This window comes from Corynebacterium sp. HMSC074A01, from assembly GCF_001831515.1.
Classification (GTDB): Bacteria; Actinomycetota; Actinomycetes; order Mycobacteriales; family Mycobacteriaceae; genus Corynebacterium.
In genome coordinates this window covers 1-56,623 of record NZ_KV825600.1, presented here as the reverse complement: position 1 = coordinate 56,623, position 56,623 = coordinate 1, and the positions used below count along the sequence as shown (strand labels likewise).

Here is a 56,623-nt window from a genome sequence, read left to right as displayed (position 1 = left end):
GTCCGCGAGCCGATCACCGATGCCGACCGCGCAAACTTTGACGGCAAGATCGGCGAGCAGGAAGCTTCCGTCACCCTGCACGAGGAGCGCGTGAACGTAACCAAGGAGTCCGTCCCGGTGGAGAAGGTTTCCCTGGAGAAGGACACCGTCAAGGACACCGAGCGCGTCTCCGAGGAGCTGCGCAAGGAGCGCTTCGACACCGATGGTGTTGAGGGCGTTGTCGACGGCGACAAGAAGTAAATACTTACCGCTTTCAGTACCCGCCTGGCTTTACTCGTCGTAAAGCTCCGGCGGGTACTTTGGCGTGTGCGAGGTCGGGGCGAGCACCGCCACCGCCGACTCGCGCGACATGCCGCTGGCCTCCAGCAGGTCCACGATGAGCGAGCGGATCTGCGCCAGGATCGCGTAGGCCGAGAGCACGGCGTCCTCCGGCAGCGCGTCCATGGAGGCGCGCTGGCCCGCCACGCGCAGCTCGTTGACAATGCGCGGGATCGCGATCGCCTGCGCACGGCGGGACTCGACCTCGTAGACCTCGGAAAACTCCAAGCAGATCTGCGAGAGCGTATCCAGCAGCTCGATCTGCTCCTCGGTCACCTCGTCTTTGTCCTCGCACAGCACGAGCGCGCGGCGCGCCAGCACGCGGGTGGTACGCACGGCGTTATCCACCGGCGGGATCACGCGCGACAGCGAGTTAATGTAGCGGCGCACGCCCCACAAAAACGGCGAGATCCGCGTGGACTCCTTGCCAGACTTCACCGCAGACGCCATCTGGTCGATGTCGGTCTGCGAGCCGCGAATGGACTCGAGGGCCTCGTCGATGATTTCGGGATCGCCGTTGGACAGGCCCGACGCGACGTCGTCAAGCACTGAGCTCAAAATGCCCATCACCTTCGAGATCTCGGCGCGAGCCCCCTGCATCGGGGCCTGGGGCAGCACCGCAAGTGTGGCCATGGAGACCGCCACGCCGATGATGGCGTCGATGGTGCGGTCTAAGCCGGTGACCTCCGCGCCCGGGGGCATGATCGTGGCAATGAGCACCGAGCCGATCGCCACCTGGTTATTCACCAGCTGCGACTTGGAGAAGAACGACGCGATGACCAGCGCGCCTGAAACAATCAGCGCGATCTGCCAGCCGCCCTCCCCCAGCCGGTAGAACAACAAATCGCCGACCAGCACGCCGAGGATACAACCAATAGCCAGATCCCACGCCTTGGTCAGCCTGTCGCCGCCGGTCATGCCGATCATGATGATGACTGAGATCGGGGCGAAGAACGGACGCTGGTGGTCAAAAACTTCCTTCGCAATCCAGTACGCAATGCCGGACGCGAGACCGATCTGCAGAATCGGCAGCATCCGCTTGCGCACCCGCAGCACCCGCGATTGCAGGGACTTATCCACCTGCTTCAGGCGCTCGCGCGTACTCATCCTCTCTTTGGCCATGACCAATACCCTAGCCCCTCACCGGCTGCCCAGACACGCGAAAGCGCCGCCCCTGGGCTTTAAGGGGCGGCGCTTCGCTGGCGCTCAGCGGGCCACGAGGACTACTTCGACACAGAGCGGCCGACAGCGTGCAGATCCTGGCACGCCTCAATGACACGCTCGGTCATGGAGGCCTCCGCCTTCTTCAGGTAGGAACGCGGGTCATAGGCCTTCTTGTTGCCCACCTCGCCGTCGATCTTCAGCACACCGTCATAGTTCTCAAACATGTGCGAAGCCACCGGGCGGGTGAACGCGTACTGGGTATCGGTGTCCACGTTCATCTTCACCACGCCGTAACGCAGCGACTCCTCGATCTTCTCCTTCTCGGAGCCCGAGCCACCGTGGAAGACGAAGTCGAAGGGGCGAGCGCCGTCTTCCAGGCCGAGCTTCTTCGCGGCGACCTTCTGGCCCTCGTCCAGCACCTCCGGGCGCAGCTTCACGTTGCCCGGCTTGTACACGCCGTGGACGTTGCCGAAGGTAGCTGCCAGCAGGTAGCGGCCCTTCTCGCCGGTGCCAAGGGCATCGATGGTCTTCTCGAAGTCCTCCGGGGTGGTGTAGAGGTTCGCGCCGGCCTTTGCCTCAACGCCGTCCTCTTCGCCGCCGACGACGCCGATCTCTGCCTCGAGGATGATGTTGGCCTTGCGTGCCTTCTCCAGCAGCTCCTGCGCGATCTCCAGGTTCTCATCGATCGGCACCGCGGAGCCATCCCACATGTGGGACTGGAACAGCGGCAGCTCGCCACGGTCCACGCGCTCCTGGGAGATAGCGATCAGCGGACGCACGTACTCGTCCAGGACCTCCTTCTGGCAGTGGTCCGTGTGCAGCGCAATGTTCACGTCGTAGTGCTGGGCGATCTCGTGTGCGAATGCGGCCAGGGCCAGGGCACCCGCCACCTTGTTCTTCACGCCCAGACCGGAACCGAACTCAGCGCCACCAAGGGAGAACTGAATGATGCCGTCAGACTCAGCCTCGGCGAAGCCCCGAATCGCCGCGTTGATGGTCTCGGAGGACGTGCAGTTGATGGCGGGGAAAGCGTAGCCGCCCTTCTTTGCACTATCCAGCATCTGGTTGTAGACCTCAGGAGTAGCAATTGGCATGGGGAAAAACCTCCAAAGTTGCGGGTAGGTAGTACGTGTTCCAGTATGCCCTTTTTATAGCCCCGGTGCATTGGAGATTCTTGCCGCTGCCTCAAGCAGCATCCAACCGGACAGCTGGACCGACAAATCGCGCTCATCAATGCGCAGAAGCCCTACCGCTTCGCTGATGCTGGCGGGGCCGAGCCCGTAGTTATGCGGCAGCTTCGCGTCCTCTGTCCACTCGGCGGCAAAGACGGGCAGGCCGTCGACTTCGAGGCGATGCTGCCACAGGGACTCCGCGGATGCGCGCACCAGGCGGGCGGCCACCCTTCGTGTCGCAATGTTCTCGCGGCTGTCCACCGGCATCCGCACCGCGACCTCAGCCAGGTAGCGGGCCAGGATGCCCTTGAACAGGCCGCCGTCGCCGTCGCCGGACTCGTACTTCGGGCTGATGATCACACCCTGCGGGGTAGCCAGGTGCAGCGCGATCGCCTGCACAATCGCGCGGATGTGCGTGATGTAGAAGACGGACGCGTCGGCGCGCTCGGAGTTGGCAAAGGAGTCGATCGGTTCGTCGTGGGCCAACCCCACCTCGTCGCGAAGCGCCAGCGCGATCTCCAAGCTCGCGCCGAGGACTGTGCCCTGGTTGTAGGTGTAGATCTTCTCCACCACCTCCGGGCCGTGCATGCGCATGCGGATTCCGTCCTCGAGCAGGCCGTTCTCGCGCACCAGGTTGTCAAAGATCCAGTCCAGCACCTGCCGCGACTTGTCCAACCGGCCCGTGCGCGCGAACAGGATGGCCGCCGGGCCGTTCGAGGGGATGTTGTAGAAGGTCTCGCCGCGACGCCAGGGCAGCACGCCCGTGACTGGGTCAATGCCCGCGAGCAGGTCGAACTCGAGTTGGTTGAGCGCCTTCGTCCGGCGCACCCCATCGAGGGCCAGCGCGCGGTTCCACGCCAGCGCCAACCACGCCTTATCGTCGTAGTACTTGTTGGCCGTGAGCTTGCCGCCCGTGCGGTAGCTCATCGCGCGCAGCGTGTGCTGCACCCGGTTCCGACGAGCCTTCGTCGGCTCACGCAGCGCCGCATCCACCTGACAGTCCAGGTAGTGCGCCTGCCACCAGTAATGCCAGTGCCAGAACAGGCGGTCCTTCGCCCCCGGGGGCCAGGTGACCACCGCCAAATTGGTCCGCGGCATCTTCCACAGCTTCTGCGAATGCCGCTTGTGGATGGCCTGCTCAGCTAAATCGGCACGCCGCGGCCACGGCGACGCGGGTTCTGACACATCTGCTCCCAACACCTACAACGAGCTCGTACGGTCTTTATATTGCCAGAGCAGGCCGGAATATTGCAGAGAAATATCCATCCGGGTTTACCAAGCCTGGCCAAGGTCCGCGTGCTGGCGCACCCACGCGTGCATCGCGATGCCCGCAGCCACGCCCGCGTTGATGGAGCGCGTCGAGCCGAACTGGGCGATCGAGCAGGTCATGCTCGCCGCGTGCTGCGTCTCGTCCGTGATGCCGGGGCCCTCCTGGCCGAAGACGAGCACGCAGCGCTCGGGCAGCTCGGCCGTCTCCAGCGGGACGCACCCGGGGGTGTTGTCGATCGCCACGACGGGGATGTCCTCTGTTTTCGCCCAAGCGGCGAAGTCCGCCACGCTTTCATGATGGCGGATGTGCTGGTAGCGGTCCGTGACCATCGCACCGCGGCGGTTCCATCGCTTGCGCCCGATGATGTGCACCTCTTTGGCGAGGAACGCGTTGGCGGTGCGCACCACGGTGCCGATGTTCATGTCGTTTTCAAAGTTCTCGATCGCCACGTGGAAGGGGTGGCGGCGGCTATCGAGCTCCGCGACGATCGCGTCCATAGACCAGTAGCGGTAGGCGTCGACGACGTTGCGGCGGTCGCCATTGGCCAGGAGCTCCGGGTCCAGGCGGGCGTCGTCAGGCAGCGGGCCCTCCCACGGCCCGACGCCGTGGCGGCCCTCATTCCATTCGGTCGGGCCTTTCGCGGGTTGCTCAGGCAAGGCCCAGGTCCTCGAGGCCGAGCAGGAAGCGGTACTCCAGCCCGGCGCCCTCGATCACCTTTGCGGCACCCGTGGCGCGGTCAACCACCGTGGCGACGGCGACGACCTCAGCGCCCTCGGCGCGGCACGCCTCCACCGCGGTCAGCGGAGAGTTGCCGGTCGTAGTGGTGTCCTCCACCACCAGGACCTTCTTGCCCACAATGCTCGGGCCCTCGATGCGGCGCTGCATCCCGTGCTTCTTCGCTTCCTTACGCACCACGAAGCTGTCGATGTCGCGCCCCTCGGCGTGCATCACCGCGGTGGCGACCGGGTCCGCGCCCAAGGTCAGGCCGCCGACGGCGTCGAACTCGAGGTCTTTGGTCAGCTCGCGCAGCTGCGCGCCGATCAGGCGGGACGCCTCGTGGTGCAGCGTGGCGCGGCGCAGGTCGACGTAGTAGTCCGCCTCTTTGCCCGAAGACAGGGTGACCTTGCCGTGGACGACCGCCAGCTCCTTGACCAGGTCTGCAAGCCGTGCTTTGTCTGCTGTGTTGCTCATCTACTCTTCCTCTTTCTTTGGGTCCTTCGTCGGCGCGTCGTCGAAAATCGACGACGGTGCCTGCTCGCGCCGCACCCGCGTCAAATCAGTTGGGCGCTCCTCGGGCGCGCCATCCGCGATGGGGGCGACCTCGTCGCCGCCGAGGTCGCTGTAGTCCACCTGCCCGCGCACCGCGCCGGTGACGCGGGTCGGCATCTCGAGCGGCTCGTCCGGGCGCTGCACGTGTGGCTCCTCCGGCTCCGGGCGCGTGACCGGTCGCAGCTGCGCGTGTTCCTCCGGCGTGAGCGTCTGCTCGGGCATGTCGCGGGTGGCGAAACCGAACTCGATCTGGTCGGCGGTCTCGGGCGGGAGGGTCCGCGCGGCGTCGGCAAGCAGGGCGAGCGGCGCGAGGGTCGCGTCCCACTCGGCCGCGGCCGAGGAGCGATCCATCTCTGCGAGCACCCAATCGGACTCGAACCACGCGGCGGTCACGGCCTCCGGCAGCGAGGAGAGCGCGGTGCGCACGCGCACGTCCAGGAAGCGCTCGACCGCGCCCGCGTGCGTGCCGAGCACGGTGAAGCCTTCGGCCTCGGTCACGGTGACGAGGTCGGCGGAGGAATCCGCGTGGAAACCCTCGCGGCGCATATCCACGACCACGTCGCTGATGCGACCGGTGTCCATCGCGATGACGGTCACCCCGCCTAAGTCCATCACGTGAGTGGAGTGGCCGTAGATCGATCCGGAGGCGATGTCCTTCGGCGTCGCGCCCGCAGCCGCAGCGCCGCGCTGCCACTCCCCGACCAGCTCATCGCTGTGCTTGGCGAAGGAGAACCCGTGGCCCTCCGCCCAGGCCTTGCGTTCGCGCCGGGACGCGCCCGGGAACTGCAGGCCGGACTTCCGGTGCGCCCGCGGGGCGGGTTTGGGGGTGGGGGTTGGGGCGGGTGCGGGCTCTGGTTCCGGTTCGGGCTCGACAGGCTCCGGGATCGGTTCCGGTTCCGGTTCAGGCTCGGCTTCCGACTCGACAGGCTCCGGAATCGGCTCAGGTTCTGGAGCGGGCTCCGGAATCGGCTCCGGCTCGACAGGTTCCGGCTCAGGCTCCGGTTCCGGCTCGACAGGCTCAGCCTCGCGCGCAGGCTCGGCAGGCTCAGCAGGCTCGACAAAGTCGGCGGCGACTGTAGTGTCGGTGGCGTCGGTGGAGGGGCGCTCGCGGGCGTCGCTAAGCCAAAGCGCGACTCCGGCCGCTATGACGAGCAGCGCTACAACAATGAGTAAAGGTGCCATCGCGAACTGATGTTACTGCCTTGCCGGGCGCGGCCGTTACACGTCCGTGGCAATCGGGTTGGACTTCTCCGCGCTCCACTGCGACCAGCCGCCCACGTAGTGCGTGACCACGGGCAGGCCGACGTGCTCCATCACCGCGATCAGCAGGGCGGAGTGGTTGCCGGAACCGGAGTAGACGATGACCTCGGCCGGATCGATGTTCTGGGTGAGTCCCACTTCGGCGAGGCGGCCGCGGATTTCCTCGACCGAGCGCAGCGTGCGCGTTTCCTTGTCGAACAGGTCGTAGACCGGCAGATTCAGCGCGCCCGGAATGTGGCCCGCACGCAGGTCGAGGTTTTCTCTGCGGCCGGCGAAGCGGTCGGCCCCGCGGGCGTCGATAAGCAGGCCCTCGAACTCGCGCACCTGCGACATCTCCGCAGTCGGCATGCTGCCTGGACGGGTAGGTACCTGGCGCTTGACCGCGGGCGAGCCGGGGCCCGCGAGCGTGTGGAAGCCGCGGCGATCCCAGTCGGCGAAACCGCCATCCAGAATGTGGATGTCCTCGATACCCATCCAGCGCAACACCCACCAGGCGCGCGCCGCGTACAGGCAATTGCCCTGGTCATAGGCGATCACCGGGCGGCCGGGGCCGATGCCCCACATGCGGATGGCCCGCTCGACAACCTCCGGTGCGGGCAGCGGGTTACGGCCACTGCGCGAGCCGGGCAGGCCGGCGAGGTGCGCGGCCGGGTCGCAGAACTGCGAGGTCGGGATATGTTCGGACCGGTACTTGGAGACGGCCTTACCCTCCTCCGGCTCCCACAGGGACGCGAGGATAGTGTTCTTCTCCCCGGCGCGGATGCGCAGCCGGAGGTCTTCCGCGGAGACAAATACGCTCATGGCTGCCAGTGTAACCGGCCCGCGCGCCCGCCACAGGCCAACGCTTTTACGCAGGCTAGGCCATGTAGCCGGGAGCCTGCTGGATCACACCGTCCGCCTCGAGCCCATCGAGCCACTCGCGGATGCCCTCCATCGGGCAGTCGGGGCCAATGCTCGCGGCGAGCATCCCGCCGGGGCCGATCTCGACGCGGCACCCGAACGCCAACAGCGTCTCCGCGATCTCGTGCGGCTGCTGCTCCTCCGGCAGGATGCGCATTGTCGACGCCCCGCCGCGCACCAGCACCCGGTCAACGTGCCAATTGCCGCCAACGCGGACGCACTCGACGATATCGCCGACGGCCAGCGAGACGTCTACAAAGGGGACGCTCGCCACCACGAAGTGGTTCCCGCCCAGGTTGTGCGCGGCCATCTGCTCATTTTCCACCCCGGGCATAGCCACCCGGGTGAGAATCGCGGTGGGGTACTGCATGCCTCGCAGCCTACCGCGCGCGTCAAATGGGTGGGGGTGTTTTGGGTTGGGCGACCGCCGGGGGTAGGGTCGTTGCCCCCGTCACTCTTACGGATATAGCATGGCGTGCGTCACCTTTATTCAACCCATTGGAGGAGATCACAATGACTGCCCCTACATCCATGCGCGCCGCCGTCGTCAAGGAATTTGGCCCCACGCTGCACGTAGAAGACATCGACCTGCCCTCCCCTGGCCCGTTCCAGGCACTGGTGAAGCTGCACGCCTCCGGCATCTGCCACACCGACCTGCACGCGGCAGAGGGTGACTGGCCTGTCAAGCCCGCGCCACCGTTCGTTCCCGGCCACGAGGGCGTCGGTGAAGTAGTCGAGCTCGGACCGGGCGAGCACCCAGTCGAAGTCGGCAACATGGTCGGCAATGCCTGGCTGTGGTCCTCGTGCGGCGAGTGCGAATTCTGCCGCACCGGGCGTGAAACCTACTGCGCCGAGGCGGAGTACGGCGGCTACACCGTCGACGGCTCCTTCGGCCAGTACATGCTGGTGGACACCCGCTACGCACCGCGCATCCCCGAGGGTGCAGACCCCGTGGAGGTCGCGCCGATCCTGTGCGCGGGCGTGACCGTCTACAAGGCGCTCAAGGTGACCGAGATCAAGCCCGGCCAGTTCGTAGTGATCTCCGGCATCGGCGGGCTCGGGCACGTGGCGGTGCAGTACGCCGTCGCCATGGGCATGCGCGTGGTTGCCGTCGACATTGCCGACGAAAAGCTCGAGCTGGCCAAGAAGCTGGGTGCAGAATTCACCGTCAACGCCAAGGACCAAGACCCGGCCGAAGCGGTGCAGGAGTACACCGAGGGCGGCGCGCACGGCATCGTGGTGACCGCCGTCCACCCGGCCGCCTTCGGCCAGGCCATCGGCATGTGCCGCTCCGACGGCACCATCGTCTTCAACGGTCTGCCGCCGGGGGACTTCCCGGCGCCGATCTTCGACATCGTGCTGCGCGGCATCACCATCCGCGGCTCCCTCGTGGGCACCCGCCAGGACATGGCCGAGGCGCTGGACTTCTACGCCCGCGGCAAGGTCGTGCCGCATGTGACCGCCTGCGAGCTTGACGACGTCAACGATGTCTTCGAGCGCATGCGCCAGGGCAAGATCGACGGGCGTATGGCGATCCGCTACTAACACCGGCGGGCTAAGATGACCGCGTGACGAGTTACTTAGCACCTACGAAGAAAGTCCGGGTCGCTGACCTGGTACAGAAGAAAGCAGCCGGCGAGAAGTGGGCCATGCTCACCGCCTACGACTACTCCACCGCCCGCGCGTTCGCCCAGGCCGGCATCGAGTGCATGCTGGTCGGCGACTCCGCGGCGAATGTGGTCTTCGGCTACGAGACCACCAACCAGGTCTCCATCGACGAGATGGTCTACCTCGGCGCCGCCGTGGTCCGCGGCGCGGGCAACGCCCTGGTCATCCTGGACCTGCCTTTCGGCAGCTACGAGGCGAGCGACGAGCAGTGCGTCCACACCTCCACCGACATGGTGCGCCGCACGGGCGCGCATATGGTCAAGCTCGAGGGCGGCGTGCGCATCGCTCCGCGCATCCGCGCGCTCAAAAACGCAGGTCTTGCGGTGTGCGCGCACGTCGGCTTCACCCCGCAATCAGTGGACAGCCTGAGCGGCTTCAAGGTGCAGGGCCGCGATGACTCCGCCGCGCAATTGCTTGACGACGTCAACGCCGTCACCGACGCCGGCGCAGACCTCATCGTCTTCGAAATGGTGCCCGCCGCACTCGCTGCGAAGCTCACGCGCGATTGCCCCATCCCCACCGTGGGCATTGGCGCGGGCCCGGATACCGACGCGCAGGTTCTGGTCTGGCACGACATGGCTGACCTGCCGGAAGGCGACCACCGCGCACGCTTTGTCCGCCGCTTCGGCACCATCGGCGCCGATCTCACCGCGGCCGCGGCCGCCTACAAGCGCGCCGTACACACCGGCGAGTTCCCGGCTTCAGAGCACAGCTTCTAGCCTCAGCTGATCTGGATCGGCGCGTTGTCCAAAAGGCGGGTCGAGCCAACCTTGGCAGCCACCAGCATGCGGGCCTCGCCGGTAAAACCGGCGGGAAGTTCGCCCAGGTCGGGCGTGGTGGTGACGAGGTAGTCGAGGGTGAGGGCGGGTGTGGCGTCGAGAAGCGAGCGCGCCTGCGCGAGACTCCCGGTTTGCAGCGCCTTGGGGAGTGCGAGCGCGGTGCGACGCTCGGCGGCGCTTAAGTAGCGGTTGCGCGACGACAAGGCGAGGCCGTCGGCGTCGCGCACGATCGGGCAGCCATGGATGCGCACCGGCATGTGCAGGTCCTCGACCATCTGCCGGATGAGCGCGAGCTGCTGGTAGTCCTTCTCGCCGAAGAACGCGTCCGCCGCGCCCGTGAGCGCGAACAGTTTTGCCACCACCGTGAGCACGCCCGCGAAGTGCGTCGGGCGGCTCGCGCCCTCCAGCACCTGGCCGAGTGGGCCCGGGTGGATCGTCGTGCGCGGGCCGTGCGGGTACATCGTCTCCGGGGTTGGGGCGAACACGGCCTCGACGCCCTGCGCCTTAAGCTTTTCCACGTCCTCGGCGAGCGTGCGCGGGTACGCGTCCAAGTCCTCGCCTGGCGCGAACTGCAGCGGGTTGACGAAGATACTCACCACCACCGGGTTGCCTAGGGATTTTGCGTGGTTGACCAGGGCGAGATGGCCATCGTGGAGCGCTCCCATCGTGGGAACCAGGGAAACGGGGACGGTACCGAGAACGTCTTTGAGCGCTTCGGGGGTGTGAACGAGGTGTGTCATGTAGATGATTATGGAACGTGCCAAGCACCTACGAGGATTTGCGCAGGTGCAAGGTGACGCCCGTCTCGCGCATCATCTCAAATGTGTCGGCTGTATCCACCCCCATCGCCAAACAGGCATCCGGGATAAGAATCCTTTTCCGTGAGTGTGGTTGTGAGCGCTCATGGGTTACCAACGTATGTTGATGCTCACGAGCGTAAGCAACGAGAAGATAATCAGCGTGGTTACCTACAAAAGCTTGGATGGCCTCCGCCCGGTATGACCCTGAATAGGCCCACTGAGAAAGCGGCTGGAAATGCTTCGTCGTTGGCTGATCAATCGCCCTAAAGAAACCAGGATTTGCGCGTGTCCACTCAGCGAGCTCATCATTGCCCTGTAGGAGTTCATCCCGGACGGCTTCGATGCTGCACACTAAGTCCTGCCGATACGCATCCTCGAGCCAATCCCAGAACCCAGGCGCGAGGTCGAAAGCGTAATACCGATTCTTGGCCTCGATGAGGATGTTGGCGTCGAGCAGGAACATCACGCAACCCCCAATTCCTCTGCAAGATTCTCAAACGTTGCGTGTTTCTTCGTACCGAGCAACTGGTATGCATCCCGGTACGCGGTGGAACCCTCCAAGGCGCTCGCTATGACCGCTCGAGAGAAACTGCGACTGAGACGCAGTGGCTGGGTGTAGTAATAGTTGCCACCGCCATCGCTGCGTCGCCCGTCCAAAAAAGACATGACACGCTGCTTCTCTGCTTCATACGCGTCGATGTATTCATCCCAAGTAAGAGCCTTGGCATCAAAAAGACGTTTGAGAATGACCAGCGTACTGACGCGGTAGGTCCTAGCAAGGAGCTCCAACTCATCGACGCTCACGAGGCCCTGGAACTCCTCAACCAAAGCATGCAACGGAACAAGGACCTCTGCAGCGACCTGATTGCACCAGAGCTCAGCTTTAGGGCCGTCTTTAGCTGTCATGGCGGCATCCGAGAGTGCGCTGCCGCCTAACCAAATGTGTGCCAGCTCGTGAATGAGTGTGAAGATCTGGGCTGCCTTGGTGTCCGCTCCGTTGACAAAAATCAGCGGGGCAAGAGGGTCCGCCAAAGCAAATCCTCGGAACTCGCTAGGATCTAATTTCCGATGCGGATCGGAACCAACGACACCACTCACCATGACCAAAACGCCGACAGCCTCGATCCGGTCAATCAACTGACGTAAAGCATGCTCCCAATTCGGGAAAGTGGCACGTTCATCAAGGCCAAAATCTAACGCGCCCCGAATCTCGCTCGCGACTTCTTCAACTGGCTCCTCCGCTGTGGCAGCACCAACGAAAGAGACTTCGTCGAAACCGTTCATCAAGGCATGTTCGCGATACCAGTCTTGGCGCTGCTGGCACTGGTAGATCGTGTCAAGGAGATCCGCCGAGGGTTGCTGAACCCCAACGTTGCCCAACGTCCTCATATCCGGGATTGGAACCGCTTCTACCGGCGGTTCCGGAAGAAAAAGCAGCCCCAAAGGCGTATGAGTAGCGTTTGCAAATTTTTCTAATTGCTTGAGTGTGGGACGTTCCTCTTGAGAGAGCCATACGTCAAGCTTCGGAGCACGGCGAACAGTAGTGTCCTCATCCCAGCCGCTCCGTCGAACGGCCCAACGAAGAACCTCTGGAGCAACATCCACCCGCACTACCATTCCACTCACCTCCACCGACTTTCCGGTTCGACTACGTAGGCATCATCATACGTTTCTTTGACGCCCGTACACGGGGTCCGAACTGGAACTAAATGGAGCTAGCTCCGTTTGGGGTTTTGGGCGGAACGCGACCTGCAGTTTTACATACTCACCGCACGCAAATGGAGCTAGCTCCATTTGGCCGACCAGCTGAACCGCGACCTGCGGTTTTACACTGGTACAACATGCAAACGGAGCTAGCTCCATGTAGATGAACGCCGGGCAGCCAGCCAGACGGCGGCCGGAAACGACCAACCGGCAAGCTGCCCGGACCCCGCCCCTACGCCGCGTCGACGGTGAGGTGCTCACCGCCTTCGGCGACGTCCACGTTGACGGTATCGCCGTCGCGGACGTAACCGGCGAGCAGGGCCTTCGCGAGCCGGTCGCCGATGGCCTGCTGGATCAGGCGGCGCAGCGGACGCGCACCGTAGGCCGGGTCGTAGCCGCGTTCGGCGAGCCATGCTTTCGCTGCGTCGGAGACGTGGAGCGTAAGGCGTCGAGAAGCGAGGCGATCCGCGAGCGAATCGAGCTGGATGTCCACGATGCCCACGAGCTGCTCGGCCGAGAGGGCGTCGAAGACGACCACGTCGTCGAGGCGGTTGATGAACTCGGGCTTGAAGTGGTGCTTCACCGCGTCCATGATCTGCTCGTGGCTGCCACCCGCGCCCAGGTTAGAGGTCAGGATGACCACCGTGTTGCGGAAGTCCACAGTGCGGCCCTGGCCGTCGGTCAGGCGTCCCTCATCAAGGACTTGCAGCAGGATGTCGAAAACGTCCTGGTGGGCTTTCTCGACCTCGTCGAAAAGCACGAGCGAGTACGGGCGGCGGCGGACGGCCTCGGTGAGCTGGCCGCCGGCGTCGTAACCGACATAGCCCGGAGGGGCACCGACCAGGCGGGAGACGGAGTGCTTCTCGCCGTACTCGGACATGTCGATGCGGACCATGGCCGTCTCATCGTCGAAGAGGAACTCCGAGAGTGCCTTCGCCAGCTCCGTCTTACCCACGCCCGTGGGGCCGAGGAAGAGGAAGGATCCGATCGGACGGTTCGGGTCGGCGACACCGGCGCGGGAGCGGCGAACCGCGTCCGAAACCGCGTTGACCGCGTCCTTCTGCCCGACGACGCGGCCGGCCAGGATCTCCTCCATGTGCAGGAGCTTCTCGGTCTCGCCTTGCATCATCTTGCCCGCCGGGATGCCGGTCCAGGAGGACACGACCTCGGCGATCACGTCCGGGGTAACCTCCTCAGTGAGCATGGTCTTCTGCGACTCGCTGGCGCTCGCCTCGGCGTTCGCGACCTGTGCTTCCAGCTCGGGGATCCGGCCGTAGCGCAGCTCAGAGACCTTGGCGTAGTCGCCCTCGCGCTCCGCGATCTCGGACTCGTTGCGCAGCCGCTCGAGCTCCTCCTTGGCAGACTGCACCTTGTCGATCTCGGCCTTCTCGTTGGACCAGCGCGTCTTCAGCTCGCCGAGCTTCTCCCGCTGGTCGGCCAACTCCTGGCGCAGATCCTTCAGGCGCTGCTGAGAGGCCGCGTCAGATTCCTTCTGCAGGGCGATCTCCTCGATCTCGAGACGACGGACGATGCGCTCGAGCTCGTCGATCTCCTGCGGGGAGGAGTCGATCTCCATGCGCAGGCGCGAACCGGCCTCGTCGACCAGGTCGATCGCCTTGTCCGGCAGGAAGCGGTTGGTGATGTAGCGGTTCGACAGCTCGGCCGCGGACACAAGCGCGGAATCCTGGATGCGCACGCCGTGATGCACCTCGTAGCGCTCCTTCAACCCGCGCAGGATACCGATCGTGTCCTCCACGGTCGGCTCCCCCACGTAGACCTGTTGGAAGCGGCGCTCGAGTGCGGCGTCCTTCTCAATGTGCTGGCGGTACTCGTTCAGCGTGGTGGCACCGACGAGGCGCAGCTCGCCGCGGGCCAGCATCGGCTTAATCATGTTGCCCGCGTCCATCGCGCCCTCGCCGCTGGCGCCGGCACCGACGATCGTGTGCAGCTCATCAATAAAGGTGATGATCTCGCCCTCGGCCGAGGTGATCTCATCCAGCACGGCCTTCAGCCGCTCCTCGAACTCGCCGCGGTACTTCGCGCCCGCGACCATCGAGCCCAGATCCAAAGAGAGCAGCGTCTTGCCCTTCAGCGACTCCGGGACATCGCCCGCGACGATGCGGCGGGCCAGGCCCTCCACGATCGCGGTCTTACCCACGCCGGGCTCACCAATAAGGACCGGGTTATTCTTCGTGCGGCGGCTGAGCACCTGGACCACGCGGCGGATCTCCGAGTCACGCCCGATCACCGGGTCGATCTTGCCCTCGCGGGCGCGCGCGGTTAAGTCCGTGGAGTACTTCTCCAGCGCCTGGAACTGATCCTCCGGCGCCTCGGTGGTGACCTTCTTGTTGCCGCGAACGGACTGGAAGGCGGCCTTAATCGCCTCAAAGGTGGCGCCGCGCTTGGTCAGAAGCTCTGCGGCCTCGTCCTTGCCGCGGGCGATACCGGCGAGGAGGACTTCGGTGGACACGTACTCGTCGCCAAGTTGCCCTGCCAGCTCTTGCGACGCATTGAGCGCGTTGAGCGCATCGCGGTTGAAGTTGGGGTTGGCCATATTCTGGCCCTCCGCCTTGGGGTAACCGGCGACCAGCTCGCCCGCCTCGCGCGCGACCGTGTCCGGATCAACACCGGTGGCCTTGAGCACGGGGGCGGCAATGCCGTCTTCCTGCGTAAGAATTGCCTGGAGCAGGTGCGCCGGGCGAATATCCGGGTTCCCTGCCGCGGAGGCCTTCTGCAGCGCCTGCTGGATTGCCTCCTGCGTCTTGGTGGTGGGGGTAAAGGATGCCATGGTGCATCCTCCTTTCCGTGTGCGTTCATTTATATGGTTTGTCTACCGGTTTACCCGGTCTACTCCCTATAACGCACCCGAAGTTGAGTCTGTTCCACTCAACGTGAAAAAAGTTGCGCGGGGTAGACTCAAGCCCCGCTGGATCTCGCGGCTTGCTCCTTCACTGGCACCCACTTCGAGGTAAATGCCAAGATCACCACGCCCACCGCAATGGCGAAGGAGACCCAGCCGAAGCCGGTGACAAAGCCCGCGATCACCGCAATCGGCGCGAGAATGGTCATGCCGATCTCAAAGGGCGCAAAGCCCACGTACGCCACGCCATACTCGTTGAGCGTGCCGGATTTCAGCTTCGGGTCCACCATCTTCAGCAGCGCGATACCGGTCGCCACCGCGGCAGTCGCCCAGCCCCAGCCGAAGATGCCGCGCTCCAGCCAGTGCTCGCCGAAGAACAGCGGGCCTGCCCACAGCATCCACACCACGCAGAAGATGGTGCCGAGGACGAACAGGAGCAGCAGCGCCTGCCAGTAGCCGGCGAGCGCCGCCGGGACAATCGAGGCGATGCCAAAGGCGATCATGTAGTCGGTCGCCGCGCCGGAGATCGTGGTGATCGTGTCGCGGTCCAGGTAGTTCGACTTGCCCGCCGCCTTCAGCAGCCCGCGACCGATAAGACCCACCACGAACGACATGGCGAACAGCGGGATGGACACGTTCTCCCACTGCGCCTTGATCAGGTTGTTCAGCGTGTAGGCGATGAGCACCGTGAACACGACGAACCCGCCGTGCAGCGCAAGCGGCTCAATCGAGGACGGGTTGGTAGTTGCCCGACCGATAGAGGGACGGTCATCCTCATTATCGATGTAGCCGGTGCGCAGCTCCCGCGGAAGGTCACCCTGCAGCTGGTCCGCCTTGCCCTTGCGGATGCCCCAGTTCGCCACGATCACGCCGCCCACGATGGCAACGAGCGTGCCCACCGTCGCCGAGGTAAAGCCAATCGACGAGGCGTTTTCCACCCCGATGCCCTCCAGCGAAGAACCGACCGCCGCCGCAGTGCCGAAGCCGCCGACGAAGCCGACGGGCAGCATCATGCCGAACCAGGGCTCGGTACCAAACAGCGGCGCGAACAGATACAGGCCGAGCAGGATGAACAGCCCCCACTGCCCCATGAACATCGACGTGGAATACGCCCACATGTTGCGCGCGCCCGTAGCCACAGAGCCGCCGAGCTCCATCGAGTACGCCATCGAGGCAAACACCACCGCGATCAGCAGCGTCGTGTACGTGCCAACGTGCTCCGACCAGTTGATCAGGCCAAGCACCTCTTGGCCCAGCACGAGCCCGATGAGCCCGGCGGTGATCGGTGCAGGCAGAAGCAGCGCCTGCAGCACCTTCAGCCTGTTGCGCAGCACGTTGCCCACGATGAGCAGCAACGAAATCCAGCCGATGTCGGTTAACATTGTGTAGGGCGTAAATTCCACCGCTACCCACCTTTCTCTTCACTGTTTTATCAGTCACATTACCCTGTTAATTATGAGCTCTTTCCGCACCGACGCCAACGCAGCCGCGCAGGCACTGCTTAACGACGAAACGTTGTCCCGCTCCACCCTCTGGACCCACTTCGTCGCCGAGTTCACCCAAGCGCCCGGCCTGTTCCCCGTCGGCGTGACGGAGGTGCCGCACGAAATGGTGTGCGTCCCCGCCAAGGCGCTCAGCCGCGCCGCCGGAAATGTTTCCGGGTGCGACGTCTCGCCGTGGGTCTTCGACGCTGCTCACACGTCGGCGGCAGAAGAGGCGGAAGCTCCTGAGGACGGCCCGGAGCTCGACCAGGAGGCGCTCAACGAGGCCTCGCTTACTGGCCTCCGAGCCTGGGCGCTGCAGCTGCGCCGCACTGGTTTTCCCGCCACCGAGCTGCCGCGGGCTGCGGAGATCTACATCGACGTGATCGATGAGCTGATTGGTCGCCCCCTCGGCGACGAGACAGCGGACGCAATCCGCCGCGGCGCCAACACCATGAAGGAGGCCATGGAGCAGGCGGACCTGGACGGCGTTCCCCCGGCTTCGGCGGCGCAGGTGATGGCGGTGACGGAGGCGTCGGCAAGCTCGGGGAGCCCCAGCGCCGCCGACACCCGCATCGTGCGCCTGGAAACGAGCACCCCGCTCGAGTACGCAGCCGGCCAGGTCATCCCCGTCATGCAGGCCGATCGCCAGGGCGTGTGGAACTCACTCGCGCCCGCGCTGCCGCCGAACGAGCTCGGACAGGTGGAGTTTCACGTCCGCGACGAGCTGGAGGTCGAGGTCGGCGACCACGTGACCCTCGGCACCGCCTACGGCCCGGTGCCGTTTCCCAAGGACAGCACTTCTCCGAACGAGCGCGTCCTGCTGATTGCCGACGGCACCGGCCTCGCCGCCGCCAAAGCGATGGTCTTCGAACTCATGGATCGCCCGGAGCACCCGCAGGTGGAGCTGATGATCGGCGTCGAGCACGAGGACGAGTTCTACGACCTGCAGACCTTCGCCTCACTCGCCTCCAGCGCCGCCGCCCGCGATTGGCTCACCGTAACCTGCGTGGCCGAGCAGGTCATGGACCCCGAAAGCTCGGAGGCACCCGCGGGGTGCGAGGGACTGCGCCGCGTCTGGGCTCCCCTCGAGCACCTCGCCGCGGCGACCGGCACATGGTGGGGCCGCCGCCTCATCCTCTGCGGGTCGACCGCGCGCTGCACGTTGCTGTCCGACGCGCTCCGCGAGTCTGGCGCACCGGCGCCACTGGTCATCGCGCCCGACGCCGAGCCCGACTGGTTCTGCCAGCGGCAGCTCTAGAGATCATCGAGTGCGTTGTATTCGGCAAGCGTGAGCGCGGTATCGTCGCGTTTGGGGCGCTGATAGTTCATCGAGACGTGCCTCGTCCCATCCGGGAAGACGAAGTGGTAGTCCCGCCCGTCGGCTTTGATCTCAATATACTCATCGGAAACAAGCGAATGGCACGCCGAACACAGCGGGATGAGGTTATCCAGGTCGGTGGGCCCGCCAGTAGCCCAATCATGGACGTGATGGACCTCGATGAACCTTGTGTGATTACACCCGGGTGTCGCGCATTCCCCACCCCACATGGCCATCAGCGCGTTGACCTGCCCATCCGTGGCAAGGCGCGATGCTCGCGAAGTGTTGAGAATCAGCCCGTTCTCGTCGACCGTGTTGATCCGCACCATTGCATTCGCCACGGCATGAGCCACGCTTGCCGACGCCGCGCTCCCGCCCACCGGCAGATACGCCCCACCATCAACGGTGGTGACGATGTTGACGTGCGCACCTGGCGTACGCAGGGGATTCTTCGGACGCGAGCGAACGATGTTGATCATGCCCATGAATGCAGCCAGCATCACTCTGCCGGTAGGCATGCCGAACCCCGATGAGGTCGGCATCGCGTCCAGCGCCTCATCGACAACATCACGATCGACGATGCCCTGTAAGTCGACGTCATGGTAGGCCAACTCACCGATCTTCAGCGCGGCGGCAACCTGCGCCCCCTCCATGGGACTGAGGTCGGCCCACAGACCGAAGCGGCCGTTCTTTCGCTCAGCGATGCGTACGTACGACTTCGGCTGTGCCTTCGCGGAGTCCTCATCATCGCGCTCAAGCAGCGCAAGCTCCGCCTCCAGCTGGTGGTAAGTGTAGTCGCGCGCCATATCGATAAGCAGTTGCTCATCATTCTTTGCCAGATACGGCATCAGGAGCCGGACCTTGGAGTAGTTCACCGCCCCGTCAGCAAAGGCACCGGCGAGTAGTTGATGGCGCGTGAGCTTCCGGGCAATACGCACATACTCGTGCGCGGTGGTTTGTGAAATCCCAAGGCGGCGAATGAGCCAACCTGCGGTCGTTTTCGCGCCACATTTTCGGGCAAGGCGCAAAGAGTCGAAGATTCCGATGTCGTAGAGGAGGCGGGCTTTATGGCGTGTGATGCCGCCGAAAGTTGCTTCGATTCGATCGGCAATGGCTTGCACCGCCTCCTGCTCGCTCATGTTTTCGTCCGTGATGGGCGAAGCCTCGGCCACAGAAATGGCGCTTTTGTTAGCTGTTTGAGTGTCGGTGGGAGTGGTCATGTTCGCGGTCTTCCCTTTAGGTGATGGACGTTTGAAAAGGAAGCGTAACAGGCCACCCGATCATGGCTCCCACCTGCGATAATGCGAGTTTTATAGCGAGTTATAAAAGCGCTTCTTAGACATCACAACCAGCCCTGCCACCACCATCACATGAGGGTCAAAAACTGCGCATTGCGCAGTTTTCTCAGGGCGCGTTCGAAGGTCGACCACGGAGCGAACAAACGTGCGCGAATAACTGCGCATTGCGCAGTTTTTTAAGGAAACTCCCCTACCGCATCGTCGTCGCGGCTTCGATCTCCACCACCGGCAGCGCCTTGCGCACCTTGGCGACGCGCGCGGGATCGATGTCCACGATGAGCGTTTCGGGCCCGTAGCCAGCCTCGGCAACCACAGTGCCGTCGGGCGCGGTCACCACAGAGTGGCCGATGCCGGTCGGCCCGGATTCCTCCCCTGCCTTTTCCAAGAAGTCGGGGCGCGCCTGGCCCGCTGCCGCGAGGAACACCCCGGAGTCAAGCGCGCGGGCGCGGGCAAGCAGTCGCCACTGCTCGAGCTTACCTTCGCCGTCCGCCCAGCTCGTCGGCACGACAATGACTTCGGCCCCGCGGCGTGCGAGCTCGCGGAACTGCTCGGGGAAGCGGATATCAAAGCAGACGGCCACGCCCACCTGCACCCCCTCGTGCTCGAAGAGGACGAGCTCCTCGCCGGGGCGCACGGTGTCGGACTCGCGGTAGTTAAAGGCGTCGTAGGTGTGGATCTTGTCGTAGCCTTTATGCACGCCCCCACCGGTGATCAGCGCGGTATTGAAGACACGGTGGATCGTCTTGCCGTCCACCTCGCGGGTATCCGCCGGGCGGAAGGTCCCGGCGACGATGGTGGTGCCGGTCTCCGTTGCTAGCTCGGCGAGCTGCGTTGCGAACTCCCCATCCAAGTCTTCTGCCTGCGTGTCCAGGCGGCCCTGCCCGAAGGCCTGGCTCGTCGCCTCGGGCAGCACGATCAACGTTGCACCCTCCGCGGCGGCGTCGCGGATCAGCGGGGTAACAAGCGCCACGTTGTCACGCACGGAAGGGCCGGTGGTGGTCTGGATGCACGCGAGTTTCATGCCCCAACCCTGCCATAACTTGGCCCGGCGCGCGGCCCCTTGCGCAACCATACTTCATATATTACGGTTGCGACATGACCGTTTTAGTTATTTCAGAAGAAACCGCAACCAAAGCTCGCAACTATATCCCGGAAACCAAGCACTATCCTGCAATCCCGCTCCAACCATCTCACACCGCAGCCGCATTAACAGGCGCGCACACGGAACTTACACAGGGCATCCACCACACCGTGCGCGCGCTCGCCGCCCACCTCGAATCAGTCGCGGACTTCGCCGACACCGCCTGCCGCCTCGACGCCGAACTCGCGGGGAGGCTCGAGCATGCATAGCGCGACCTACCAGCCCGCGCTCATTACGGGGCAGCTTCGGGGAGCGGTGTGGGAGCTGGGGCGGGTGCGTGGGGACGTCGAGAAGCAACTGCGCAACGCCGAAGATGCAGCACAGGCGCTGCATGCCACGGGTTTCGCTGGCTCCGCCGCCGACGCCGCGATCGCCCGGATCCACACGCAGCAGACTTCCCTGCGCAGCCACCACGCCAAACTGACCCGCATCCGCACCATCCTGAACACCGCTGCCGAGCTGCACGAACGGCTTGACCGGCTCGCCGAACTCGCCGCGAGGTACGGGCACTACCGGATCATCCTCTGGCTCAACCAGCTTTCTTTTGTGTTGGATGAGGCGGCGGGCGACGCGCTGCGCACGAATATTCCGCATCACACGATCGACGAGCTCTTCCACCACCCCGACCAGACACTCGAGGAGCTGCACGCGCACCACGCCGCCACCGTGCCAGCAGCGACGCAGCGCACGATCGCCGAGCACAGCGCGACCATCCTGGAGGCGGGCCCCGGCAGTACGACCGCCATGGTCGGCGACACCCACTCGCCGACGCGGATCATCACCATGGTCGCGGGCACGCACACCGGCAAACCGGAGGACCTGGGACGCGAGCTCGACAAGGCACAGCGCATTGCCTCCCGTACCGGAGCCGCGGTCGTCGTGTGGCAGGGCTACGGCCCGCCCGCCAACCTGCCCGACGCCGGCATCCAGACGCCGGCCCGGCGCGGCGCGGGCAACCTCTCGCGCTTTCAGGCCGCACTCGACGAACGCTTCCCCGACGCGCAGAAGACCCTCGTCGCGCACAGCTACGGCACACTCGTGCCCACCCGCGCCGCGTCCGAGGGCGGTTTGCTTGTCGACGACCTGTGGCTGGTCGGCAGCGCCGGAGTTGCAGGAACCAGCGTGGACGATCTCACGCTCGCCGGTCCGGACTCCGAGGTCTACGTGGTTGACTCGCCCGAGGACATCATCCTCGCGCTGCGCTCCGGACCGACCGCCGCGCTCGGTGCTTCGCCCTCGCACCCGGGCTACGGTGCCACCGCCGTGGAGGGCGTGACCGGCAGCCATACCGACTACTTCACAGACCCTGCGTTCCTGTCTGCCCTCGCACAAGGCGCACACGACGCGCCAGAAGATAGGTAGCATTTATGGGGCATCAGTGACCTATCACCAAAGGAAAGGTTCTATGGCTGAAAATTTTGCACAAGCGTTAGTCTCAAAACTCGAAACACTCGGTATTAAGCGCATCTACGGGCTGGTGGGCGACTCGCTCAACCCGCTGTCTGATGCCGTGCGCCAGAGCGACATCGAATGGGTCCACGTGCGCAACGAGGAGGCGGCCGCCTTCGCCGCCGGTGCGGACGCGTTGGCCCAAGATGAGCTCGCCGTCTGCGGCGCGTCCTGCGGGCCCGGCAACACCCACTTCGTCCAAGGCCTGTTCGAGGCACACCGCAACGGCTCGAAGCTTTTGGCCATCGCCTCGCACATCCCCACCGTGGAGATCGGCTCCTCCTTCTTCCAGGAGACCCATCCGGAGCTGCTCTTCCAGGAGTGCTCCTCCTACTGCGAGGTCGTCCACAACCCGGAGCAGGGCATGCGTGTGTTCCACAACGCCGTGCAGAACACCCTGGCCGGTCACGGCGTCTCTGTGATGGTCGTGCCGGGCGATGTCTTCGCCGCGGACGCCCCGGAGGGTCCCTTGAGCGCCGACTCCGTCTACGCCACGGGCAAGCACAAGCGCGTTTACCCGGACCCGCACGAGGCGGCCCGCCTGGTCGAGGCGATCAACAAGGCCGACAAGGTCACGCTGTTCTGCGGCTATGGCGCGCGCGATGCTCGCGAGGAAGTCTTCGCGCTAGCGGAGAAGATCAAGGCGCCGGTCGGCCACTCCTTCCGCGGCAAGATGTACTTCGAGTACGACAACCCCTTCGACGTGGGCATGTCCGGGCTGCTCGGCTACGGTGCCTGCCTCGACGCGATGGAAGAATCCGACCTATTCATCATGGTGGGCACGGACTTCCCCTACACCGACTGGCTGCCGGATGAGAACGTCGCGCAGATCGACATCAACGGCGCCCACATCGGCCGCCGCACCAAGGTGGACTACCCGGTCGTCGGTGACGTGCAGAGCGTGATCGAGAACATCCTCCCCCACGTCGAAGAAAAGACGGATCGCGCTTTCCTGGACAAGATGCTCAAGCGCCACTACCAGCTGCTGGAGCACGTAGTAAAGAGCTACACGGAAGAGGCCTTCGAATCGAAGAAGCCGATTCACCCCGAACTGGCGGCCTCCGTGCTGGACAAGCTTGCCGACGATGACGCCTACTTCACCGTGGACACCGGCATGTGCAACGTGTGGTCCTCGCGCTACCTCACCCCTAACGGCAAGCGCGATGAGGCAGCCTCCTTCCTCCACGGCACCATGGCCAACGCACTGCCCATGGCCATTGGCGTGCAAGCTGCGCAGCCGGATCGCCAGGTCATCTCCTGGTCGGGCGACGGCGGGCTCGGCATGCTCATGGGCGAGCTGCTCACCATCAAGCTGCACCAGCTGCCGGTGAAGGTCATCTGCTTCAACAACTCCTCGCTCGGCATGGTCAAGCTGGAGATGATGGTCGCCGGCATGCCCTACTTCGGCACCGACCACGAAGAGGTCAACTACGCCGAGATCGCCAAGGGCGCAGGCATCAAGTCCTTCCGCATCGAAGAACCCGAGGACCTCGAGCCCAAGCTCAAGGAGGCCCTGGCTTACGACGGGCCCGTGGTCGTAGACATCGTCACCGACCCCGAGGCGCTGTCCCTGCCGCCGGGCATCACCTGGGACATGATGAAGGGCTTTACCAAGTCGGGCGCCCGCACCGCCTTTTTGGAAGGCGGCGTCGGACACCTCTTCAACTTGGCAAAGTCCAACCTGCGCCACATCGGCGGCGCTGCGGCGATCGAGTTCGGCGGCTAGCGCCGGCGGCGTCGAGAAGCGGCGGGCTCCCACATCGCCACCGCGGTCGAGCGCGGCACGTGGACCAGCTCGCCGCCGCGGGGCCGCGACTCGAGGCGCCTGCGCAGCTGGGCGTTTTCCTCGTGCTTCGCGGCGAGCTCCTCCTGCAGGTCATCGATCTGTTCGGTGAGCTCGATGATCGTCTTGATGCCGGCCAGGTTCACGCCGTCCTCCTGGGACAGCTGCTGGATCCGGCGCAGCAGCGAGATGTCGCGGCGCGAGTAGCGACGCCCGCCGCCACTCGTGCGCATCGGCGTGACCAGGCCCATCCGGTCGTAGGTGCGCAGCGTCTGGGCGTGCATGCCGGTCAGCTCCGCGGCCACGGAGATCACAAAGTACTGTTCTGTCTCCTTCGCCATTTCCACCACCTCCTACTGGTTGCCGGCCCACCCGGCGCGCGGGTCGAAGCCGGAGTCCCGCTCGGCCTGGTGGTAGGCGCGCAACGCGCTGGTGGCGGCCGCATCCAGGTCCTTCGGCACCGCCACTTCGACGGTGACGAGCAGGTCGCCTGCCTGACCGGACTTGCGCGGCACGCCGCGACCCTTCACGCGCAGGGTGCGCCCGTTCGGGGTGCCCGCCGGGATCTTCACGCGCACGCGTTTCTCCAGCGTCGGCACGGTCACGGTGCCGCCCAGGGCGAGCTCGCCGAAGGAGACCGGGACGGTGACCTCGAGGTCGTCGCCGGAGCGGGTAAAGACCGCGTCCTCGCGCACGTGGACGTGCACGAACAGGTCGCCGGCCGGGGTGCCGTTCGGCCCGGCCTCGCCCTGTCCTGCCAGGCGCACCTTCTGCCCGTCGATCACGCCAGCGGGGATCCGCACCGTGATGCTGCGGGTGCGGCGCACGGTGCCGGTGCCGTGGCAGGTGGTGCAGGGATCCTCGATAATCTCGCCGGTGCCCTGGCACTCGCTGCACGGGCGCGCCATGCCGAAGGCACCGCTGTTCTCCCGCACGTAGCCCGAACCGGAGCAGGTGCCGCACCGGTGCGTCTTCCCGTCCTTGGAGCCAGAGCCGTGGCAGGTGGTACACGGGGCCTCGCCGGTGAGCTCCACCGGGAAGGTCGTGCCCTTGGCCGCCTCGCGGAAGTCGAGCGTTATTTCCGTTTCGACGTCCGCCCCCCGCGACGGCCGAGCGTTCCTGCCAGCAGCGCCGCCGCGGTTAAAGAGGCCACCGAAGAGATCACCAAGGCCGCCGTCTCCAGCTTGTCCAGCACCGGGGTGTCCGAAGACGTCGGAGAAGTCGGAGAAGTCTGTTTGCGTCGTGCGAAACCCACCCGGAAACCCGGAACCACCTCCCCCGAAGCGGCCGAAGCCGCCGGAGCCCATCATGGACTTGAACTGGTCGTACTCCTTGCGCTCCTGCTCGTTGCCAAGCACGTCGTACGCTTCAGCCACCCGCTTAAACTTCTCCTCCGCGGCCTTGTTGCCGGGGTTGGAGTCGGGATGGTTTTCGCGTGCGAGCTTGCGGTACGCCTTCTTAATGTCCGCCGCCGAGGCGCTCGAGGACACTCCGAGATCTCCGTAGTAGTCCTTGTTTGCCCATTCCTGTTGCATAGCCATCTCGCACCCTCCTTTCACACAACTGTAGTGCGATGTACGTAGCTAAATTTTGTTTCGTTTTATAAAAATGGCCGGGGAAGAGTCCGCGTGGCTTTCGCTTCCTCGTTCCCCGGCCGGGTGCCTAAAGCTGGGCCCTAGGCTTCGTCGTCCGCCGCAGCGGATTCAGCAGGATCCGCGATGATCACCATCGCGTTGCGGATCAGCTTGTCGCCGACCGCGTACCCCTTGCGGAGCACGCTGCCGATGACCTGCTCACCGCCCGAGGACAGATCCTGGACCGCCTCGTGGATCTCCGGGTTGAAGGCCTCGCCCTCAGCGCCGAAGGCTTCGACCTTCTGGCCAGCCAACACGCCGCGGAGCTTGTCCGCGAAGGCCTTCAGCGGGCCCTCCTTCAGGTCGCCGTGCTGTTCGGCCAGGTCAAGGTCGTCGAGAAGCGGCAGCAGCTCGCCTGCGAACTTTGCCTTCGCGTGCTCGGCGATCTGGCCGCGCTCGCGCTCGGTACGGCGACGGTAATTCGCGTACTCCGCGCTCACGCGCTGCAGGTCCTCGGTGCGCTCCGCGAGCTGCTTCTCGACGTCGCTCTCACCCTCGTCCTCAGCAACCGCGGCCTCGATGTCGGAAAGCTCTTCATCGATGCTGGCTGCGGCTTCCGCCTCCTGCGGGGTGACGGCTTCCTCGTCGGTGTTCTCCGGCGCGCCTGGATCCTCCGGCATCTCCGGGTTCGGGTTCGTCATAACCTTCACCACTTCCTGACTTACTTGTTATCGGAGTCCTTGGACTCCTCTGCGTCATCCTCAACAACCTCAGCGTCGACCACGTCGTCGTCGGTCGGCGCATCGGCCTGGGTTGCGCCCTCGTTGGCCTGTGCCTCGTAGAGCACCTTGCCCAGCTCCTGGGACTCGGTGTTCAGCTTCTCCACGGCGGACTTCACAGCCTCGAGGTCATCGCCCTTAAGCGCCTCGTCCACCGCGTCTGCGGCCTCGGTCACGCGGGTCTTCAGGTCCTCCGGCAGCTTGTCCTCGTTGTCCTCCATGAACTTGCGGGTCTGGTAGGCCGCAGACTCTGCACCGTTGCGGGTCTCCTGCTCCTCGCGGCGCTTCTTGTCCTCGTCAGCGTGCTGCTCCGCATCCTTGATCATGCGGTCGATCTCCTCCTGGGACAGGCCAGAGCCGTCCTGGATCTTGATCGTGTTCTCCTTGCCGGTGGCCTTGTCCTTCGCGGACACGGACACGATGCCGTTGGCGTCGATGTCGAAGGTGACCTCGATCTGCGGCACACCACGCGGTGCCGGAGCGATGCCTGCCAGCTCGAAGGAGCCGAGCAGCTTGTTCGCCGACGCCATCTCGCGCTCGCCCTGGAAGACCTGGATCTGCACGCTCGGCTGGTTGTCCTCAGCCGTGGTGAAGGTCTCGGAACGCTTCGTCGGGATGGTGGTGTTGCGCTCGATCAGCTTGGTCATCACGCCACCCTTGGTCTCGATGCCGAGGGAAAGCGGGGTGACGTCGAGAAGCAGCACGTCCTTGACGTCGCCGCGGAGCACGCCAGCCTGCAGGGCAGCGCCCAGAGCCACGACCTCGTCCGGGTTGACGGACTTGTTCGGCTCCTTGCCGGTCATCTCCTTGACCAGGTCGGTCACGGCCGGCATACGGGTGGAGCCACCGACCAGCACGACGTGGTTGATGTCGCCCAGCGAGAGGCCAGCGTCCTTGATTACCTGGTTGAACGGCGTCTTGGTGCGGTCCAGCAGATCGGAGGTGATCTTCTGGAACTCGGTGCGCGACAGGGTCTCATCCAGGAAGAGCGGGTTCTTCTCGGAGTCAACGGTGATGTACGGCAGGTTGATGGAGGCCTGCTGGGAAGACGACAGCTCAATCTTCGCCTTCTCCGCCGCCTCGCGCAGACGCTGCATCGCCATCTTGTCCTTGGACAGGTCCACGCCCTGTGCGGACTTGAACTTGTCTACCAGCCACTCGACGATGCGGTTATCCCAGTCATCGCCGCCCAGCTCGTTGTCACCAGCGGTAGCCAGTACCTCGACCACGCCGTCGCCGATCTCCAGCAGGGAGACGTCGAAGGTGCCGCCGCCCAGGTCGAAGACCAGGATGGTCTGCTCAGAGTCGTTCTTCTCCAGGCCGTAGGCCAGTGCGGCCGCGGTCGGCTCGTTCACAATACGCAGGACGTTCAGGCCTGCGATCTGGCCGGCCTCCTTGGTGGCCTGGCGCTGCGCGTCCTCGAAGTACGCCGGGACGGTAATAACCGCGTCGGTCACCTCGTCGCCCAGGTAAGCCTCCGCGTCGCGCTTCAGCTTCTGCAGCGTACGAGCGGAAATCTCCTGCGGGGTGTAGTCCTTGTCATCAATGTTGACGGTCCAGTCCTCGCCCATGTGGCGCTTGACGGAGCGGATGGTGCGGTCAACGTTGGTCACCGCCTGGTTCTTCGCGGACTGACCGACGAGCACCTCGCCGTTCTTCGCAAAAGCGACGACGGACGGGGTCGTGCGGGAGCCCTCCGCGTTTGCAATAACAACCGGCTCGCCGCCCTCAAGGACGGAGACAACCGAGTTCGTCGTACCGAGGTCAATACCTACTGCGCGTGCCATGTTCTTTTCCTCCTGTGTATCTGGGGTTTATCAGTAAGTTGATGTGCTGTGACTCAACTTCACGGCAACCACTGTAACAGATGATCCACCGGAGTTGAGCCTGTCGCACTCAATCCCTACAACGGCACATGCCCCAAAGTTGTTCCCACTCGGCTCAACTTTCTTTGTTCGAGCAGGTCACAGGCAGGAAATTAGTTGAGTTGGCGCTGGAATTGGGCCAACGCATCGTCGATAAGCGGGCGCGCAGCGTAGCCCAAACCGACGAGCGCGAAGAGCGCGACGATGGCGCCCGCAATGCCGAGCCCGGTGGCCTGGCTCGACGTCATCGAGCTGGCCGGCAGCACCGAGCTGGAGCGCGTCTTGCCCTCGGCGCAGTCGGAGAACGCCTTGAAGTAGGACACGACCGGGCCGGCGAACTCTGGCGCGTGGGTCTTGGCCGCGTCGATGATCCCGTCGCGGAACTCTACGAAGCTCGTGCCGAAGAGAACGCCGCCGGCAGTGCCGCCGACCACGGGTCCGAAGTCCACGCCGTACAGCGGGCCGAGCTCGTGCGCCTTCTCCGGGGTGATCGTGATCTTCTGCTCGGTGATCACGTCGTTCTTCGACGCGTTGAGAAAGCCAACCATGCGCCAGTACTTATCTTTCTGCTTGCCCAGCGCGAGCGCGGCCTGCGCGTCGGAGACCTTCCGATCCGCGGGCACCGGCAGGTCACTCGCGCTCTTGACGTCCTTGCGCTGGCCATACTCCCACACCGTCTTGGCCTGGGCTTTCGCCTCGTCGCCCTCGAAGCTGTCACGGACCTGCTCACCCAGCCGGGCAAACAGCACCGAGTAGGCACCGTTGACCCGCTCGGTGTCCTTATCCGTAAAGGTGATGGTGCACTGGTTGTTCTCGGCGTCGTACCTGGTCTCGTAGGCCTGGGCGACTGGAGCAGCAACCGCGGAGGCGGCAAGGCAGGTGGTAAGGGCTGCGGCGGCGACGTGCGTGTTTTTCACTTGTATAACTCTTTTCTTTTATGCGGGAAGGAAGACAGCGGGCCCCGCCGATTCGCGCGCGAGGTACGCAAAAGCGGCGGGGCACTGGAGTGGAACGGCGCTAGAACAGGCCGGTCTCGTTCTCGTCGTAGGAGACGAGCAGGTTCTTGGTCTGCTGGTAGTGGTTCAGCATCATCAGGTGGTTCTCGCGGCCAATACCGGACTGCTTGTAGCCACCAAAAGCCGCGTGGGCGGGGTACGAGTGGTACTGGTTCACCCACACGCGGCCCGCCTGGATTGCGCGGCCCGCGCGGTAGATCGTGTTCTGGTTGCGCGACCACACACCCGCGCCCAGGCCGTAAATCGTGTCGTTGGCAATGCGGATCGCGTCATCGAAGTCCTTGAACGTGGTCACCGACATCACCGGACCGAAGATCTCGTCCTGGAAGATCTTCATGTCGTTGGTGCCCTTGAACACGGTCGGCTCAATGTAGAAGCCGTTCTCCAGGCCCTCAAGCTTGTTCACGCCACCGCCAGTGAGCGTCTCCGCGCCCTCCTTCGGGCCGAGCTCCAGGTAGCTGACAATCTTATCCATCTGCTCCTTTGAGGCCTGCGCACCCATCTGGACCTCCGAGTCCAAGGGGTTGCCCACCTTGATCTGCTTGACACGTTCCACGCCGAGCTCAAGAAACTCATCGGCGATCGACTCGTGGACCAGGGCACGAGACGGGCAGGTGCAGACCTCGCCCTGATTCAGCGCGAACATCGCAAAGCCCTCGATGGCCTTCTGCTTGAAGTTATCGTCGCGAGCGAAGATGTCCTCGAAGTACAGCGACGGCGACTTGCCGCCCAGCTCGAGCGTGACCGGGATGACCTTGTCCGCGGCCGCCTTGTTGATGATCTTGCCCACCTGCGTCGAGCCGGTAAACGCGATCTTGGCGATACGGTCGGAACCACTCAGCGCCGCACCCGCCTCATCGCCGAAGCCGTTGACCACGTTGACCACGCCGTCCGGGATCAGATCCCCGATCAGGTCAAGCAGGTACAGGATGGAGGCCGGGGTCTGCTCCGCGGGTTTAAGCACCACGGCGTTGCCCGCAGCCAGTGCCGGAGCAAGCTTCCACACCGCCATGAGCAGCGGGAAGTTCCACGGAATGATCTGACCGACAACGCCGAGCGGCTCGTTGAAGTGGTAGGCCACCATATTGTCGTCGATCTGGCTCAGACGGCCTTCCTGTGCGCGGATCGCGCCCGCGAAGTAGCGGAAGTGATCAATAGCCAGCGGGATGTCGGCGGCGAGCGTCTCGCGCACGGCCTTGCCGTTCTCCCAGGTCTCAGCCACCGCGATGTCCTCGAGGTGCTCCTCCATCCGGTCCGCGATGCGGTGCAGCATCAGCGCACGCTCCGCCGGCGAAGTCTTGCCAAACGCGGGTGCCGCCTTATGCGCCGCGTCCAGCGCCAGGTTGATGTCCGCCTCCTTGCCGCGCGCCACGCGGCAGAAGGTCTCGCCGGTCACCGGGGTGATGTTGTCGAAGTACTCGCCGTCCACCGGCGCGACCCAGTCGCCACCGATGTAGTTGTCGTACTGCTCGCGGAACTTCACGGTCGAACCGGCGGTGCCGGGGTTAGGGTAGACAGTCACTTCGCTGTTTCCTTTCGTTACTTAGGGGCGCAGTGTGACCCACACTACACGCATTCTGGAACGAGAGCTAGGGCATAGCGCTTATCGACGTCACGTCGCCCCGGCAAACGCCATACGGCCACCTGACCAGCAGAAAGAAGGGCATTGTTAGATTAGGCACCCCCTTAATCTGTCAATGAATCGTCAATCGGCCGAAACGTGGATGATTCAAGCGCCCCGAATCCAGCACCCACCTCCCACCGACCTCTGCGATTTACCGCCTGTCTGGCACAATAAGCAAGGTGACTGAGAAGAAACCTAACGACTTCGTCGGCGCGCTCGATACCACCGTCGAAGAAGTCGACATGATGCCCACCCCGGCCGACGCCGCTCAGGAGCTCTCCGAAGAGCCCATTGACCGCGGCGAAGTCATTGCTGCTGATGGGCGCACCGCTGCCGCGTGGGCACTGCGCTTCATCATCATCGTCGCTGCCACCGCGATTGTGCTCTACCTGCTCAAGTTCGTGTGGATGGGCCTGCTCCCGATCTTCCTCGCGCTGATCGTGTGCACCGTCCTGTGGCCGCCGGTGCATTGGCTGCGCTCCAAGAAGTTCCCGGCGGCGCTGGCCACCTTCACTGTGATGATCGGCTTCTTCGGCATCATTATCGGCATCTTCGCCGCGATGGGGCCGACGGTAAAGAAGCAGGGCACGCAGCTCTACGAGCAGGCGGGCCAGGGCATTGACCAGATCTTCGCGTGGGTCAACGAGCAGGTTGATCCGTCCGTGCTTGACCCGAATGAGATCCGCGAGAAGTTTGCGCAGGCCACCGACGCGCTGCGCGGGCAGGCGTCGAATATCGCCTCCGGTGTGTTCTCCGGCATCGGCGCGATCGCCTCGGTCGGCACTACGCTCGTGCTCACGCTGATTCTCACCTTCTTCTTCCTCAAAGACGGCGACCGCTTCCTGCCGTGGCTACGCAAATACGTCGGCGTGAAGGCGGGCTGGCACCTCACCGAGGTGTGCATGCGCTCCTGGAACACGCTGTCCGGCTTCATCCGCACCCAGGCGATCGTGTCCGCGGTCGACGCCATCTTCATCGGTATCGGCCTGCTCGTCCTCGGCGTGCCGCTGTGGCCGGTCCTGGCGGTGACCACCTTCTTCGCTGGCTTCGTGCCGATCGTCGGTGCCTTTACCGCCGGCGCGCTCGCCGTGATCATTGCGCTGGTGTCGAACGGCTTCATGAACGCCGTGTTCGTGCTCATTCTCATCATCGCCGTGCAGCAGATCGAGGGCAACATCCTCCAGCCGATCCTGCAGTCCCAGGCGATGGGCCTGCACGCGGCGATCGTGCTGCTCGCGGTCGCTCTCGGCGGCACCCTCTTCGGCATCGTCGGTGCCTTCCTGGCGGTGCCCGTGGCCGCGGTGGTGGCCGTCTGGCTCCGCTACTGGGCCGAGATGATCTCGCTGCGCACCGGCGAAATCACCGCCGACGACATACAGATCTCCACCTCGCAGAGTGAGACGCTGGACTCCAAGGAGGCCTTCTTCGCGGTGCGCGACCACATGGTCCGCATTGCCAAGCGGGAGAAGAAACCCGTGCAGGACACCGAGCTCGGCTCGACGAAGGTGCCGCGCGACACAACCCCCGACGAAGAATAGGTGGCACGCCGGGCGGGTTCGCTCCTACCCTGGGGCCGGTAAGCGAAAACCCCACTGACAAAGGAGCATCATGGCTGACCTGAACGGCAAGACAATTGCAATTATTGCTACCGACGGTTTCGAGGATTCTGAGCTGACCTCGCCGAAGGAGGCCGTCGAGGCCGCCGGCGCTACCACCGCCGTCATCGCGCCCGAGACCGGCGAGATTGAGGGTAAGAAGGGCGCGGCGGTGAAGGTGGACACCACCACCGCCGAGGCAAACGCCGCCGATTTTGATGCGCTCATCCTGCCTGGCGGCACCTTGAACGCGGACGCGATCCGCGTCGACGCCCCGGCAGTAGCACTGGTCAAGGAGTTCAAGGCCGCAGGCAAGCCGATCGGCGTGATCTGCCACGGCGGCTGGATTCTTACCGACGCCGACGTGCTCAAGGGCGTCAAGCTCACCTCGGTAGCCAACGTGAAGACCGACCTGGTCAACGCCGGTGCCAACTGGGTCGACGAGGAAGTCGTCGTGGACTCCGGCTTCATCTCCTCGCGCACCCCGGCTGACCTGGAGGCCTTCAACGCAGCGCTCGTCGAGGAGTTTGCCAAGTAGCTAGGCTGCGTGCACCTTCGTTGTGCGGCGCTGCGGGTCCTCGGACACCGGACCCGGCGTTTTCGCCTGCGAGGTGCGCGCCCGCTGCACGCCGCGCCAGGACAGCAGCACACCCACCACAAGCACTGCGACGCGCGCGGCCCACAGCCCGTCGCCCGGCACCCCGAGCGCGTCGAGTACCTTCGGCAGGTTCAAGAACACAATCAGGGTGCCCACGACCCCGCCCAGCAGGACCGGGTTGAGGCGGGAGACCAGCCACGCGCCGATCGGGGCGGCGATCACGCCGCCAACCAGCAGCGCTGCCACGGCGGCGAGGTTGGCCACCAGGTCGTGCCACATCCCGATGGCAAAGCCCAAGGTCGCCGCAGCAGTAACCAAGAACTCCGCGGTGTTGACTGTGCCGACAATGCGGCGCGGCTCACTGCGCCCCGCGGCCAAAAGCGTCGAGGTGGTCACCGGCCCCCAGCCGCCGCCCCCGGTGGCGTCGACAAAGCCGCCGAAGAGGCCAAGTCCGCCCAAAAACTGCTTCGAGTGCGGCTTCGCCGCGAGCTTGCGCTGCGTGAGCCCCCGGGAAAACCGGATCATCAGATTCAGGCCGATCAGGGCCAGGATCAGCGACATCACCGGCTGCGCCGCCTCCGTCGACAGCCGCGCCAGCACCGTCGCGCCCACGAACGAGCCAACCGCGCCCGGCACGCCGATCGCGGCCACGACCTTCCAGTCCACGTTGCCGAAGCGCCAGTGCGCCACGCCCGAGGCCAGGGTCGTGCCCAGCTCGGCGGTGTGCACGACCGCAGACGCGGCGGCGGGCCCCAGGCCAGCGAGCATGACCAGGATGGTGGTGGAAGTGGCACCGAACCCCATGCCGAGACCACCGTCGACAAGCTGGGCGGCAAGGCCCGCGAACGCGATGAGCGTGAGAGTGCTGAGTTTATACATGAGGTGCTCCTTCAAGCGCTGCGCGGTAGCGGTTGACCACGATGTCCGCGAGCGCGGTAGTGAGGGGGCCCGAGGCCGTGGCCTCGGGAAATGGTGCCAGGGCGGCCAGCGCCTTATCGAGCAGCAGGCCGTCGGAGACAAAAAGCGGCAAAAGATGGATCGGGGTGGCCCGCGCCCGCTCGGCGAGGGCTTGGGCCCCGCCGCGCGTCGCGGCAATCACTTCTGTTGGGCGCCCGGTTCGCTTCTCGACGCCCACACGCACCTCTTCGTACCGCGCCGCCTGCCCCGCATCGGACGTCCCGACGGGGTAGACAACGAGGTGGGCGTGCGGTGGGGCGTCGGCAAGCGCCTGCGCGGCGAGCAGGTCGACGAGCTCCTCGCCAAGCCCGAGGCTTGGGGCTTGGGTGAGCGGGAGGAACTCGCCTGCTGCCCGCATGTGCGCGGGCACATCGTTTTTGGCGTGGAAGGCGTGGGTAAACAGCAGCGGGACCACGACTGCCCGGTCCGCGCCGCGCGAGGCGAGCTCGCATGCAGCGCCCTCCAGGTCGGGACGGTCGAACTCGAGGTGGGCATCAACCCACGGTGCCCCGATTCGCTGCGCGGCGACTTCGGTCAGTGCGCGCACTCCGGCGCGGGCCCGCGGGTGGCGGGATCCGTGCGAGAGCGTAATCAGGGCAACCATGGCAGCACACCTAGCGCAGACGCTTACCAACCAGGCCCGCGGCCAGCGTGTTGCCGGAAGACTGGTCGATGAGCAGGAAGTTGCCCACCGCGCCGCGGGCGGCGTAGTCCTCCACCGGCAGCTCGCCGGCGGTCTGGATGGTCACGTGCGCGATGTCGTTGAGGCCCACGGCTGCCGGGTCGAGGACGTCGTTGTCAGCGGAGTCGATGTCCAGGGTGCGCTCGATCGCCACCACGCGGGCGCGCTCGAGGCCGGTGCCGTAGCGCAGCTTCACGGCCTTGCCCGCGGTGAGCTCCTTTTCCGACAGGCCAACCACGGTTGCCTCGAACTCGCGCACCGGCTCCGGGCACGTCCCCGCGGCGAGCAGGTCGCCGCGGACAAGGTCGATATCGTCGGCAAGCCGCAGTGCGACGGACTGACCTGCGCGGGCAGACTCCACCTCGCCGTCGGAGGTGTCGATGCCCACGATGGTGGTGGTGCGGCCGTGCGGGGCGGTGACCGTGTCGCCGACGTTGATCGTGCCGGCGTTGATCCGGCCCGCGTACGCGCGGTAGTCGCTGGCGTGCTCGCGCAGGACGTACTGGATGTTGAAGCGGAAGTCCAGGTCGAGCGCGCGGCCGGAGTTCACCGGGATCTCCTCCAGCACGTCGAGGACAGTCGGGCCGGTGTACCAGTCCATGTTGGTCGAGCGCTCGACCACGTTGTCGCCCTTGAGCGCGGAGATCGGCACCACGATCGGCTGCTCGATGCCCAGTTCGTGGGCCTTCGCCTCGAAGGTGTCCTTGATCTGGGTGAAGGTGTCCTCGGAGTAGTCGACCAGGTCGATCTTGTTCACCGCGAGGATCACGGTGCGCACTCCGAGCAGCTTCGCCACGGTGAGGTGGCGGATGGTTTGCTCGACGACGCCGTTACGGGCGTCGACAAGCAGGACGACCACTTGGGAGGTGGACATGCCGGTGACCGTGTTGCGGGTGTACTGCACGTGCCCCGGGGTGTCGGCGAGGATGAACGTGCGCTTGTCGGTGGCGAAGTAGCGGTAGGCCACGTCGATAGTGATGCCCTGTTCGCGTTCGGCACGTAGCCCGTCGACAAGCAAGCTCAGGTCAAGGCCCTCGAAGCCGCGGTCGGCTGAGCTGCGCTCAACAGAGGCGAGCTGGTCGGCGAGCACCGACTTCGTGTCGTGCAGCAGGCGGCCGACGAAGGTGGACTTGCCATCATCGACGGAGCCGGCGGTGCACAGGCGCAGCGTCTGGCGCGCGGCGAGCAGGTCTGTTGCGGAAGTAGCTTGGGCGACAGTCATCAGAAGTAACCTTCCTTCTTGCGGTCCTCCATGGCGGACTCGGACAGGCGGTCGTCGGCGCGCGTGGCGCCGCGCTCGGTGAGGGTGGAATTGGCGATCTCGGCGAGCACTGCGTCAATCGACGCTGCGTCGGACTCAACAGCGCCGGTGCAGCTCATGTCGCCCACGGTGCGGTAGCGCACGCGGCGGGTCTCAAGCGTCTCGCCCTCGCGCGGGCCGCCCCACTCGCCTGCGGTGAGCCACATGCCGTCGCGGTTGAACACCTCGCGGTCGTGCGCGAAGTAGATGCTGGGCAGCTCGATCCCGCGGGCACCGATGTACTCCCACACATCTGCCTCGGTCCAGTTGGAGATGGGGAACACGCGCACGTTCTCCCCCGGCAGGGTTGCACCGTTGTACAGGTCCCACAGTTCGGGGCGCTGGCGGCGCGGATCCCAGCCGCCGAAGGAATCGCGCACGGAGAAGACGCGCTCCTTGGCGCGGGCGCGCTCCTCGTCGCGGCGCGCGCCGCCGAGCACGGCGTTGTAGCCCACCTCGGCAATGGTCTCCACCAGCGGCACCGTCTGCAGCGGGTTACGCGTGCCGTCGGGGCGCTCGGTGAGGTCGCCGCGGTCGATCCAGTCCTGCACCTTGGCCACGCGCAGACGCAGCCCGTACTTGTCCACGATGCGGTCGCGGAATTCGAGGACCTCCGGGAAGTTGTGGCCGGTGTCCACGTGCAAAAGCTCAATCGGCATGGCGGCCGGGGCGAACGCGCGCAGTGCGAGTTCGAGCACCACGCAGGAGTCCTTCCCGCCGGAGAACAGCAGGCCAATCTTGTCGAACTGGCCCGCGACCTCGCGCAGGATGTGGATGGATTCGTCTTCTAGGTCTTTCAGGTGCGGCGAGAGCGTACCGGCTGCGGTGCGCGCCTCATTCGTTGCAACAGTCATGTGGTCCTTCTACTTTCGATCTAGTCGGTGTGCAGGCCGCACTCGGCCTTTTGCGCGAACGCCCAACGCCCGGCGCGCGGGTCTTGTCCTTCCGCCACCGGCAACGTGCAGGTTGCGCAGCCGATGGAGGGGTAGCCCTGGGTGGTCAGCGGGTGGACGATCAAGTCGTGGTCGGCGATGTAGGCGTCCGTATCCTCCAACGACCAGGTCACTAGCGGCGAAATCTTGAGCCTGCCCGTGCGGTCCAGGCTCAGCGCGGGTGCCTCGGCGCGGGTGGGGCCGTCGGCGCGGCGCACGCCGGTGACCCAGCCCGCGTACGGACTCATGTGCACCGCCAGCGGCTCAACCTTGCGCATTCGGCAGCAGGCGGTCGGGTTGCGGCGGTACAGGTTCGGCCCGTAGACCTTGTCCTGCTCTGCACGGCTCAGCTGTGCGGTAGCGCGCACCAGTCGGTGCTCGGCGTAGCGCTGTTCTACCTGGTCAGCGACGTCAATGGTCTCCGGGAAGTGGTACTCGGTGTCTAAGAAAAGGAAGTCCGCGCCCGGCAGGTACTGCTCGGATAGCTCGGCGAGCACCGTGTTTTCCATCGAGAGCGTGACCACAAGTGGGCCCGGCGCGTGTTCGTGGGCCCAGCTCAAGATCTCGGCCGCGGTGGCGTCGTAGAGCGCATCGGCGTACTCGTCGACAAGCTGCGCGTTGCGCGCGGCGGTTGCCTCATCCAGCGGTGCTGTGCTGGTGGGGCCTTCCGGGCTGATGTCCGGGTCCTTGTACTGCGAGCTATCGCCCTGCAAAAGGTTGATCATTTCCTGCCTCCATTGTCTCGCACCACCGCGGTGTGACCGTGGCGGGCGAGTGAGTCTTGCAGCGCCTGCGGGGTGGACCGAGCCGGTGCGGGCGCATGTTCTGGGTCGTCCTGTCCATAGAACTTGACCTCAAAAATACGCAGGCATGCGTCACACTTCCACGCGAAATCGGTCTGCTCATCCGGCCACAGCCCCTCGCCCGAGCAGTACGGGCAAAAGGTGGGGTGGTTGCGGTTCGGATTCGGTTCGCGGCGAAAGCTCATCGCAGCTGCTCCTCGTCGGCGCGCAGCAGGTAATCGCGGAAGAGTTCGCCCTCTTCGCGGTTGTCTACGTAGTTCTGCACCACGCGGGTGACGTAGTCCGTCAGCTCGGTCGAGGCGACCTTGTGGCCGCGCAGCTTGCGGCCGAAGTTCGCGCCCTCGCCCACCGTGCCGCCGAGGTGCACCTGGAACCCCTCGACGCGCTCGCCATCGGCGTTAGTCACCGTCTGGCCCTTCAGCCCGATGTCCGAGACGTGGTGGCGAGCGCAGGCGTTCGGGCAGCCGTTGAGCGAGATAGTGATCGGGCTGTCCAGGTCGCCGAAGCGCTCCTCCAGCTCGTCGGCCAGCTCAATGGCGCGCGACTTGGTGGTCACGTGCGCGAGCTTGCAGTACTCCAGGCCGGTGCAGGAAAGCAGGCCGCGACGGAACTCGCTGGGCTTGGCGTACAGGCCGAGTGCTTCCAGGTCCGCCTGCAGGGAGTCGACGCGCTCCGGGGCGATGTCGAGTACCAGCAGCTCCTTAAACGGGGTAAAGCGCAGGGAGGTCGAACCGTAGCGTTCCACCACATCAGCAACCTCGATGAGCTGCTCGCCAGACATGTGGCCCAGGGTGGGTTTCACACCGACGTAGACGTTGCCGTCCTTCTGCTCGTGCACGCCGATGTGGTCGCGGTCGATCAGGTTGTTCGGGGCCTTCGGGCCGTCGGGAAGCGCATAGCCCAAGTACTCGGTCTCGAGCACCTCGCGGAACTTGGCCGCGCCCCACTTGGCCACCAGGAACTTCAGGCGGGCGCGGTTGCGCAGGCGGCGGTAACCGTAGTCGCGGAAGATGCGCACGACCGCGGCCCACACCTCGGGTACCTGCTCGAGCGTGATGAAGGCGCCGAGCGACTGCGCGAGCATCGGGTTGGTGGACAGGCCGCCGCCGACGTAGCACTCAAAACCGAGGCCGAGCTCCGGGTGCTCGACGCCGATGAAGGCGAGGTCGTTGATCTCGTGGACAACGTCCTGGCGCGCGTTGCCGGAGATGGCGGACTTGAACTTGCGCGGCAGGTTCTGGAATTCCTCGTCGGTGACGATCTCCTGGATCTTGCGGATCGCCGGGGTCGCGTCGATAATCTCGTCCTTCGCAATGCCCGCGACCGGCGAGCCGAGCACCACGCGCGGCACATCGCCGCAGGCATCCCAGGTATTCAGGCCGACAGCTTCGAGCTTCTCCCAGATGGTCGGCACGTCCTCGATGCGCACCCAGTGCAGCTGGATGTTCTGCCGGTCGGTGAGATCCACGGTGGAGCGCGCATAGTCGCGAGAGATCTCTCCGACCACGCGCGCCTGCTCGGTGGAGCAGATACCGCCGTCGAAGCGGATCCGCATCATGAAGTACTTGTCCTCCAGCACCGAGTTGTCCTCGCCGGTGTGCTCGCCGCCGAGGTTCTGCTTGCGCTGGGTGTACAGCCCCAGCCACTTGAAGCGCGGGTAGAGGTCCTCGCGGTCGATCGAGTCGAACCCACCCTTGGAGTAGGTGTCAATGACGCGCTGCTTGACCTCCATGACGGGCTCGCGCTGCTTAACCTCTTCGTCGTGGTTGAGCGGGTCGGTCCCGTCGATGCGCCACTGCCCCTCGGGCTTCTTGGCGCGGGCCTTCACCTCGCGGGTAGCGGTCGATACGGTCATTTTTCCTCCTAGCGGCACAGACAGGGTGGTCTATGGTGTGCGGCACGTTTTTGTTGTGCGGTCGAGTGTGCCGTACCAAGCAGTCTGTGGCAAGCGTTTGGGAAATCATGCGCTTTGACCTCGTCTTTTTGCGTGAATGTATTCCGGTTCAGACCGAGCAGTGCGCTTATCGACGTCGCGTAAACCCCCTTACGCAAAATCAGACCACCCGGTCTGTCATTTTTTCACTGGCAGATACCCCTCCTGCGCTGCACGAATGGGCGGACGGAGGGGCGTCGAGAAGCACTGGCCTTGACACGCCCCAACTTTCAGACCAAGCTGTCTATACGCTATATTGGTTGAATATTAAACGGACCCCTATCTCGAAAGGACACCCCTTACATGAGTCTGCGCGTCGCCGTCGTCGGCGCCGGCCCGGCCGGCATTTACGCATCCGACCTCCTCCTCCGCAACGCGGAGCACGACATCCACGTCGACCTCTTCGAGCAGATGCCCGCCCCCTTCGGGCTGATCCGCTACGGCGTCGCCCCGGACCACCCGCGCATCAAGGGCATTGTCAAGTCCCTGCACAAGGTGCTGGATAAGGACAATCTGCGCCTGATCGCTAACGTCACGGTCGGCCGCGACGTCACCATCGATGAGCTGCGTGACTACTACGACGCCGTGGTCCTGTCCACCGGTGCCGTGCGCGACCGCGAACTGCTCATCCCCAACGGCGATAAGTCCATCGGCGCGGGCGAGTTCGTCGGCTTCTACGACGGCAACCCCCGCTTCGAGCGCGACTGGAACCTGGAAGCGAAGGAAGTCGCCGTGGTCGGCGTGGGCAACGTCGCACTCGACATCTCCCGCATCCTGGCCAAGACCGGCGACGAGCTCGCCGTGACCGAGATCCCGGATAACGTCTACGAGTCCCTGAAGAAGAACCAGGCGGAGACGGTGCACATGTTCGGCCGCCGCGGTCCCGCCCAGGCCAAGTTCACGCCGAAGGAACTGCGCGAGATGGACCTGTCGGACACCATCCAGGTGCTCGTCGACCCGGAGGACATCGACTACGACGCCGCTAGCGAGGAAGTCCGCCGCGCGGACAAGTCCATCGACCTCAACTGCCAGGTGCTTGAGCAGTACGCCATGCGCGAGCCGGATGATGCGCCGCACAAGATCCACATCCACTTCTTCGAAGAGCCGGTGGAGATCCTCGTGGACGAGGACGGCAACACCACCGGTATCCGCACCGAGCGCCAGGAGCTCGACGGCAACGGTGGTATTAAGGGCACCGGCAAGTTCACCGACTGGCCCGCCCAGCAGGTCTACCACGCCGTCGGCTACCGCTCCGAGCCCGTCGAGGGCGTGCCCTTCGACCTTGAGCGCCACGTCATCCCGAACGACGGTGGCCGTGTGCTTGCCTCCGCCGAAGAGGGCGCTGCCCCCGAGGAGAAGCTGTACGTGACCGGCTGGATCAAGCGTGGCCCGGTCGGCCTGATCGGTAACACCAAGTCGGATGCGAAGGAAACCACCGACATGCTGATCGCCGACGCGGACGCAGGCAAGCTGGCCGCCCCGTCGCACACCGGCATCGACGACATCCTCGGCCTGCTGCGCGAGCGCGGCATCGAGTACGCCACCTGGGCGGGCTGGTACAAGCTCGACGAGGCCGAGCGCGCCCTGGGCGAGGCGGACGAGAAGTTCCCGCGCGAGCGCAAGAAGATCGTGGAGTGGGCCGACATGCTCAGCCACTCCCGCGCTGACGACTAAATCCGTCATGTACACCGAATCGACACGTCCGCGCGACGTGTCGATTTTTTGGCCCAAAATCGACATGTTGACCTGTCACACTTGTGAAGGTGCAGGTCAAGGGCTAGCGCTGAGTGAGCGCCTCGATGGCCGCAACGTTGAGAAATACCTTCGATCTGCCGGCTTTCAGCTCGTCGAGGACGCCAGCCTCGACCAGCGCGCTCAACCAGCCGGACGCGGTCTGCCGCTGCGCCAGGCCTTTGTCCACCACGTCCTTGATGCGGATGTACGGCTGGATGAAGAGCAGCTCGGCAAGCTCCGCAGCGGGCGCAATGCCGAGGTCGCGGATGGTTTCGGTGGTGCGGGACTTCAGGGACGACAGGGCGTCGATAAGCATGCTCGTGCTGCGCGCCGACTGCTCCACCGCCCGCACCATAAAGAGGATCCATTCCTCCCAACTGCCGTCCGCGGTCACCGCATTGAGCAGGCGGTAATACTCGGACTTGGCATCGACGATCGGCCCGGATAGGTAAAGCACCGGCAGGTCAAGCACCTTTTCCTGGAGGAGGAGCAGGATATTCAGGATGCGGCCCGTCCGCCCGTTGCCGTCGTAAAACGGGTGAATCGCCTCGAACTGGTAGTGCGCCACCGCCATCAGCACCAGCGGGTCGAGCCCGTGATCGGAATAGAGGAAACGCTCCCAGGCGGAGAGGTGCCGCTGGATCACCTCAAGGCCCTCGGGCGGAGTGTAGCGGCGGGTCCCCGCAACCGGGTCGCCAATGAAGGTTCCGGGCTGTGAACGCACCAACGCTGGCGATCCCTGCAGCGTGGAGCACACTTCGAGCGCGACCTTTTCAGACACCGGCCGCTCTTCCAACAGCGCGATGCCGCGACGGAGCGCATCGCGGTACCGCAGCGCCTCTTTCGTCGCGGGCGACGGAGAAAGGTCCACGCTCCACTCGGCGCGGAAAAGCTCGTCGTTGGTGGTCACGATGTTCTCGATCTCGGTCGACGCCTGCGCCTCGCGCAAGGGGATCGTAGCGGTGATGATCTCCGGGTTCGGAATCAGGCGGCAGGCAGTATTCAGCGCGGCCAGCTCCGTCCGCGCGTCAATGACAGCTTTGAGCACGCGCGTCGTCTCGAGTACCTCCGGCGGTGGCAGCGGCGGCAGCTCGTTGTACGGCACGTTCGGATCAAATGCCGCCCGTCCTGTGGTTTCCATGCTGCAAGTTTAAACAGGCAGCGAGCTGCTTGTCGACGCCCACCGGTGCTAGCATGCGCCCATGCATCTCACCCGCCTACTCGCCAGGCACGCCTCGGCGTACTGGCCCGCGATCCTCGCAGTGGTCATCCTCCAGCTGCTCACGACTCTGGCCACGCTGTACCTGCCGGATCTCAACGCCGCGATCATCGATCAGGGGATTGCCCAAGGCGATGTGCCCTATATCTGGCGCACGGGTGGCGTCATGCTCGCCGCCGCGCTCATGCAGGTGAGTACGGCGGTGGCGGCGATCTGGTTCGCCTCGCGCACCGCCATGCGCACCGGCCGCGACATCCGAGAGGCCGTGTTTGGCCACGTAAGCGATTTCTCCCCGGAGGACATGTCCCACTTCGGCACCCCCTCGCTGATCACCCGCGGCACCAACGACGTGCAGCAGATCCAAATGACGTTTCTGCTCTTCCTCAACTTCATGGTTACCGCCCCGATCATGGCCGTGGGCGGCATCGTCATGGCGCTGCGCCAGGACGCGGGGCTGTCCTGGCTGGTGGTCACGGCGGTACTGACCCTCGCCGTCGTCGTGGGCATCATCGCGGCCCTGCTCATGCCCATGTTCCGCACGATGCAGGAGCGCCTCGACGCGATCAACGGGGTGCTACGCGAGCAGATCGCGGGCATCCGCGTCGTCCGCGCGTTCGGGCGCGAGGAGTTTGAGACGCAGCGCTTCACCGACGCCAACGAGCGCATCACGCGGGTTTCGCTGAACATCGGCCGCGTCTTCGTCACGATGTTCCCGGTCATCATGCTCATCCTCAACCTCGCCACCGCGGCGGTCCTGTGGTTCGGCGGCCACCGCGTCGATGACGGCCTGGTCGAGGTCGGCGCACTCACCGCATTCATGCAGTACCTCATGCAGATCCTCATGGCGGTCATGATGGCCACGTTCATGCTCATGATGCTGCCGCGCGCCATCGTCTGCGCCCGCCGCGTCGCCGAAGTGCTCGGCCACGACCCGCAGATCATCGAGCCTGCCTCCCCCACCACCCCGGCGAAGCGCCGCGGCGAAATCGAGTTCCGCGATGTCACCTTCAGCTACCCCGGGGCCGACGCCCCCGTACTGAAGAACATCAGTTTCACCGCACGTCCTGGCACCACCACGGCGATCATCGGCGCGACCGGCTCCGGCAAGTCGACGCTGCTCAATCTCATCCCACGCCTGCACAACCCAACCGAGGGCCAAGTGCTTCTCGACGCCACGCCCATCCCCCACTTCGCCCGCACCGACCTCGTCGAGCGCGTCTCCATGGTGCCGCAGAAGCCCTGGCTGTTCAGCGGCACCGTCGTCTCCAACCTGCGGATGGGCAACCCTGACGCCACGGACGAGGAGCTGTGGAAGGCGCTGCGCGTGGCGCAGGCCGACTTCGTCGACGACCTGGACATGGAGATCTCCCAGGGCGGCACCAACGTCTCCGGTGGGCAGCGCCAGCGCCTTTCCATCGCACGGATGCTGGTCGCGCAGCCGGACGTGTACCTCTTTGACGACGCCTTTTCCGCGCTGGATGCCTCCACGGACGCGCGTGTGCGCGCCGCGATGACCGAGTACACCGCGGGCAAGGTCGTCATCATTGTCGGCCAGCGTATCGCCTCGCTCCGCGGGGCTGACCAAATTCTGGTGTTGGAGGCCGGCGAGATCGTCGCACGCGGTACCCACGAGGAGCTTTTGAAGACCAGCCAGACATACCGGGAAATCGAGCAGAGCCAGAAGGCGGTACAGGCATGAGTGAGCAGGAACCACGGCAGGCGAAACAGTTCTGGCCCTCGGCGAAACGGCTGGTGGGCCTGCTCGCGCCGTACAAGCTGGCGCTGACGGCAGTGTTCGTAATGAACATCGCAGCCGTCGTGCTCGCCGTCTGGGCACCGAAGGTAATGGGCCAGGCGATGGACGTGATCTTTAGTGGCGCGATCTCAGGCCGCATGCCGGCCGGAGTCAGCAAAGAGCAAGCTATCGAGGGCCTGCGCGCCGCAGGGCAGGACAAGTTTGCCGACATGGCGGAGGCCATGGACCTGCGACCGGGCGAAGGCATCGACTTTGCTCACCTGCGCGAGCTGATCCTGGTGATCCTGGCGCTGTACGTCTTTTCATCGGTAATGATGTGGGCCCAGGGTGCGATCCTGAACCGGCTGACCATGCGCACTGTCTACCAACTGCGCGAGCGCGTGGAAGCAAAACTGCACCGCCTGCCGCTGAGCTACTTCGACTCGCGCCAGCGCGGCGACGTGATGAGCCGCACCACCAACGACGTGGACAACGTGCAACAGGCGCTCCAGCAGGCACTGTCGCAGATCTTCAACGCGGTCCTCACAGTGGTGGGCATTATCGCGATGATGTTCGTGATCTCCTGGCAGCTCGCGTTGGTCGCGCTGCTGTCCATCCCCCTCACCGCGCTCGCCATGGGCGTGGTGGGCACCCGCTCGCAGAAGCAGTTCGCCGCGCAGTGGAAGGCCACCGGCGAGGTCAACGGCCAGGTCGAGGAGGCCTTTTCCGGCCACGAGGTCGCGCTCATCTTCGGCCGCACCGATGAGCTGCACCGCGAGTTCGACGAGCGCAACGAACGTCTCGCCGTTGCTGCAGGCAAGGCGCAGTTCCTCGCCAACTCGATGCACCCGCTCATGCAGTTCATCTCCTACCTTTCGTACGTGGCCATCGCCGTCCTCGGCGGCCTGCGCGTCGCCAGCGGGCAGATGACGCTTGGCGACGCCACCGCGTTCATCCAGTACTCCCGCCAGTTCAACCAGCCACTCGGCGAGCTCGCTGGCATGATGCAGATGATCCAGTCCGGCGTTGCCTCCGCCGAGCGCATCTTCGAGTTGCTCGATGCGGAAGAGGAGGTGCCGGACGCTGGGGACGACGCGGCGTCGATAAGCGAGAGCCCGGAAGGCCTGGTGGAGTTCCGCGACGTCTCCTTCTCCTACACCGACGAGCCGCTGATCCAGGACTTGAGCCTGCGCGTTGCGCCCGGGCAGACCGCCGCGATTGTGGGGCCGACCGGCGCTGGCAAGACCACGCTGGTCAACCTGCTCATGCGCTTCTACGACGTGGACGCCGGTGCGATTGTGCTCGACGGCCGCGACATCCGTACCTTGACGCGCGCGACGCTGCGCGAGCAGATCGGCATGGTGCTGCAGGACGCGGTGCTTTTCGAGGGCACGATCATGGAAAACATTCGCTACGGGCGACTCGACGCAACGGACGAAGAGGTCATCGCTGCGGCGAAGGCCACGTACGTGGATCGCTTCGTGCACGCGCTGCCGGAGGGCTACGACACGGTGGTGGACCAGGACGGCGGGGCGCTTTCGGCAGGTGAGCGGCAGCTGATCACGATTGCCCGCGCGTTCCTCTCGCAGCCCACCATCCTGGTGCTCGATGAGGCGACCTCGGCGGTGGACACGCGCACCGAGGTGCTCGTGCAGCAGGCGATGCACGCGCTGCGGGCGCAGCGAACCTCCTTTGTCATCGCGCACCGGCTTTCCACCATCCGGGACGCGGACGTGATCCTGGTCATGGAGTCCGGCCGGATCGTGGAGCAAGGCACACACGATGAGCTGCTCGAACGCCGGGGCGCGTACTACGCGCTACACCAGAGCCAGTTCGCAAATACTTAGGCAGCCTGTATTTAATTTGCTGTAAGTTAACCGAAAAGACACGGGGAATCTGCTTCGAGCGCCTAGAGTGCGCCATGACCTACTTTTTGTACACACGTTGATCGAGAGCGCAGATGAGCAGAGACGTCACACGCGACGCGGGGGGTAGCACCGTCGCCACCAAGCCTCACCCGGACACGAAGCCGCAGGAAGCACAGAACGAGAACAGCGAGGACGCCCCGGCCGACCCGCTCGGCTGGCTCCCGTTGAGCGGCGGCGCGAAGAAGGCGGCCGAGTGGATCTCGGTCGTCCTGGCTATCTGGCTGCTGCTCAACGCCGTCGGCATGATCGGTGCCGGCTTCAAGATGGCGGCGGGCGACCAGGCCAAGGAGCTCTTCGCCTTTGCCGAGAACCCCTTCGTCGGCCTGGCGGTCGGCATCCTCGCCACCGCCATCATGCAGTCGTCTTCCACCACCACCTCTATTACCGTCGGCATGATCGCCGGTGGCCTCCCGCTCGAGGTGGCGGTACCCATGCTCTTCGGTGCCAACATCGGTACCACGGTGACCTCCACCCTGGTGGCGCTTGGCCTGTCCGGCAACAAGCAGCAGTTCCACCGCGCGTTCTCCATGGCCACGGTGCACGACTTCTATAACCTGCTCGCGCTGGCCATCTTCTTCCCGCTCGAGATCTTCACCGGCTTCCTCTCCAAGGTCTCCGGCGTCTTCGCCGGCTCGCTCGCGGGCGAGGGCGACGGCGTGCTCGCCGGCATCTTCGAGGTGGTTGGCAACGGTGTCGACGCAATCACGGAGCCGCTGGTCAACCTGGCCACGCTCATCGTCAGCCCGCTGGGCGACGTGTGGGGCGGCATCGTGCTGTCCGTCGCCGGTGTCGTGCTCATCCTGGTAGTCATCGGCTACATCGGCAAGATGCTTTCCGCCCTGCTCGTGGGCCGCGCCCAGGAGATGCTGCACGCAGCACTCGGCCGCGGCCCGATCACGGGCATCCTCTCCGGTGCCATCATCACCACCGCGGTCCAGTCCTCCTCCACCACGACCTCGCTGACCGTCCCGCTGGCGGCTTCCGGCAAGTTCAAGGTCAAGGAGCTGTTCCCCTTCGTGGTGGGCGCCAACATCGGTACCACCATCACCGGCCTGATCGCCGCCTTCTCCGCCTCCGGCGTGGAAGCAGAGGCCGCGATGCAGGGTGCGCTCGTGCACACCATGTTCAACGTCTTCGGCGCGCTCGTCATCATGACGCTGCCCTTCCTGCGAGTACTGCCTCCGAAGGGCGCGAACTGGCTGGCCACCTTGGCGGACAAGAACAAGTGGTACGTCTTCATCTGGGTCGGCGGCATCTTCTTCGCCCTCCCGCTGCTCGCTGTCCTGATCACCAACGTCTTCTTCTAAGCACCCTTAAGGAACTGCCATGACTCACCCCGAACCCGAACAGTCCACCTCGGGCAAGCGAGCGCAGAAGCTGATTGACGCGGACGCGCCGAACGCCGAACTGCAAGAGCTGATCAACGAACTCGAAGAGACCACCCACGTCCTGCGCAACGAGCTCGAGGTGCGCAAGAAGACGGACCACGAGCGGCTCACCCCGGAGCAGCTCGAAGAGCTCAACCGCATCCCGCAGTACCTGGAAATGACCCGCCCGCGCTGGCGCGATGTGCTCAACCTCTTCCGCGAGCTGCGCGACGAAGCCTCGAAGAAGAAGTAAGGGAACGCACATGAAGAAGCAGCTGTTCGCACTCACCACCGCCCTGCTCATCGGCGCTGGCGGGCTCGCCGCCTGCTCCACCGAATCCGGCACGGACGCGAAGTCGGGCGCAGACGCCCCGATCCACGTCACCGGTTCCGCCACCGTCGAGCCGATCACCGCGTTCATCGCCGAGCGCTCCCAGCAGGATGTGCGCATCACCGCCGACGGCTCCACCGATGGCTTCGCCGCGTTTTGCGACGGCAAGTCGGACATCAACGACTCCTCCCTGCCCATCCCGGAGGAATTCCAGAAGCAGTGCAGCGACAACGGGGTGGAATACATCGAGCTGCCCATCGCGCTGGATGCGGTGACCATTGTGAAGAACGCCGAGAACACGTGGGCACAGGACCTCACCGTCGAGCAGCTGCACGATGTGTGGGCGAAGGACTCCTCGGTGACCACCTGGTCGGACATCGACCCGTCCTGGCCTGACGAGGAAATCTCCCTGTACGGCCGCCCGGACGGCTCCGGCACCCTTGAGGTGTTCAAGGACAAGGTGCTCGGCGGCGACACCATCCGCGAGGACTACGAGTCCACCGACGATATCGACGAGCTCTCCTCCTGGATCGCCGAGGACACGAACGCCATCGGCTTCATGGGTATCGGTAACTACCTGGCCACCGAGGGCGAGGTACGTGACCGGATCGACAACGTCACCGTCGACGGCGTCGCCCCCGCGCGCGACGCCACCCAGGAAGGCGAATATCCCCTGGCACGCCCGCTGTTTGTCTACGTCAACGCCGAATCGATAGAGGACAACGCCGCGCTGGAGGAGTTCATGAACTCCTACCTCAACCGCGTCGAGGGCGTCCTGCCGCGCGTGTACTTCTACCAGCTGCCGGAAGACGAGTACGACACGGCCCGCACCCGCTTTAACGACCGCGTGACCGGCCCGGATTCCCGCTGGGCCGCATAGGCAAGTGTTAAACTTTGAAGGGTCGGAGACGCCTCCGGCCCTTTTCTTTATGCGTTTGAACCAAAGGAGCTCGTTTCCCTCATGACCAGTGCCCGCCAGCCAGATCACGTGCGCCTTTCTGACGCCGACCGCACCGCGGCCATGACCGCGCTCGGCAACGCGCTGGGCGAGGGCCGACTGAGCATGCAGGAGTACGACGAGCGCTGCCAGGCCTGCACCACCGCGGTCACACGCACGGACCTCGCTCCCCTGTTCGCCGACCTGCCGCAGCGCCCCTCTTTCGGCTCAACGGACGTCGCCCAGGTGCAGCAGGACGTGCCCGTCTTCAGCGCCCGCGAGATCGTGGAGGCACGCCGTTCCGGCCGACGCATGCGCGCCGGCATCTTCTGGCTCGGCGCGATCGGCAGCTTCACCGCCGCCGTCGCAATTAACGCTCCTGTCTTGCTCGCCGTGATCCCGGTACTATTCATCCTGCTCTACGTCATGAAGGTCGGCCCAGACAGCTGGTACAGCCCTTCGTTGCGCGAGATGGAGCGCTCGCAGCGTCGTTTAGTGCGCGCGAAGCAGCTGGAGCTGGAGGCCGACCGTGCTTACGACGCGGCGCAGCGCAAGATCGAGCGCCGCGAGCAGATCGACCGGCTCACGGGCGACACTCTGAATTTTGCGCAGGAATCTCTGAACAAGTTCCGCCGCCGTGACTAGCATGGCCCTATGGCCACAAAAAAGGATGAATCCGCCCCGCAACCCAAACCGGCGAAGGCTAAGAAGCCGCGCCCGCACCGCCACTTCGATCAGGCGGAGAAGCTGAAGAACGTCTTCTACGACATTCGCGGCCCGGTGTCCGCCACCGCTGAGGAGATGGAGCGCGACGGCCACACCATCCTCAAGCTCAACACAGGCAACCCTGCCGTCTTCGGCTTCGAGGCCCCGGACGTGATCATGCGCGACATGATCGCCAACCTGCCCACCTCACAGGGCTACACCACCTCCAAGGGCATCCCCTCGGCCCGCCGTGCCGTGGTCACGCGCTACGAGCTTATCGACGACTTCCCGCCCCTCGACATCGACGACGTCTACCTGGGCAACGGCGTGTCCGAGCTGATCAGCATGGTCACCCAGGCCGCGCTGAACGACGGCGACGAGATCCTCATCCCCGCCCCCGACTACCCGCTGTGGACCGCCGCCTCCACCCTGGCCGGCGGCAAGGTCGTCCACTACACCTGCGATGAGGAGGACAATTGGAACCCCTCGCTGGAGGACATCCGCTCCAAGGTGACTTCCAAGACGAAGGCGATCGTGGTGATCAACCCGAACAACCCGACCGGTGCCGTCTACTCCCGCGAGGTGCTCGAGGGCATCGCCGACATCGCGCGCGAGCACGAGCTGATGATCTTTTCCGACGAGATCTACGACCGCGTGCTTTACGACGATGCGCAGCACATCTCCATGGCCGAAGTCGCCCCCGACGTCATCACCCTGACGTTTAACGGCCTGTCCAAGGCCTACCGCGTATGCGGCTACCGCGCAGGCTGGATGGTGATTACGGGCCCGCGCCGCCGCGCCAAGGGCTTCATCGAGGGCCTCGACCTGCTCTCCGGCACGCGCCTGTGCGCGAACGTGCCGGGCCAGCACGCGATCCAGGTCGCGCTCGGCGGGCGCCAGTCCATCTTCGAGCTCACCGGCGAGGGCGGCCGCCTGCGCAAGCAGCGCGACGTGGCGGTGCGCAAGCTGCGCGAGATCCCGGGTATCTCCGTGGTGGAGCCGAAAGGCGCGCTCTATTGCTTCCCGAAGATCGACACGGAGATGTACAACATCCACGACGACGAGCGCTTCATGCTGGACCTGCTCAAATCAGAGAAGATCTTGATGGTGCAGGGCCGCGGGTTTAACTACCCCACACCAGATCACTCCCGCGTAGTGACGCTGCCCTGGGCGTCCCAGTTGGAAAACGCCCTCGAGCGCCTAGGCAACTTCCTGGCCGATTACCACCAGCACTAGGGGTCGTTTGTTGGCGGTTGGGTGCCGCTGCCGGTCGCTGACAGATTCCGCCGCAATCTGTCAGCCGCGGTCCACCTTCAAACCATCACCTATCCCGACTTACAGCAGCGCAAACCCCTTGACCCCCGACGGACACTGTCATAGTATCGACGAGGAACTGTCCCCGAAGGAAGGAATAGGCCGTGCTCAAGTTCCGTGTTTCCGCCTAACACGAAACAGAAAGTTGAATGAGCATGCCTATTTCCCTGAATAACGTCTCCCTCGAGTGGCCTAACGGATCCCCCTGCTTCTCGGACTTAAAAGCCATTTTTTTAAGTCACCTGACCGGCCTGATCGGCGATAACGGTTCCGGAAAAACGAGTCTGATCAGGGTCATCCTCGGCGAGCTGCAACCGAGCACTGGTTCGGTCGAGCGCCCGTCGAAAATCGCTTACCTACCTCAGGATCTTGGACTGCAACTGGACACTACGGTTTCAGACGTCTTTGGGATCACCGAAATCATCGAGGCAATCAGCGCCATCGAAGGTGGCCAGTTCAATCCCGAATTGTTCGAGCTCATCGGTGACCGGTGGGATGCTGCCGAAGAGACTCGGGCTGTGTTGTCAGCGCATGAACTCGAGCTCAACCTGGATAGGCCGCTGTCTACACTGTCCGGTGGAGAGGCTGTTCGTGTTGCACTAGCTGCGCTCATGGCTGACAACCCCGATTTCATTGTCATGGACGAGCCCACGAACAACCTCGATGCGGAAGCGAAAGCCCAGCTAATCCGCGCTCTTTCCAAATCCACTGTTCCTGCGATTGTGGTGAGCCACGATCGCGACTTGTTGGATTCCGTGGACGAAATTGCAGAACTTCACGACGGGAAGCTTCGTCTTTTCCCCGGTAACTACTCCGCCTACCGTGAAGCTCTGGCCAATGAACAAGATGCAGCGATGCGGGAGGTTCGGGAAAAGAAGACGATTCACAGTAGGCAGGTTCGAGAGCGTGAGGCGATGCAAACTCGCATTGCTCGGGACGCTCGTCGCGGAAAGAAGTTCGCTGCTAACAATCGTAAACCTGGCATGGCGATGGGGCTGGACAAGGATCGGTCTGAGAAGACTGCTGCTCGGCGTGGTGCGGCTCATGCCGAGTCTGTGGAGTCGTCTCTCGCTGAGTATCGTCACGCGCAAGACAAGGTTCGCGACGATCAACATGTGTACATTGAGCTTCCCGGAACGGCGCTTCCGAACGGAACCCGCGTTATGGAATTCCCAGGACTCACTGTTGTGGGCCCCGAGCGTGTCCGGATCACTGGACCGAACGGCAGCGGAAAGACGACCCTGCTCAACTCTGTTGCAGACGGAGGCGCGGGGTACGTGATTGAAAATGTGGGGTACCTCCGGCAGCGCATTGTTCTTGACCCCAACCGGTCAGTCTTGGAGTTGGTCTCGGAGGCTAACGCCTCTGCTGATCCGCAGTATATTCGGGACCAACTCGCGCAATTGTTGTTTCAGAATGAGACTGTCCACGCGCCTATCGGAACGCTTTCGGGTGGTGAGCGTTTCCGCGTCGAGTTTGCCCGTGTTCTTCTTTCGTCGCCTGCTCCGCAGCTATTGCTTCTCGACGAGCCCACCAACAACATCGATATCTCAACCGTGAACTGGCTTGTCTCCGCTCTTGAGAGTTATGCAGGTGCGCTTCTTCTCGTCAGCCACGACGAAGACTTCTGTGAGCGTATGAACCTTGACAGGGAAGTTTCCATCGATGATTTGACCTGATGTTATGGGCCTTTTCCCGAAAATAGTTCCCGGTTTCAAGGCGAACCCGGGAACTTTTTGCACGCCCGCCTACCACGGGCGTTGCGGCCCTACACCGGGCGGAAGGTGTCCGCGGAGGCTGCCTGCCAGTCGTCGGCCCAGGACGCCGGGGCGCTATCAAGCAGCTGCCCCTGAGCGAGCCACTCGTAGAGTTCCGCATACGAGCGGGCCTCGGTGGGCGAGACGTTGCGGCGCAGCATCGCCGGGGTAAGCTCCGCCGGGTCGCTGACCCCCATCGACGCCATCAGCCGAACGGCCTGCGCAACCGTCGCCTTCTGGAAGTTGTAGACGGCGCGCGACTTCTCCTCCACCACGATCGCGCGGTTGCGGCGCGGGTCCTGCGTGGCCACGCCCGAGGGGCACTTGCCGGTGTGGCAGCGCTGCGCCTGGATGCAGCCGAGCGCCATCATCATGGCGCGCGCGGCGTTGGTGAAGTCGGCACCCTGAATCAGGCGCATCACGATGTCCGAACCGCCCGCGACCTTGCCCGACGCGCCGATCTTGACCTGGTCGCGCAGGCCAGTGCCGACGAGCGCATTGTGCACCGTCATCAGCCCGTGCGTCAGCGGCATGCCCACGTGGTCCTCGAAGTCGATCGGGGCCGCACCCGTGCCGCCCTCGGAGCCGTCGACCACGATGAAGTCCGGGGCGGTGCCCACCTCGCGCATCGCCTTGCAGATCGCGAGCACTTCTCGACGACTACCCACGCATAACTTGAAGCCCGCGGGCTTGCCGCCAGAGAGCTCGCGCATCTGCGCAATGAATTCGATCAGCTCGGTCGGCGTGGAAAAGACGCGGTGGCGGGCCGGGCTAATGCAGTCCTGCCCGCGCGGAACCCCGCGAATCTGCGAAACTTCTTCGGTGATCTTGTCCGCCGGCAGCACGCCGCCAATGCCGGGCTTCGCGCCCTGGCTCAGCTTCAGCTCCACCATCTTAACCTGGTCATTCGCGGCCTTCTCGCGGAATTGTGCGGGATCGAAGTCGCCGTCCGGAGTGCGCGCGCAGAAGTAGCCGGTACCCAGCTCCCAGATCAGGTCGCCGTTGTTTTCCATGTGGTACGGACTCAGCCCGCCCTCGCCAGTATCGTGGGCGAACCCGCCGAGTTCCGCGCCCTTGTTCAGCGCCCGGATCGCGTTGCGCGACAGCGAACCGAAACTCATCGCCGAAACGTTCATCAGCGACATCGAATAAGGCTTCGCGCAGTCCTTGCCCCCGATGAGCGTGCGCGGCGGCTCATCCGGCTGCGCGACCGGCGCGACCGAGTGCACCAGGTACTCGTGGCCAGGTTCGCGCACGTTTTGCACCGTGCCGAAAGCAGTCTCGCTCTGTATCCCCTTGGCGCGCTCGTAGATGGCGTTGCGCTGGTCCCGGTTGAAGGGGCGGCCGTCCCAGTCCCGCTCAATGAAGTATTGGCGCAGCTCTGGGCCAAGATCCGTGAGCAGGTAACGCATGTGCCCCAGCACCGGGTAGTTCCGCAGCACTGGGTACTTCTGCTGCGTCAGATCGTGGACGGCAACCCCGCCGAGCGCCGCCGCAGCGGCACCGAGGGCGCCTTTGACAAGGGGTGCAGATTTTTCTTCAGCCATACCTCCATCATGCACCCCGGAAGCGGCGAGTTCTACAGGTTCCGCCCCAGGGCCCGCATGGTCCAGCCCGCCTGCTGCCAGGTGGGGACGTCGAGGACGTTGCGGCCGTCGATAAGCAGCGGCTGCTCCACGAGCTTCGCCGAAGCGACAGGATCCATCTCCTTGAACTGCTTCCACTCGGTGGCGAGAATGACCAGCTCAGCGCCAGCGAGCGCGTCCTCGAGCGTGTCCGCGTAGTCCAGCGTGGGGAACACGCGGCGGGCGTTGTCCATCGCCTCCGGGTCAAAGACGCGCACCGCGGCACCCGCGAGCGAGAGCTGGCCCGCGACCGCGAGCGCCGGCGAATCGCGCACATCGTCCGAGTTCGGCTTAAACGCCGCGCCGAGGACCGTGATGCGGCGGCCGATCAGGCTGCCCAGCTCCGCGCGCGCTATGTCCACCACGCGCTCGCGGCGACGCATGTTCACCGCGTCCACCTCGCGCAGGAAGGTCAGTGCCTGGTCCGCGCCCAGCTCGCCCGCGCGAGCCATGAACGCGCGAATGTCCTTCGGCAGGCAGCCGCCGCCGAAGCCCAGGCCCGCGCCCAGGAACTTGCGGCCAATCCGGTCGTCGTAGCCAATGGCGTCGGCCAGCTTGGTCACGTCCGCGCCCACAATCTCGCAGACCTCACTGACCGCGTTGATGAACGAGATCTTCGTGGCCAAAAAGGCGTTGGCGGACACCTTCACCAGCTCCGCAGTCTGCAGATCGGTGAGGATGAACGGGGTGTCATTGGATAGCGGGGTCGCGTAGACCTCGCGCGCAATGGCCTCTGCCTGCGAATCTTCCGGGCGAGTGCCCAGCACAATGCGGTCCGGCTCAATCGTGTCCTTGACCGCGTAGCCTTCGCGCAGAAACTCCGGGTTCCACGCGATCTCCACAGTGGTTCCCGGAGCGGCGAGGTTATTTGCGCGCTCCTGCAGCGCCGCGGCGGTACCCACCGGCACCGTCGACTTACCAAAGATGACGTGCGCACCCTCCAGGTGCGGCACCAACGAATCGATCACGGCCTCCACGTAGCGAGTATCCGCCGCGTAAGAGCCGCGCTGCTGCGGGGTCCCAACGCCGATGAAGTGGACATTGCCGAAGGCCGCTGCCTCCTCGTATGAGGTGGTGAAATCCAGGCGACCAGCGGCCATGTTGCGCTCAAGTACCTCCGGCAGGCCCGGCTCGTAGAACGGGACCTTTCCGGCCTTGAGCTGATCGATCTTTTCTTGGTCTACGTCCACGCCCAGCACCTCATGGCCAAGTTCAGCCATGCATGCCGCGTGGGTTGCACCGAGATATCCGGTGCCAATTACTGTCATCCGCATAACTGCCTATTATGCCCGGTCGGGTCGGACACGGCAGGGTGAGGGGCGTAGGGCGGCTTGGGCGCTGTATTTTTCAAAGTTGCAAACAAGCAGCGCGAGACGCGATCCTATTTTGCAAAAACCGCTGTTTTTGAAAAATAGGGCTACCGGAAGTTCAAGTACGCGCGCGACGGCGTGGGCCCGCGCTGGCCCTGGTACTTCGAGCCGAGCGCACCAGAGCCGTACGGGACTTCCGCGGGCGAGGACATGTTGAAGATGGCGAGCTGGCCGACCTTCATGCCGGGCCACAGCGTGATCGGCAGGTTCGCCACGTTCGACAGCTCGAGGGTGATGTGGCCGGAAAAACCCGGGTCAATGAAGCCCGCGGTGGAGTGCGTGAGCAGGCCAAGTCGGCCCAGCGAACTCTTGCCCTCCAGGCGGCCAGCCAGGTCCGCGGGCAGTGTGAAGTGCTCCAACGTGGACGCGAGGACGAACTCGCCCGGGTGCAGCACGAAGGCCTCGCCCTCGGGTACCTCCACTGCCGTGGTCAGATCCGGCATTTCCAGCTTCGGATCGATGTGCGTGTACTTCGAGTTATTGAAGACGCGGAAGAACTTGTCCATGCGCACGTCAATTGAGCTCGGCTGCACCAGCGAAGCGTCGTACGGGTCGATGCCGAGGCGGCCGGAATCAATAGCGTCACGGATGTCATGATCTGAAAGAAGCACGCCACAAGCATACGGCAGGCTCGTTTTCCGATTCAGGGAGGGACGGTGCTACAGTATCCCCATTGTCGCGCGTATCATTGTGCGGCAGATGCCGGCGTAGTTTAGTGGTAGAACATCAGCTTCCCAAGCTGAGAGTGCGAGTTCGATTCTCGTCGCCGGCTCCACTATGACGTCGAAAATGATAAGTAGGCGTTTGCGTTAGCGCGTACGCCCCAAGGGGGTCAAGAAAATCGCTTGCGTTAGCGAGTGTATAGCGCATTAGCTCTGACCTGCGGAAACGCTTTCCTCTCTTTCGGCTGAGCGAGCGTTTGCGTTAGCAGGCGTTGATCTGGTCAAGGCGGACGCTATGGTCGGCGACCTCGGTAACGAGTTCAGCGTCGTGGGTGATGACAATGACGACGGCACCAGTGTCAGCGAGTTTACGCATTACTCGGGAAATCGCGACAAGGTGCTTGTAGCCAACACCGGACGTGGGTTCGTCGAAGATGTAAACTTTCTTGTTCGCAGCAAGCGCTGTAGCAATAACCAGGCGTTGGCGCTGCCCACCAGACAGCGCTTGCGGATGGTCGGACTCATGGTCGGCAAGGTCGAGTTCTTCAAGGATCGCGTGGGCATCGATGTGTTGCTTTTCGGCTTTGGTCGTGCCGAGCGTGACTTCGTCGATGGACCTGACCCCCGTTAGGTAGACACCTGAT

The 56,623-nt window shown here is 64.6% G+C and carries 51 protein-coding genes and 1 tRNA gene (1 of these 52 cut by a window edge); 19 read left to right on the top strand and 33 right to left on the bottom strand.

The window, feature by feature from the left end; genetic code table 11:
- On the top strand, nt 1–240 hold the end of the coding sequence (locus tag HMPREF2550_RS02535; RefSeq protein ID WP_070789498.1) for a PRC and DUF2382 domain-containing protein. It extends 627 nt beyond the left edge of the window; only the last 240 of its 867 coding nucleotides appear in the window; its start codon lies off the left edge, out of view; the stop codon is at nt 238–240.
- A gap of 30 nt (nt 241–270) precedes the next feature.
- Here the strand turns inward: HMPREF2550_RS02535 and HMPREF2550_RS02530 are convergent, their stop codons facing one another.
- From HMPREF2550_RS02530 to HMPREF2550_RS02495, 8 genes are all read right to left on the bottom strand, one after another.
- Nucleotides 271–1,440, bottom strand: a complete 1,170-nt coding sequence (locus HMPREF2550_RS02530; protein ID WP_070789497.1) for an FUSC family protein — start codon at nt 1,438–1,440, stop codon at nt 271–273.
- Between the two features lie 101 nt (nt 1,441–1,541).
- A complete protein-coding gene (gene fbaA, locus HMPREF2550_RS02525) occupies nt 1,542–2,576 on the bottom strand; it encodes a class II fructose-bisphosphate aldolase (RefSeq protein ID WP_070789495.1) in 1,035 nt (344 codons plus the stop codon).
- A 54-nt stretch (nt 2,577–2,630) separates the two neighbouring features.
- Nucleotides 2,631–3,839 carry a glycoside hydrolase family 76 protein gene (locus HMPREF2550_RS02520; protein ID WP_070789494.1) on the bottom strand — a complete coding sequence of 403 codons (1,209 nt, stop codon included), beginning with the start codon at nt 3,837–3,839 and terminating at the stop codon, nt 2,631–2,633.
- 87 nt (nt 3,840–3,926) lie between these two features.
- Nucleotides 3,927–4,580 carry a TrmH family RNA methyltransferase gene (locus tag HMPREF2550_RS02515; protein WP_070789492.1) on the bottom strand — a complete coding sequence of 218 codons (654 nt, stop codon included), beginning with the start codon at nt 4,578–4,580 and terminating at the stop codon, nt 3,927–3,929.
- Nucleotides 4,573–5,115, bottom strand: a complete 543-nt coding sequence (pyrE, locus tag HMPREF2550_RS02510) for an orotate phosphoribosyltransferase (RefSeq protein WP_070789490.1) — start codon at nt 5,113–5,115, stop codon at nt 4,573–4,575. The genes HMPREF2550_RS02515 and pyrE overlap by 8 nt, the downstream gene beginning before the upstream one ends.
- On the bottom strand, nt 5,116–6,375 hold the full coding sequence (locus HMPREF2550_RS02505; RefSeq protein WP_070789488.1) for a type III secretion system chaperone family protein: 1,260 nt from the start codon (nt 6,373–6,375) through the stop codon (nt 5,116–5,118). It lies immediately after the preceding gene.
- A gap of 36 nt (nt 6,376–6,411) precedes the next feature.
- The gene (locus HMPREF2550_RS02500; RefSeq protein WP_070789486.1) at nt 6,412–7,254 is read right to left on the bottom strand and encodes a sulfurtransferase; all 843 of its coding nucleotides are present in this window, start codon (nt 7,252–7,254) and stop codon (nt 6,412–6,414) included.
- 55 nt (nt 7,255–7,309) lie between these two features.
- On the bottom strand, nt 7,310–7,723 hold the full coding sequence (locus tag HMPREF2550_RS02495) for a DUF4265 domain-containing protein (protein WP_070789484.1): 414 nt from the start codon (nt 7,721–7,723) through the stop codon (nt 7,310–7,312).
- A gap of 143 nt (nt 7,724–7,866) precedes the next feature.
- Here HMPREF2550_RS02495 and adhP point away from each other — a divergent pair, with 143 nt between their 5' ends.
- Nucleotides 7,867–8,898 (top strand): alcohol dehydrogenase AdhP, encoded by a 1,032-nt coding sequence (gene adhP / locus HMPREF2550_RS02490; RefSeq protein WP_070789482.1) that lies wholly within the window; start codon nt 7,867–7,869, stop codon nt 8,896–8,898.
- 23 nt (nt 8,899–8,921) lie between these two features.
- A complete protein-coding gene (panB, locus tag HMPREF2550_RS02485) occupies nt 8,922–9,740 on the top strand; it encodes a 3-methyl-2-oxobutanoate hydroxymethyltransferase (protein ID WP_070789480.1) in 819 nt (272 codons plus the stop codon).
- Between the two features lie 2 nt (nt 9,741–9,742).
- Here panB and panC read toward each other — a convergent pair whose 3' ends face one another.
- The 5 genes from panC to HMPREF2550_RS02460 form a co-directional block, all read right to left on the bottom strand.
- Nucleotides 9,743–10,540, bottom strand: coding sequence for a pantoate--beta-alanine ligase (panC, locus tag HMPREF2550_RS02480; RefSeq protein WP_070789478.1), 798 nt, complete (start codon nt 10,538–10,540; stop codon nt 9,743–9,745).
- Nucleotides 10,541–10,568: 28 nt separating this feature from the next.
- Entirely contained in the window at nt 10,569–11,063 is a 495-nt protein-coding gene (locus HMPREF2550_RS02475) for a DUF4411 family protein (protein ID WP_070789476.1), read from the bottom strand.
- On the bottom strand, nt 11,063–12,205 hold the full coding sequence (locus tag HMPREF2550_RS02470) for an ImmA/IrrE family metallo-endopeptidase (RefSeq protein ID WP_246819725.1): 1,143 nt from the start codon (nt 12,203–12,205) through the stop codon (nt 11,063–11,065). Before HMPREF2550_RS02470 ends, HMPREF2550_RS02475 begins: the two co-directional genes overlap by 1 nt.
- Nucleotides 12,206–12,536: 331 nt before the next feature.
- The gene (gene clpB / locus HMPREF2550_RS02465) at nt 12,537–15,092 is read right to left on the bottom strand and encodes an ATP-dependent chaperone ClpB (RefSeq protein WP_070789472.1); all 2,556 of its coding nucleotides are present in this window, start codon (nt 15,090–15,092) and stop codon (nt 12,537–12,539) included.
- 128 nt (nt 15,093–15,220) lie between these two features.
- Nucleotides 15,221–16,546, bottom strand: a complete 1,326-nt coding sequence (locus HMPREF2550_RS02460; protein WP_070789470.1) for a sodium/glutamate symporter — start codon at nt 16,544–16,546, stop codon at nt 15,221–15,223.
- Between the two features lie 73 nt (nt 16,547–16,619).
- Here HMPREF2550_RS02460 and HMPREF2550_RS02455 point away from each other — a divergent pair, with 73 nt between their 5' ends.
- On the top strand, nt 16,620–17,906 hold the full coding sequence (locus HMPREF2550_RS02455; RefSeq protein ID WP_070789468.1) for a ferredoxin reductase domain-containing protein: 1,287 nt from the start codon (nt 16,620–16,622) through the stop codon (nt 17,904–17,906).
- Here HMPREF2550_RS02455 and HMPREF2550_RS02450 read toward each other — a convergent pair.
- Nucleotides 17,903–19,186 (bottom strand): HNH endonuclease signature motif containing protein, encoded by a 1,284-nt coding sequence (locus HMPREF2550_RS02450; RefSeq protein ID WP_070789467.1) that lies wholly within the window; start codon nt 19,184–19,186, stop codon nt 17,903–17,905. The genes HMPREF2550_RS02455 and HMPREF2550_RS02450 overlap by 4 nt on opposite strands.
- 268 nt (nt 19,187–19,454) lie before the next feature.
- Nucleotides 19,455–20,285 (bottom strand): carbon-nitrogen hydrolase family protein, encoded by an 831-nt coding sequence (locus HMPREF2550_RS02445; RefSeq protein WP_070789466.1) that lies wholly within the window; start codon nt 20,283–20,285, stop codon nt 19,455–19,457.
- Between the two features lie 74 nt (nt 20,286–20,359).
- On the opposite strand from HMPREF2550_RS02445, the gene HMPREF2550_RS11995 reads away from it, so the two are divergent.
- The 3 genes from HMPREF2550_RS11995 to HMPREF2550_RS02435 are packed head-to-tail and all read left to right on the top strand — an operon-like array spanning nt 20,360 to nt 23,580.
- Nucleotides 20,360–20,614, top strand: coding sequence for a hypothetical protein (locus tag HMPREF2550_RS11995; RefSeq protein WP_070764028.1), 255 nt, complete (start codon nt 20,360–20,362; stop codon nt 20,612–20,614).
- Nucleotides 20,607–21,767 (top strand): alpha/beta hydrolase, encoded by a 1,161-nt coding sequence (locus HMPREF2550_RS02440; RefSeq protein WP_083319737.1) that lies wholly within the window; start codon nt 20,607–20,609, stop codon nt 21,765–21,767. The genes HMPREF2550_RS11995 and HMPREF2550_RS02440 overlap by 8 nt, the downstream gene beginning before the upstream one ends.
- A gap of 43 nt (nt 21,768–21,810) precedes the next feature.
- A complete protein-coding gene (locus HMPREF2550_RS02435) occupies nt 21,811–23,580 on the top strand; it encodes a pyruvate dehydrogenase (protein WP_070789464.1) in 1,770 nt (589 codons plus the stop codon).
- Here HMPREF2550_RS02435 and HMPREF2550_RS02430 read toward each other — a convergent pair.
- The 6 genes from HMPREF2550_RS02430 to HMPREF2550_RS02405 all read right to left on the bottom strand — a co-directional run bounded on the left by HMPREF2550_RS02430 (nt 23,577) and on the right by HMPREF2550_RS02405 (nt 30,393).
- Nucleotides 23,577–23,978: a heat shock protein transcriptional repressor HspR gene (locus HMPREF2550_RS02430; protein WP_070764022.1), complete on the bottom strand. Its 402-nt coding sequence runs from the start codon at nt 23,976–23,978 to the stop codon at nt 23,577–23,579. The genes HMPREF2550_RS02435 and HMPREF2550_RS02430 overlap by 4 nt on opposite strands.
- A gap of 12 nt (nt 23,979–23,990) precedes the next feature.
- On the bottom strand, nt 23,991–25,178 hold the full coding sequence (dnaJ, locus tag HMPREF2550_RS02425) for a molecular chaperone DnaJ (protein WP_070764020.1): 1,188 nt from the start codon (nt 25,176–25,178) through the stop codon (nt 23,991–23,993).
- Between the two features lie 134 nt (nt 25,179–25,312).
- Nucleotides 25,313–25,912 (bottom strand): nucleotide exchange factor GrpE, encoded by a 600-nt coding sequence (grpE, locus tag HMPREF2550_RS02420; protein WP_070789511.1) that lies wholly within the window; start codon nt 25,910–25,912, stop codon nt 25,313–25,315.
- A 20-nt stretch (nt 25,913–25,932) separates the two neighbouring features.
- Nucleotides 25,933–27,777, bottom strand: a complete 1,845-nt coding sequence (dnaK, locus tag HMPREF2550_RS02415) for a molecular chaperone DnaK (RefSeq protein WP_070789462.1) — start codon at nt 27,775–27,777, stop codon at nt 25,933–25,935.
- A 191-nt stretch (nt 27,778–27,968) separates the two neighbouring features.
- The gene (locus HMPREF2550_RS02410) at nt 27,969–28,772 is read right to left on the bottom strand and encodes a hypothetical protein (RefSeq protein WP_070789459.1); all 804 of its coding nucleotides are present in this window, start codon (nt 28,770–28,772) and stop codon (nt 27,969–27,971) included.
- A 100-nt stretch (nt 28,773–28,872) separates the two neighbouring features.
- On the bottom strand, nt 28,873–30,393 hold the full coding sequence (locus HMPREF2550_RS02405; protein ID WP_070789457.1) for an acetaldehyde dehydrogenase ExaC: 1,521 nt from the start codon (nt 30,391–30,393) through the stop codon (nt 28,873–28,875).
- A 281-nt stretch (nt 30,394–30,674) separates the two neighbouring features.
- Here HMPREF2550_RS02405 and HMPREF2550_RS02400 point away from each other — a divergent pair, with 281 nt between their 5' ends.
- Nucleotides 30,675–32,033, top strand: coding sequence for an AI-2E family transporter (locus tag HMPREF2550_RS02400; protein WP_070789456.1), 1,359 nt, complete (start codon nt 30,675–30,677; stop codon nt 32,031–32,033).
- Nucleotides 32,034–32,103: 70 nt separating this feature from the next.
- Complete coding sequence (locus HMPREF2550_RS02395; protein WP_070764008.1) at nt 32,104–32,628, top strand: type 1 glutamine amidotransferase domain-containing protein; 525 nt, start codon at nt 32,104–32,106, stop codon at nt 32,626–32,628.
- On the opposite strand, the gene HMPREF2550_RS02390 is transcribed toward HMPREF2550_RS02395, so the two are convergent.
- From HMPREF2550_RS02390 to HMPREF2550_RS02365, 7 genes are read right to left on the bottom strand one after another with little or no spacing between them, the layout of a single operon-like run.
- Entirely contained in the window at nt 32,629–33,567 is a 939-nt protein-coding gene (locus HMPREF2550_RS02390) for a sulfite exporter TauE/SafE family protein (protein WP_070764006.1), read from the bottom strand. It abuts the gene before it with no gap.
- Entirely contained in the window at nt 33,560–34,249 is a 690-nt protein-coding gene (locus tag HMPREF2550_RS02385; protein WP_070764004.1) for a sirohydrochlorin chelatase, read from the bottom strand. The genes HMPREF2550_RS02390 and HMPREF2550_RS02385 overlap by 8 nt, the downstream gene beginning before the upstream one ends.
- A 10-nt stretch (nt 34,250–34,259) precedes the next feature.
- The gene (locus tag HMPREF2550_RS02380) at nt 34,260–35,549 is read right to left on the bottom strand and encodes a sulfate adenylyltransferase subunit 1 (RefSeq protein ID WP_070789454.1); all 1,290 of its coding nucleotides are present in this window, start codon (nt 35,547–35,549) and stop codon (nt 34,260–34,262) included.
- Nucleotides 35,549–36,481 carry a sulfate adenylyltransferase subunit CysD gene (cysD, locus tag HMPREF2550_RS02375; protein ID WP_070789452.1) on the bottom strand — a complete coding sequence of 311 codons (933 nt, stop codon included), beginning with the start codon at nt 36,479–36,481 and terminating at the stop codon, nt 35,549–35,551. The genes HMPREF2550_RS02380 and cysD overlap by 1 nt, the downstream gene beginning before the upstream one ends.
- 20 nt (nt 36,482–36,501) lie before the next feature.
- Entirely contained in the window at nt 36,502–37,284 is a 783-nt protein-coding gene (locus tag HMPREF2550_RS02370) for a phosphoadenylyl-sulfate reductase (RefSeq protein ID WP_070789451.1), read from the bottom strand.
- Nucleotides 37,281–37,547, bottom strand: coding sequence for a hypothetical protein (locus HMPREF2550_RS11750; protein ID WP_083319736.1), 267 nt, complete (start codon nt 37,545–37,547; stop codon nt 37,281–37,283). Before HMPREF2550_RS11750 ends, HMPREF2550_RS02370 begins: the two co-directional genes overlap by 4 nt.
- Complete coding sequence (locus tag HMPREF2550_RS02365; protein ID WP_070789450.1) at nt 37,544–39,217, bottom strand: nitrite/sulfite reductase; 1,674 nt, start codon at nt 39,215–39,217, stop codon at nt 37,544–37,546. The genes HMPREF2550_RS11750 and HMPREF2550_RS02365 overlap by 4 nt, the downstream gene beginning before the upstream one ends.
- A gap of 381 nt (nt 39,218–39,598) precedes the next feature.
- Between HMPREF2550_RS02365 and HMPREF2550_RS02360 the strand changes: the two genes are divergently transcribed.
- Nucleotides 39,599–40,969 carry an FAD-dependent oxidoreductase gene (locus HMPREF2550_RS02360; RefSeq protein WP_070789449.1) on the top strand — a complete coding sequence of 457 codons (1,371 nt, stop codon included), beginning with the start codon at nt 39,599–39,601 and terminating at the stop codon, nt 40,967–40,969.
- Nucleotides 40,970–41,072: 103 nt separating this feature from the next.
- Here HMPREF2550_RS02360 and HMPREF2550_RS02355 read toward each other — a convergent pair whose 3' ends face one another.
- Nucleotides 41,073–42,170: a Fic family protein gene (locus tag HMPREF2550_RS02355; protein ID WP_083319735.1), complete on the bottom strand. Its 1,098-nt coding sequence runs from the start codon at nt 42,168–42,170 to the stop codon at nt 41,073–41,075.
- 61 nt (nt 42,171–42,231) lie between these two features.
- Between HMPREF2550_RS02355 and HMPREF2550_RS02350 the strand changes: the two genes are divergently transcribed.
- From HMPREF2550_RS02350 to HMPREF2550_RS02315, 8 genes are all read left to right on the top strand, one after another.
- On the top strand, nt 42,232–43,947 hold the full coding sequence (locus HMPREF2550_RS02350) for an ABC transporter ATP-binding protein (RefSeq protein WP_070789448.1): 1,716 nt from the start codon (nt 42,232–42,234) through the stop codon (nt 43,945–43,947).
- On the top strand, nt 43,944–45,830 hold the full coding sequence (locus HMPREF2550_RS02345; protein ID WP_083319734.1) for an ABC transporter ATP-binding protein: 1,887 nt from the start codon (nt 43,944–43,946) through the stop codon (nt 45,828–45,830). Before HMPREF2550_RS02350 ends, HMPREF2550_RS02345 begins: the two co-directional genes overlap by 4 nt.
- A gap of 113 nt (nt 45,831–45,943) precedes the next feature.
- Nucleotides 45,944–47,218, top strand: a complete 1,275-nt coding sequence (locus HMPREF2550_RS02340; RefSeq protein ID WP_070789445.1) for a Na/Pi symporter — start codon at nt 45,944–45,946, stop codon at nt 47,216–47,218.
- A 19-nt stretch (nt 47,219–47,237) separates the two neighbouring features.
- A complete protein-coding gene (locus HMPREF2550_RS02335) occupies nt 47,238–47,531 on the top strand; it encodes a hypothetical protein (protein ID WP_070789443.1) in 294 nt (97 codons plus the stop codon).
- 10 nt (nt 47,532–47,541) lie between these two features.
- Nucleotides 47,542–48,489, top strand: a complete 948-nt coding sequence (locus tag HMPREF2550_RS02330; RefSeq protein WP_070789441.1) for a substrate-binding domain-containing protein — start codon at nt 47,542–47,544, stop codon at nt 48,487–48,489.
- 81 nt (nt 48,490–48,570) lie between these two features.
- Nucleotides 48,571–49,191 (top strand): DUF1707 SHOCT-like domain-containing protein, encoded by a 621-nt coding sequence (locus HMPREF2550_RS02325; RefSeq protein WP_070789439.1) that lies wholly within the window; start codon nt 48,571–48,573, stop codon nt 49,189–49,191.
- Between the two features lie 9 nt (nt 49,192–49,200).
- Nucleotides 49,201–50,487 (top strand): pyridoxal phosphate-dependent aminotransferase, encoded by a 1,287-nt coding sequence (locus HMPREF2550_RS02320; protein ID WP_083319732.1) that lies wholly within the window; start codon nt 49,201–49,203, stop codon nt 50,485–50,487.
- A 233-nt stretch (nt 50,488–50,720) separates the two neighbouring features.
- A complete protein-coding gene (locus tag HMPREF2550_RS02315; RefSeq protein WP_070789506.1) occupies nt 50,721–52,244 on the top strand; it encodes an ABC-F family ATP-binding cassette domain-containing protein in 1,524 nt (507 codons plus the stop codon).
- 89 nt (nt 52,245–52,333) lie between these two features.
- On the opposite strand, the gene HMPREF2550_RS02310 is transcribed toward HMPREF2550_RS02315, so the two are convergent.
- From HMPREF2550_RS02310 to dcd, 3 genes are all read right to left on the bottom strand, one after another.
- Nucleotides 52,334–53,869: an FMN-binding glutamate synthase family protein gene (locus HMPREF2550_RS02310; protein WP_070789436.1), complete on the bottom strand. Its 1,536-nt coding sequence runs from the start codon at nt 53,867–53,869 to the stop codon at nt 52,334–52,336.
- Between the two features lie 32 nt (nt 53,870–53,901).
- On the bottom strand, nt 53,902–55,221 hold the full coding sequence (locus tag HMPREF2550_RS02305) for a UDP-glucose dehydrogenase family protein (protein WP_083317089.1): 1,320 nt from the start codon (nt 55,219–55,221) through the stop codon (nt 53,902–53,904).
- A 143-nt stretch (nt 55,222–55,364) separates the two neighbouring features.
- Nucleotides 55,365–55,928, bottom strand: a complete 564-nt coding sequence (dcd, locus tag HMPREF2550_RS02300) for a dCTP deaminase (protein ID WP_038592756.1) — start codon at nt 55,926–55,928, stop codon at nt 55,365–55,367.
- 90 nt (nt 55,929–56,018) lie between these two features.
- Here dcd and HMPREF2550_RS02295 point away from each other — a divergent pair.
- Nucleotides 56,019–56,092, top strand: a tRNA-Gly gene (locus HMPREF2550_RS02295).
- 149 nt (nt 56,093–56,241) lie between these two features.
- Here the strand turns inward: HMPREF2550_RS02295 and HMPREF2550_RS02290 are convergent.
- The coding region (locus HMPREF2550_RS02290) for an ATP-binding cassette domain-containing protein (protein ID WP_141760491.1) at nt 56,242–56,623 on the bottom strand (382 nt) is incomplete at its 5' end.

Bases quoted from the DNA above. Each gene is read 5' to 3' on its own strand.
- HMPREF2550_RS11750 (WP_083319736.1), bottom strand. From the start codon at position 37,547: ATGAGCTTTCGCCGCGAACCGAATCCGAACCGCAACCACCCCACCTTT.
- HMPREF2550_RS02435 (WP_070789464.1), top strand. From the start codon at position 21,811: ATGGCTGAAAATTTTGCACAAGCGTTAGTCTCAAAACTCGAAACACTC.
- HMPREF2550_RS02390 (WP_070764006.1), bottom strand. From the start codon at position 33,567: ATGTATAAACTCAGCACTCTCACGCTCATCGCGTTCGCGGGCCTTGCC.
- HMPREF2550_RS02500 (WP_070789486.1), bottom strand. From the start codon at position 7,254: ATGAGCGTATTTGTCTCCGCGGAAGACCTCCGGCTGCGCATCCGCGCC.
- HMPREF2550_RS02530 (WP_070789497.1), bottom strand. From the start codon at position 1,440: ATGGCCAAAGAGAGGATGAGTACGCGCGAGCGCCTGAAGCAGGTGGAT.
- HMPREF2550_RS02335 (WP_070789443.1), top strand. From the start codon at position 47,238: ATGACTCACCCCGAACCCGAACAGTCCACCTCGGGCAAGCGAGCGCAG.
- cysD (WP_070789452.1), bottom strand. From the start codon at position 36,481: ATGACTGTTGCAACGAATGAGGCGCGCACCGCAGCCGGTACGCTCTCG.
- HMPREF2550_RS02325 (WP_070789439.1), top strand. From the start codon at position 48,571: ATGACCAGTGCCCGCCAGCCAGATCACGTGCGCCTTTCTGACGCCGAC.
- HMPREF2550_RS02455 (WP_070789468.1), top strand. From the start codon at position 16,620: ATGAGCTCTTTCCGCACCGACGCCAACGCAGCCGCGCAGGCACTGCTT.
- dnaK (WP_070789462.1), bottom strand. From the start codon at position 27,777: ATGGCACGCGCAGTAGGTATTGACCTCGGTACGACGAACTCGGTTGTC.
- HMPREF2550_RS02305 (WP_083317089.1), bottom strand. From the start codon at position 55,221: ATGCGGATGACAGTAATTGGCACCGGATATCTCGGTGCAACCCACGCG.
- HMPREF2550_RS11995 (WP_070764028.1), top strand. From the start codon at position 20,360: ATGACCGTTTTAGTTATTTCAGAAGAAACCGCAACCAAAGCTCGCAAC.
- grpE (WP_070789511.1), bottom strand. From the start codon at position 25,912: ATGACGAACCCGAACCCGGAGATGCCGGAGGATCCAGGCGCGCCGGAG.
- HMPREF2550_RS02370 (WP_070789451.1), bottom strand. From the start codon at position 37,284: ATGATCAACCTTTTGCAGGGCGATAGCTCGCAGTACAAGGACCCGGAC.
- HMPREF2550_RS02350 (WP_070789448.1), top strand. From the start codon at position 42,232: ATGCATCTCACCCGCCTACTCGCCAGGCACGCCTCGGCGTACTGGCCC.
- HMPREF2550_RS02365 (WP_070789450.1), bottom strand. From the start codon at position 39,217: ATGACCGTATCGACCGCTACCCGCGAGGTGAAGGCCCGCGCCAAGAAG.
- HMPREF2550_RS02495 (WP_070789484.1), bottom strand. From the start codon at position 7,723: ATGCAGTACCCCACCGCGATTCTCACCCGGGTGGCTATGCCCGGGGTG.
- HMPREF2550_RS02385 (WP_070764004.1), bottom strand. From the start codon at position 34,249: ATGGTTGCCCTGATTACGCTCTCGCACGGATCCCGCCACCCGCGGGCC.
- HMPREF2550_RS02440 (WP_083319737.1), top strand. From the start codon at position 20,607: ATGCATAGCGCGACCTACCAGCCCGCGCTCATTACGGGGCAGCTTCGG.
- HMPREF2550_RS02450 (WP_070789467.1), bottom strand. From the start codon at position 19,186: ATGACCACTCCCACCGACACTCAAACAGCTAACAAAAGCGCCATTTCT.
- HMPREF2550_RS02345 (WP_083319734.1), top strand. From the start codon at position 43,944: ATGAGTGAGCAGGAACCACGGCAGGCGAAACAGTTCTGGCCCTCGGCG.
- HMPREF2550_RS02340 (WP_070789445.1), top strand. From the start codon at position 45,944: ATGAGCAGAGACGTCACACGCGACGCGGGGGGTAGCACCGTCGCCACC.
- HMPREF2550_RS02330 (WP_070789441.1), top strand. From the start codon at position 47,542: ATGAAGAAGCAGCTGTTCGCACTCACCACCGCCCTGCTCATCGGCGCT.
- HMPREF2550_RS02320 (WP_083319732.1), top strand. From the start codon at position 49,201: ATGGCCACAAAAAAGGATGAATCCGCCCCGCAACCCAAACCGGCGAAG.
- fbaA (WP_070789495.1), bottom strand. From the start codon at position 2,576: ATGCCAATTGCTACTCCTGAGGTCTACAACCAGATGCTGGATAGTGCA.
- HMPREF2550_RS02475 (WP_070789476.1), bottom strand. From the start codon at position 11,063: ATGTTCCTGCTCGACGCCAACATCCTCATCGAGGCCAAGAATCGGTAT.
- HMPREF2550_RS02355 (WP_083319735.1), bottom strand. From the start codon at position 42,170: ATGGAAACCACAGGACGGGCGGCATTTGATCCGAACGTGCCGTACAAC.
- HMPREF2550_RS02315 (WP_070789506.1), top strand. From the start codon at position 50,721: ATGCCTATTTCCCTGAATAACGTCTCCCTCGAGTGGCCTAACGGATCC.
- dnaJ (WP_070764020.1), bottom strand. From the start codon at position 25,178: ATGGCTATGCAACAGGAATGGGCAAACAAGGACTACTACGGAGATCTC.
- HMPREF2550_RS02380 (WP_070789454.1), bottom strand. From the start codon at position 35,549: ATGACTGTCGCCCAAGCTACTTCCGCAACAGACCTGCTCGCCGCGCGC.
- HMPREF2550_RS02360 (WP_070789449.1), top strand. From the start codon at position 39,599: ATGAGTCTGCGCGTCGCCGTCGTCGGCGCCGGCCCGGCCGGCATTTAC.
- HMPREF2550_RS02310 (WP_070789436.1), bottom strand. From the start codon at position 53,869: ATGGCTGAAGAAAAATCTGCACCCCTTGTCAAAGGCGCCCTCGGTGCC.
- HMPREF2550_RS02445 (WP_070789466.1), bottom strand. From the start codon at position 20,285: ATGAAACTCGCGTGCATCCAGACCACCACCGGCCCTTCCGTGCGTGAC.
- panC (WP_070789478.1), bottom strand. From the start codon at position 10,540: ATGACACACCTCGTTCACACCCCCGAAGCGCTCAAAGACGTTCTCGGT.
- clpB (WP_070789472.1), bottom strand. From the start codon at position 15,092: ATGGCATCCTTTACCCCCACCACCAAGACGCAGGAGGCAATCCAGCAG.
- HMPREF2550_RS02395 (WP_070764008.1), top strand. From the start codon at position 32,104: ATGGCTGACCTGAACGGCAAGACAATTGCAATTATTGCTACCGACGGT.
- adhP (WP_070789482.1), top strand. From the start codon at position 7,867: ATGACTGCCCCTACATCCATGCGCGCCGCCGTCGTCAAGGAATTTGGC.
- pyrE (WP_070789490.1), bottom strand. From the start codon at position 5,115: ATGAGCAACACAGCAGACAAAGCACGGCTTGCAGACCTGGTCAAGGAG.
- HMPREF2550_RS02430 (WP_070764022.1), bottom strand. From the start codon at position 23,978: ATGGCGAAGGAGACAGAACAGTACTTTGTGATCTCCGTGGCCGCGGAG.
- HMPREF2550_RS02505 (WP_070789488.1), bottom strand. From the start codon at position 6,375: ATGGCACCTTTACTCATTGTTGTAGCGCTGCTCGTCATAGCGGCCGGA.
- HMPREF2550_RS02460 (WP_070789470.1), bottom strand. From the start codon at position 16,546: ATGTTAACCGACATCGGCTGGATTTCGTTGCTGCTCATCGTGGGCAAC.